The following is a 57,671-nucleotide window of genomic DNA, read 5'->3' on the forward strand; positions in this document are numbered from 1 at the left end:
GTTTTTATAATGAAGATGTTTCAAGTTTCAGGTTTCAGGTTAACCCCTTCTTCTTTGTGTTTAAGAGTGTTCCCCTCTTGAGAGAGGCTAGGGGTGTGTTGTTGCAAAAATACTCTATCTCTATAAAAAAGGCTAAGCAAATTTTTGTTAAATAGTTATCTTTGAAATACTAACACACCTTTCTATGAATAGACTTGTTATTATAGGCAATGGTTTTGATCTTGCACACGGTTTACCAACTGGGTATTGCGATTTTATTGATTGGTATTGGGAGAAGGTCATTGAGCATTTTAAGGGATTGGTTAATTCATCATATTCTGATAATTTAATAGAAGTAGATTTTTATTTTAAAAGTATAAGTAGAAAAATTTCTGAAGTTGACTATAAGATTGTAAAAGATTATTCGAGTTTTAAAAGTTTTATAGAAAAGTACAGTGAGGCTTATGAATTAAAATATAAAGATAAACATGACAGGTGTTATTTAAAATATAATAATTCTTTCTTTGAGAATATCTGTAGTAAAAGGGAAATAAAGAATTGGGTAGATATTGAAAACGAGTATTTTAAAATTCTTAAAGTTTTAGTGACTCCAGATCAAACTGTTAAATATTCAGGAGATATAAAACAACTTAATCAGGAGTTTGAACAAGTAAAAAATCTTTTGGAAAATTACCTACATGAAAAAATTTATAAGGGATACGATTTTACTATTCATAATAATAAAATCAATCAAATTTGTGAACTATTTAATGTAATGAATAGATTTACAGACTGGAACAAGTTTCGAGAAGAGTTTTCAAAAAGTGATAGAAAAGAGATTCAGTCTTATTATAATAAGCTGAAAGAATATAATTTAGGTGAAACTTATCATATATCAAATTTTATAAGGTCACAAGAAATTGAGATTGAAAATCTTTTTTTGAATTTTAATTATACTTCTACTGTAAAATGCTACATGGATAATATGCGTAATTCAAATGCGAATTATTATGGTACGAACACATTGTTACATATTCATGGAGAATTAAATAATCCTAAAAATAAAATGAATTTTGGTTTTGGCGATGAGATGGATAATGATTATAAAAAGATTGAGGATAAAGATGATAATGAGTATTTAAGAAATATAAAATCATTTCAATACCTGCAAAACCCTAATTATCGTAAACTTTTAGATTTTGTTGAGAGGGATAAGTTTCAGGTGTATATCATGGGCCATTCTTGTGGGTTATCGGATAGGATTTTGCTTAATACTATATTTGAACATCAAAATTGTCGATCTATAAAATTGTTTTTTTATCAAAATGGAGATAAAGACAATTTCACAGATATAATACAAAATATATCCCGTCATTTTAATAAAAAGAAAATGATGCGTGAAAAAATTGTAAACAAAACGCTTTGTACGCCTTTGCCGCAAGAAATAAGGTTTAAAGAAAAAAATAACGGCTCACGATCGTGAGCCGTTTTATATTTTACACACCCCTAGCCCCTCTCAAGAGGGGAACTGGGTGCTGTGACTGAAAACTTATTTACACATTCATCAGGCTTTCAATCTCATCAGCCTCGATAGGGATGTTGCGCATCAGGTTAAACGGCTCGCCGCTTTCCTGAATCACTACATCATCCTCCAGGCGGATACCAAAGCCTTCCGCTGGGATATAAATACCCGGCTCTACGGTAAATACCATATTAGGTTTCATTGGTTCAGCCAATAACCCATAATCGTGTGTGTCAAGTCCCAGATGGTGAGATGTACCATGCATAAAGTACTTTTTGTAGGCAGGCCAGTCAGGGTTTTCATTCTGTACATCGGCTTTATCTATAAGGCCAAGTCCCAAAAGTTCCGAAGTCATTATCTTGCCCACTTCCACATGATATTGTTTCCAAAGCGTACCCGGAACCAGCATTTTAGTAGCTTCGTCCTTAACGCGTAATACGGCATTGTAAACGTCTTTTTGTCTTTGTGTAAAACGTCCTGATACAGGTATGGTGCGCGACATATCGCTTGAATAGTTGGCATACTCGGCACCTACGTCAAAAAGTATCAGTTCGCCCTCGCGGCATTGCTGGTTGTTTTCCACATAGTGAAGTACATTGGCATTAGCACCCGAAGCGATAATTGGTCCGTAAGCAAAACCTTTAGATCGGCTACGGATAAACTCATGGATAAACTCGGCCTCAATTTCATACTCCATAACACCCGGTTTGGTGAAAGAAAGCACGCGACGGAAACCTTTCTCGGTAATATCACACGCTTTTTGTAAAAGGTCAAGTTCCTCACTCTCTTTAATAGAGCGCAGGCGTTGTAATATAGGATTGCTTTTTGCTACCTGATGTGCAGGATATTTCTCTTTCCACCATTTAATAAAACGGGCTTCGCGAGTCTCTGTCTGTACAGAAGAACGGTAGTGCTCGTTAGTATTTATGTACATGGTGTCGCAGTACGTCATAACTTCAAAAAGCACTTTTTCAAAGTCCTGTAGCCAGTATACACTTTTAATTCCCGATACCTCAAAAGCACGCTCTTTTGTTAGTTTTTCACCTTCCCAAACGGCAATATGTTCGTTGGTTTCACGAAGGAAAAGTATTTCGCGCAGGTGCTCATACGGAGCATCCGGACAAAGTAAAAGTATGCTTTCTTCCTGATCAACGCCACTCAGGTAAAATATATCGCGGTGTTGTTGAAAAGGTATGGTGCTGTCGGCACTAATAGGGTAAATATCGTTAGAATTGAATACCGCCACGCTTTTAGGTTTCATTTCGGCCGTAAACTTTTTACGGTTCTTAATAAACAGGTTGCGGTCTATCTGATGGTATTTCATGATATACTGGTTTTTTAAAATTTTGAGTTTCAAAAATACTAAGATTAAAACGAAATAATGTTAAAGCAAAGAGGTAGTTTTTTATATTTACTAAAAATAATGGCTTCATTATGAGAAAAACATATTTGCTTTTGGCCACATTCTTTTTTGCTTCGGTTTCGGCTTTTGCCCAAATGAGTAAAAAGGAAATGGAAAACCTTAAAACGGCACAATATGCCGGAAAATACAGTTATGATAATGGCGAGGGCTATGGTGAAGGAGAAGTTATAGTGTATCCGGAAAGTGATTCAACCATTTTGTTTTACATACAGCTTCAGGCGGGCGAGCCTTCTTATAATATGGGCGATTTATGCGGCAGGGTAACCCTGACAGACGGTAAAGGGATTTTTGAATTCAAATCGGATTATGCCGATGAGGGCTGCAAATGGAGTATGAATTTTGCCGATAATAAGCTGGTTATAGAAATTATAGATGAGCAGTATGAATGTGGTTTTGGATATGGTGTATATGCCGATGGTAACTATAACCGTAAAAGCAACGCCATACCGGAATACTTTGTAGATTTTACCGATACCAAACAATATTTTAAAAAGCTAAAGCTTGAGAAATAACTTCTAAAAAATAATTAATGTTAATACAAGAATTATTATTAAAAAAATCAAGCAACCTAACCCCTTGTTCTTTGGTTTATTAATTTCTTTAGGAGTTTCTTTTTTTTCTATAACTTTTCTTTTGTCTATAATTTTTATATCGCCAATTTTCTTTGCTAAAGCATAATAACTATCGTTAATATTTACTTGTAAAATTATTATATCATTTGCATGAATATCGGATTCAAGTCTGCCAACAGTAATTTCTCTGTTTACTCTTAGATTTGATATTAATGAATTTATGCTTTTTGAATTTACTTCATGTATACTTTGGTGGATTGAAGCTTCTAATTGTATACCGCTATGAGTTACATAATAACAATTTACAATTCTTAAATTTAAAGTTTTAGAAGAGATGTTTTTTATAAAGATTTGTATGAATGGGGTATAGTCTGTTTGTATGACTTTTTCAATCCCAATCTCTATAAATTCATTTTTAGAAAATTTATTATCTGAACTATTTAAAAATTCGCTTATATCCATAGTTCAATATTACTAAAATATTTTACAACTACTCCACCCACTTATAATATCTTGCTCCCACCAGATTTGGGTTCTCTTTTTCTATATAATCCAATACCCATTCGTTGCGGGGTTGCAGTAAACTTGTTTTCTGTTCTTTTTTGTGTAATGATACATAATCCTCAAACGCTATTTCCTTACTAGTGGAAAGCGTTTCAAATAGTTTTACAGTGGTGACAGCTTCTTTCCATCCGCTTTGTATGGTTCCTTCAAAGACTTTAGATTTCGATCCGCTGCCGTATGCCAGGAAGCCAAAGGTTTTTCCGGTAACATCAATTTCTTTTTCCACAAACTGACTCAAAGCCGATAACAACCCCATAAATACCGAACCTGTGTAAAGGTTACCTATAAGCGAAGAAGCAGGTTCTGCAGGTTGCAATTTTTGGTTTACAAATTCCTTATATGCCTCACTTTTACTTATATCTTTCAGTTTTGTTGCATAGTCGGGGTCATTTTGCTGTGCTAAAGGTTCCGCTGCATCAATAGCAAATATTTCACTAAACATCCTGCGGCCCTGATAAGCGTAGGGAAGGTGCATAATTATGCTTTCCCATTTTTCGTATAAAGATCCCTTTATGTTGTTTGCTTCCTTAAACCTAAAATAAGCTTCACGAGTTCGGTCGGTATAACAGGTGTTAGAGTACTGGCCGTCAAATACGGGTTGGTCTTTGTGTATTTCAATTTCGGCTTCCAGATTGCCAAACCATTCGGTATTGCTGTTGTTGCCTGTTATGGCTTCTTTTTCAATTGTACGGTAAGGTTTAAAGAAGTCGAAAACACCTTTGGTGCTTACTGCCCAGTTATGGTTAAAAGCTATTATTTTTGGGTTAGCGGTAATCAGCATAGCCAATGCACCTGCGCCCTGAGTATATTCGCCTGTCGATTCCAAATCATATTTCGCAATGTCGCTGGTGATGACCACTGCTTTCTTTTCAGGATTAAGTCTTATATAATCAAGACAATTTTGAAGGGCATCCACGCCCCCTATGCAGGCAAAAGTAAAATCTACCGTATCGCAGTTGGAAAAGCTGCCTTCTCCATATAACTGTTCCATAAGTGAAACCACAAAAGAGCCTATAGGTTTAGAACTGTCTATACCGCTTTCGGTACCTACATATACTCTTGAAATTTCCTGTGGATTAATGTTGTTCTGCCTAATCAGTTTTGTAAGTGCGTTGGCAGCAAAAACAACAGTATCCTGATGCACATCAGGTAATGTCATTTTCAGTAATCCCAGTCCTTTTTCAAGCTTTTCTGGGTCAATGTTTCTTGCATTTGCAAGCGTTTTTATGGGCAGGTGCAGTTTTGCTATATCAAATGCGATAGCATCAATTCCGGTAGTCATTAATAATAGATTTGGACAGTAAAATTAGCATAGCTAACGCACAAAAAGGAGATAAAAATGTATCAAGAAGTGATTTTTGCGGATTTATGAAAAAAATGACCTGAAAATTTACAATGTAATAATCAAAAAAACGCTCATTATACTGTAATTTAGTGCCGTTCTAAAAAACTGTGTTGTATGAAAAAATTACTCACTCTGCTATTGCTTTTGTCTTTAGGGGTTAAGGCTCAGGATAAACAGCCGTATCAGCTGTATACTAAAGAAGGAAAAAAAACTACTTATAAAAAGCTGTTGAAGGAAGCTGAAGGTGCCGATGTGGTGCTTTTTGGAGAATACCACGATAATTCGCTTATACACTGGCTACAGCTTGAGTTTACCAAAGACCTCTCTACAGAAAAATACCTGGTACTTGGTGCAGAAATGTTTGAGGCCGATAATCAAAAAGAACTGAACCAGTACCTGGCAGGTGAAATCGATCAGAAAGCATTTGATACTGTGGCAAGGCTTTGGAGTAATTATAAAACCGATTATAAGCCTATTATTGATTATGCAAAGGCTAATAATATTCCGGTTGTCGCTACCAATGTACCAAGAAGATATGCCAGTCAGGTATACAAAAAAGGTCTTGCATCTCTGGAGGAACTAAGTGATGAGGAGAAGAAATGGATTGCACCGCTGCCTATTGCTTATGATGGCTCTTTACCGGGTTACCAAAAAATGATTGAGATGATGGCAGGGCACGGAGGAGCTTCGGGAGAAAACATGCCAAAAGCACAGGCAATAAAAGATGCTACCATGGCTTATTTTATTACTCAAAACCTGAAAAAGGATTATGTTTTTGTGCACTTTAACGGTACGTATCACAGCGATAATTTTGAAGGCATAAGCTGGTATCTTAAAAAAGCGAAGCCTGAACTTAAAATTGTAACCATATCTGCAGTTTCGCAAAAGGATGTCGCAGAACTGGAAAAAGACAACAAACAAAAAGCCGATTTTATACTGGTTGTAGACGAGGATATGACCAAAACGCATTAATAGTGCGTTTTAACAAAACGTAAAATTCATAATGAGTTTACAGTTTTGTTATATTTTTTAAAGTTATTTAAGGTTGAAAAGATATTTCATAAAAAATAAGTGAAAAAACCGCGAAAAACATGTCTACTTTAAACTGATTATAAATTAGGTCGCAAAGGTTGTAGTTATTGTGTTTTAACTTTACTTTTGTATGATTTTTTTAAAAACTATTTTATTTAAATACTATGGCAAAATCTGCACTATTAAAGTCGTCGCTTGCAAAAAAATACTGGATGGCTTTGACAGGTTTATTTTTATGTTTGTTCTTAATAGGGCACTTACTAGGTAACCTTCAATTGCTTTCTACAGGAAAAGATGCGGCACTTAACTTCAACAAGTACGCGTTATTCATGACAACGAACCCGGCAGTAAAATTACTGTCTTACCTGACTTACTTTTCTATTCTTTTTCACGCTGTAGACGGAATAGTGCTTACAGTGCAAAACAAAAAAGCAAGGCCGGTAGGCTATGTTAAGAACAGTGCTTCAAGCAACACTATCTGGGCTTCAAGAAACATGGCTGTTTTAGGTACTTTAATCCTTGTTTTCATTGTTACTCACATGACAAACTTTTGGGCGGTAATGCATTTTGATAAGAAAATGCCTTTACAAACGGTAACTATCGAGTCTGAAGTTATGCCGGGTATGCCACCACAAACTCAGGAAATGTATGTTACTGTAGAAGGTTCTTACATACCGGTTGCTGCTGTAGAGCAGGGTATGATCTCTATCCAGAACAGAACTGAAGTTTACAGAACAGATAATAATCTTAAAATAGCTCACCTATACAAAGACCTTTATAAAATTACTGTAGAGTTCTTTAAAGATGCTAAATGGGGATTAATCGCAACTATACTTTATGTATTCTCTATGCTGGTTTTAGCATTTCACCTTTACCACGGTTTTGGTAGTGCATTCCAGTCTCTTGGATTAAATAATCCAAAATACAACCTATTGATTAAAAATTTCGGAAAAGCGTTTGCTATAATAGTACCACTGTTGTTTGCCGTAATTCCGGTTTATATTCACTTTTTTCTAAAATAAATCAACATCAATACTATGAAGTTAGATTCTAAAATACCAGAAGGGCATATATCAGAAAAATGGACTAAATACAAAGACCATTTAAAACTGGTTGCTCCAAACAACCGACCTAAAATTGATGTAATTGTTGTAGGAACAGGTCTTGCGGGAGCTTCTGCTGCTGCTTCACTTGGTGAAATGGGCTACAACGTAAAAGCTTTCTGTTTTCAGGATTCTCCACGCCGTGCACACTCAATCGCTGCACAGGGAGGTATAAATGCTGCTAAAAATTATCAAAACGATGGTGACAGTATTTACCGACTGTTTTATGATACGATTAAAGGAGGAGACTACAGGGCTCGTGAAGCAAACGTTCACCGCCTTGCCGAAGTTTCCGGTAATATTATAGACCAGTGTGTGGCTCAGGGTGTTCCGTTTGCACGTGATTACGGCGGACTTCTTGATAATCGTTCATTTGGTGGGGTTCAGGTACAGCGTACTTTTTATGCTGCAGGACAAACAGGTCAGCAGTTATTATTAGGTGCTTACTCTGCGCTTTCAAGACAAATTGGTCTTGGCCGTGTACAAATGTATAACCGACACGAAATGCTTGACATAGTAAAAGTAGATGGTAAAGCACGTGGTATCATTGCACGTAACCTGCTTACAGGTGAGCTTGAAAGACATTCTGCTCACGCAGTGATTATAGCTTCAGGTGGTTATGGTAACGTATACTTCCTTTCTACAAATGCAATGGGAAGTAACGTAACTGCTGCATGGAAGATCCACAAAAAAGGAGCTTACTTTGCTAACCCTTGTTATGTACAGATTCACCCAACATGTATCCCGGTTCACGGAACAAACCAGTCTAAGCTTACTCTTATGTCTGAGTCACTTCGTAACTCAGGACGTATTTGGGTTCCTAAAAAGATAGAGGATGCTGAAGCTATCCGTGCAGGTAAATTAAAACCAACACAAATTGCTGAAGAAGACAGGGATTACTATCTTGAAAGAAGATATCCTGCGTTTGGTAACCTTGTACCTCGTGACGTTGCATCCAGAGCTGCAAAAGAGCGTTGTGATGCCGGATATGGTATTGAAGCAAATGATACAAACGAAGGTGTTTACCTTGATTTCTCTTCAGAGATTATCAATAAAGGTAAACAGACTGCTTATGCTCAGGGTAATCATAATCCAAGCGAAGAAGAGGTAATTAAACTTGGTAAGCAATGGATTGAGGAGAAATATGGTAACCTTTTCCAGATGTACCAACAAATTACAGATGAGAATCCGTATGAAACCCCAATGAAAATCTATCCTGCGGTACACTATACCATGGGTGGTGTTTGGGTTGATTATAACTTACAAAGTACAATTCCGGGCTGTTTCGTTGCGGGTGAGGCTAACTTCTCAGATCACGGAGCTAACCGCTTAGGTGCTTCTGCACTAATGCAGGGTCTTGCAGATGGTTATTTTGTACTTCCTTATACAGTTTCTGACTATCTTGCTAACGACATCCGTACAGGTAAAATCTCAACTGAATTACCAGAGTTTGCTGAGGCAGAGAATAATGTAAAATCTCAAATAGATAAGTTCCTAAACAATAACGGTTCTAAATCGGTAGATCATTTCCATAAGAGACTTGGTCACATCATGTGGAACAAAGTAGGTATGGCACGTAACGAACAGGGACTAAAAGAGGCTATTCGTGAGATAGACGAGCTTAGAAAAGAGTTCCACGAAAATGTTTATGTTCCGGGGGCTGCTAACGAGCTTAATACGGAGCTTGAAAAAGCGCTTCGTGTTGCCGACTTTATGGAACTTGGTCAGCTTATGGCTATGGATGCATTACAGCGTAATGAGTCTGCCGGAGGTCACTTTAGAGAAGAGTATCAGGATTCTGAAGGAGAGACACTTCGTGACGATGTTAACTTTAATTTCGTAGGTGCCTGGGAATATGGTGGCAGCGATATTAATGCAGAGACACTTCATAAAGAAGTTCTTAATTATGAGTATATTAAAATTGCCGCAAGGAACTACAAATAAAATTCAACAGAAATGGCTTCAAAATCTATAAATATAAACCTTAAAATCTGGCGTCAGAAAGATGCTAAATCTAAAGGACAAATAGAGACTTACAAACTTGATAATGTTTCTACTGCCAGTTCTTTTCTTGAAATGCTTGATCAGCTTAACGAACAGCTTATCAACGAAAGAAAAGAGCCTGTGGCTTTTGACCACGACTGCCGTGAAGGTATTTGCGGTATGTGTTCATTATATATTAACGGACGTGCACATGGTCCTGCATCTAAAGTAACAACATGCCAGCTGCACATGAGATCTTTTAAAGATGGTGATACTATTTATGTTGAACCATGGAGATCTAAGGCTTTCCCTGTAGTGAAAGACCTTATTGTTGACAGAAGTGCTTTTGACCGTATCCAGCAGGCAGGTGGTTTCGTTTCTGTAAATACTTCAGGACGAACTATCGATGCTAACGCTACTCCTGTTCCTAAACATGACGCAGACAGAGCTTTTGAAGCTGCTGCATGTATTGGTTGTGGTGCTTGTGTGGCCAGCTGTAAAAATGGTTCGGCTATGCTTTTCGTTGGTGCAAAGGTTTCTCAGTACGCTTTATTACCACAAGGTAAAGTTGAAGCTACAGAGCGTGTACTTAACATGGTAAGACAAATGGACGATGAAGGATTTGGTAACTGTACTAATACAGGGGCTTGTGAGGTTGAGTGTCCTAAAGGAATATCTCTTGAGAACATTGCCCGTATGAACAGAGAGTATCTGTTTGCAAGTGTAAAATAAGAATCAGTTCTTATCGATATAAAAAAAGCACCCGATCAAGGGTGCTTTTTTTATTATTCATTTTCCTGTGTTTCTTCTGCCTCTTTTGCGATGCCTTCAAGAAAAGATACAAAGTTGTCTTCATGGTTTACGTTAAGCTTTTTACGAACCCTGTAACGGGCATTTTCCACACCGCGAAGGGAAATGTTAAGCAGGGGAGAGATTTCCTTATTGGTAAGGTCCATTTTAACGAAGGCACAAAGCCTTAATTCCCTTTTGGTAAGGGTAGGGTTTATCTCCTTAAGCCTCTCAAAGAAATTATGGTGTACTTTCTCAAAGTTAACATCAAACACTTCCATGTACTCTTCTCCAATTTTATGCTGGTTCAGCTTTTGGAACATCTCTAATATTTTCTTACGGGAGTCGTCGTTCTTAACGCTTTCCTTTAATTGCTTCAGGTCGTCTGTAATCTCAGAAAAGATGTCTTTTTTACTTGCAAGCAGCATGGTATAGTTAGCCAGTTCCTTACTTTTATTGAGTACGTCTTCTTCTAGGTGCATTTTGTCGAGGCTCATCTGTTCTTTGTCACGTTGCAGTTTTAACTGCTCAAGTTCCAGTTCCAGTAGTTTTTTTGCTCTCTGTGCCTCTTTTTGGCTTTTTAGATGGTCTCGTTCCATGCGGTTGCTTATATAGCGTATAATGGCAAATAAAAGTACTATAGCGGCAATTATATATAAAATGTAAGCCAGAGTGGTTTGATACCATTTAGGTAATATGGTAAAGTTATAAACGGCTTCGGTGCCCGATAGTCCGGCAGTGTTGCGGCTTCTTACCTTAAATTTATAATTGCCCGGCCTTAAGTGGGTATATTCCTTATAGGCAATGTTTTGCCAGTTAGACCAGTTTTTATCTACATTTTCCAACACATAGCTATATTGTACTTCGGTACCATGTGGCATTTTTGGTGTGGCAAACTCAAAGCGCAATATATCAGTTTGGTTGGGTAATGTAATGGGTTCGCTTTCGTTAGTGGTTAGCGGAAGCAACTTCAGTTCCTGATCTTTGGAATAGGAAATTTGGGTTAAAGTTGTGTTTATCCCGTTACTGTTCTTATTGTTTTCTATGTTGTATAAATACAGTCCTGTAGTGGTGCCAAAAAGGATAGAGTTTGAGCTTAGGCTCACAATGCACTCCATTCCCCTGTTAAAGCTACCTTTAAGGTTAAGGAAAAGATCTTTGTGAAGGGTAGGGTGTTTTTCGTCGGTAAAAAAGTAGCCTGCCTCATCATCCTGTACAAACCAGGTTTTGTTTCCGTACTGGGTTAGTTTTCTTGTGTTTTTTGTGCTGTCCAATATGGAGTTTAGCTGTGCATGAGGGATAAACTTATTCTGGGCAGCATCAAACCTATAAATGCCGGTATTAGTAGTAAAAACTATCTCGTTTTGCCAACGGGTCAAGTTTACGTTAAAAGAAGAACCAAGTCCGTTTTTATTGGTAAAATGGTCTACGGAACTAACCCTTTGATAAGACGGATTGATTCTTATCCTAAAGACACCTTTATACCCATGACATACCCAGTAAGTATCCGGTTCATCGGAGGCAAGTATGTCTCTTGAAGATTCATCAAATCCTGTAATCTTATTGTGTAGGATCCAGTTGCCTGAATTGTTTTCAAGAAGGTAAATCCCATTATAGTGTGAGGCCAGGTAAAATCCTTTCTTGTTTTTTACAGGTGTGACTTTCCAAAAACCACTAACGCCACCTATTTTTATAGCCTGTCCGTCCTCTATTTTAAATAATCCGTTATCATGCCCCACAATAATATCGCCTTCCAAAAGCTGTAAAGACCATGCCTGACCGTGCAGGTTAGGGACTTTTTTAAATTCCGGTGCCATCGAGTTAGAGTTTTGGCTCGAGTAATATACTCCCTGATTAGTTGCGAGGTAATATATTCCGTTATGTAACAAAGCATCGTAAACAGATGCCTTATTGAAAAGGTAAGTATAAGGTGATTTAAAGTCTATAAAGGCAAGGCCAATATTTTGCATGGCCCAAACATTATTTGAAGCGGTTTTATAAAGTTGATGTATAACAGCATCCTGAAGGTTTTGAAAAACACCGGGTGTTTTAAGTACTTCACCCTTATTGTTTATTACCAGTATTTTGGAACTAAGCGTGCCAAGGAAAATAGCATCTGAAGAATATCGGATAGCAGATATAACCTGATCTTTAGGCAGGTTGGTGAAAACATTGTTTAAAAGCTGCATTTTTCCGGTTTCAGGATTGGCATCATAGATATTACCTGATTTAACCGATACCAGTAGTTTATTATTGGCAGCGGGTAATATAGCAGCAATTTCCTCATTATTAAATTCATCGGCAGTAAATACCTGAACAAGTTCACGTCCTTTACTGTCAAGTTTTAAGAGACCGTGGTTTGCATCCTGAATGTAATAGTTATTACCTGCAAGATTAGAATAAATAAAAGAGGTCGAGGCAGGAATATGGGTTGCCGTTTTTCCGGTAATTATAATCAGTTCATCAAAAGCACGGCAAAGTATCTTATTGTTTAGCGAATGTATCTGCCATATGTTCTCAATGTTTTTGCCTTCCAGTTGAAGGTCTTCAATTAATGACCTGTAAAAGTATCTCCCGTTGGAGTCCTTCTGTATTGTGCCTATCTCATTATAACCACCGGCATATATAGTGTTGTTCGGAGTAGTTAGCAAACTGCGAACCGAAGAATTATTAGGCAGGTTTATTTTTTGCCAGTGTTCACCGTCAAAAATTATAACACCATCATTGTTGCCAAAAAAAATGGTTCCGTCCCGGTCTTCACACATAGCCCAAAACTGAGGGTCGGCATTAAAATCATTCCGGACGTACTGTTTTATCTTTCCGGAAAATGCCTGAAGTGCAGTGTCCTGGGTTTGTGCAAAAAACGATAAATGAAAAAAAATGACTGTTAAAATGTAAAAAATGTTTTTTTTCATGTGACGTGTTAAGAGTTTGTCATCGTGTTGTTAAATAATAACATACGAAAACGATGTAAAAATAGCTTTTTGAGGCCAAACAAAGCTATTAAAAAGATTGAAATTAGCAAGAAATATTTTTACATAAAAAATTGTCTTGTAGTTTTTTATAAAAAAAAAGTAACTAAAAAAGTAGTTAGTTTTCCTAAATGGTGTAAATAAAGTGTATTCAATTTTTTATAGGATACATTACATAATTATAATTTGGCGTCAATCAAAATTAAATCGAAAACGATTTCGGTTTTGCTAAAATTATTGTTTTCTCAATTTGGCCGTTTGGGAATACAAAAATGGAAAGTAAAACATTGTTTTTCATTAGTTTAAACTTAACTCTAACTTACAATCTATGAGATTCAAAAACTACTTAATTTTATTAGTGTTGTTTTTTTCGGCAGCAGCCTTTGCTCAGTCAGGGCAGGTAAAAGGTACTGTTAAGGAAGAAGCAGCCGGCTTGACCCTGCCGGGCGTTAATGTACTGGTTAAGGGTAAAGAAGCTAATACATCTACAGATATAGATGGTAATTTTACCATACAGGCTGTACCGGGAGATGTTTTAGTATTTACTTATATTGGCTATGCCACACAGGAAGTTTCGGTTATTGATAACAGGAATATTGATATCACACTAACCGAAGATGCTACCGAACTTAATGAGGTAGTAGTTGTGGGATATGGTTCACAAGCCAAAAAAGATATAACGGGAGCTGTTGCCACTATAGATGGTGAGAAGTTTGAAAACCGTGTAAACAACCAGGTTAGCAGCCTTATGCAGGGTCAGGCAGCCGGTGTTCAGGTTATCTCAAACTCAGGTAAACCAGGTGGAGGCTTTAGTGTACGTGTTCGTGGTACAAGTTCAATTACAGGAGGTAGCGACCCTATTTATGTAATTGACGGAGTTGTAACTTCTGATACGCGTTCTCTTAACCCAGCTGATGTAGAGAATATTTCTATACTTAAAGATGCTTCGGCAGCTGCAATTTACGGTTCTCAGGGTAGTAATGGTGTTGTAATCATCACTACTAAACAGGGTAAATCGGAGAAACCGGTTATTACCTATGATACTTATGTAGGATTCCAGACTGTATGGAAAAAAATTGATGTTTTAAACGCAGCTCAATACAGGGATTTAATGGAAGAGATGGGTAGAAATACTAACTGGGATTTATATACTGCCGATACAAACTGGCAGGATGAAGTGTTCCAGACAGGTTTCTCTAACAACCAACAGGTGTCTGTATCCGGTAAATCTAATAAAACATCTTACTACATGTCCGGTGGTTATGTTAACCAGGAAGGTGCTGTAAGAAGTGCACAAATGAAGAGAAAAACATTTAAAGTAAACCTTGACCAGGAAGTTACAAACTGGTTAAAAGTAGGTACTCATTTTAACTATGTTGATTACAATGATGTAGATGTTACAGATAACTCAGCTGTAAACCAGGGGGGTGTTATCCTTGGGGTATTAACTACTCCACAAAATATAGGTATCTATAATGAGAACGGTACTTTTACAAGTAACCCGTTCCAGGATTGGGAAAACCCAATTTCAAGTACCGATGCAGCACAAAGAGGCTATAGAAACCAGAGGGTTTTCGGTAATGTATATGCAGAAGTTGAGTTCTTAAAAGGATTAAAATACAGATCTGCTTTGGGTATTGATTTCAGTAACGCTAAAAGTGATTATTTCCTTGATCCGTACCGTACAAGCTATGGCCGTGCTATGAAAGGTATCAGCCGTTACCAGACATGGTTAAACAATTACTACAATTTCGAGAATACATTAACTTACAACTTTGATGTAGAGAAACACCATTTTGAGGCTCTTGTAGGTACAGTTTACCAACAATGGCGTGCAGAAAACAGCAGTATTGAAACAAGAAACTTTGCCGGCGATGCTATTACAACTCCAAACGGAGGTTCCCAAATTGTAACTGCTACTGCAGACAAAACAGAGCAGGTTAACTCTTCGGTTATTTCAAGACTTAACTATTCATTTGATGACAGATATTTATTAACAGCAAACTTCAGGGCAGATGGTTCTACAAAATTCGGACCTAACCAAAAATGGGGTTATTTCCCTTCATTCTCTGCAGGATGGAGAATTTCTAACGAGGAATTTTTCTCAGAAGTTACAGCAGTTAACGATTTAAAATTAAGAGCAGGTTGGGGACTTGTTGGTAATGATACAGGTATTCCTAACTATGCATGGTATGGTACTGTAGTGCCTGGATCTAACTATCCTATTGGTGGTGTTACTCAGCCTGGTAATTATCCGGGAAGAATTCAGAATGAAGACCTTAAATGGGAAGCTTCTGAGCAGCTTAACATCGGTATAGATGTGGCATTGTTTAATAACAGAATACGTTTCTCTGCCGATTACTACAAAAAAACAAGTAACGACCTTTTACTTGATGTGCCGATCCCAAGAGCTACAGGATTTAATTCTGCACTAATGAATGCAGGTGAAATTGAGAACAAAGGTTTTGAATTTGCAATAAGTTCTGTAAATATGGACGGCGAGTTTAGATGGACAACCGACTTAAACATGTCTTTCAACAGAAACAAAATTACCAGCCTTGTAGGTGAAACTATCTCTACAGGAGGAGTTGCCGGAAGAGGAGATGCAGTTCGCCTTGAAGAAGGCCAGCCTGTAGGAACATTCTACGGTTATGAGTGGGGTGGAGTAGATCCTGATACAGGTGATGTATACTATATAGGTGCTGACGGGCAGCCTACATTTAACCCTACAGATGATGACCGTAAGATTATAGGTAATCCAAATCCGGATTTCATTTATGGTGTTACTAACAATTTAAGCTATAAAAACTTTAACCTTAATATTTTCTTCCAGGGTTCTCAGGGTAACGATATTTTCAATGCTACAAGAATTGAGACTGAAAGTATGATAAACTCTAAAAACCAGTCGGCAGCAGTATTAGACCGTTGGCAGCAACCAGGTGATATTACAGATATCCCGAGAGTTTCAACAGATGGTAGTATAGCTAATTCAAGAATATCTACAAGGTATATAGAAGACGGTTCATACTTAAGGCTAAAAGCAATAACATTAAGCTACAACTTCACTAAAAATGTTACTGATAAAATAGGTCTTAGTAATTTAAGTATCTATACAACAGGAGAAAACCTGTTTACCATTACTAATTACAAAGGATTTGACCCAGAGGTTAACTTCGCAGGTAACAGTACACAGGTATACGGTATAGATTATGGAACATACCCTCAAACAAGAAATATAATTTTTGGTATAAGGGCATCACTTTAATTAACAGAACAGTATTATTATGAAAAATAAGAAAATAGTTTTTTCACTTTTATTGGCAGGTTTTTTATTCACTGCATGTGAAAACGGCCTGGATGATACACCTATTTCCCAATCCATAAAAGATAATGCCTATACATCGGGAGACCAGATTGAGGCAGCGCTTACAGGGGTGTACGAATCATTCCAGGGTAACGATTACTATGTATGGGATCATGTATTATTTTCTGATGTTCGTTCAGACAATCACTATGCAGGAGGAGATAATCCTGAGGTTTTCCAGATAGAGGCAATTAATGTTGAAACGGCAAACAGCAGGGTGCTTAATGCATGGGGAGCTATATTTAATGCCATTGCAAAAGCAAATGTGGTATTGGAGCAAACACCAAACGTAACCCAGCAAATAACAGAGGAAAGAAGAGAGCAGATAATGGGTGAGGCTTATTTTTTAAGGGCTTATCATTACTACACACTTGTTAGGTTATTTGGAGGCGTGCCAATCTTTACTGCGCCGGTCAACTCAGCAGATCCTTCGGTTACAAGAAGGCCAAGAAGTACAGCTGAAGAAGTTTACGCTCAGATAATAGAAGATTTAGAGACAGCAGCTTTAATGTTGCCTGATACATATGGTGATGATGCAAGCGTAAATAAGGCCCGTGCAACTAAAGGTGCAGCCTATGCATTATTGGCAAAAGCCTATGCTCAAAAACCTAACCCTGATTATGGTCAGGTAATAAGCTATGCAAACATGGTACTTACAAGCCCTGCAGGATATAATCTTATGGGTAGTTATGCTGAACTTTTTGACGGAAGCCACTACAACAATATTGAGTCTATCCTTGAAGTACAGTATTTAGGAGGTAACGAAGGTTCTTGGGGACCACAAATGCACCTGCCGCCATCAATAAGCGGTGATACATGGAGAAAGTTTGTTACTCCTTCTCATGATCTTGTTGATGCTTTTGATTCTGAAGGTGATGATATTCGTAAAAATGCAACCATACTTTTTGAAGAAGTAAGCTGGATAGATGAGTACTGGGGTAACGCTTCAGGAAGCTCAGTTCCTTTTGCTTATAAATGGAAAAATGCAATGGGATGGGCAAGTTCAGACCATATTTACCTACTTCGCTTATCAGATATAATCCTTCTAAAAGCAGAAGCTCACAATGCACTTGGTGATATTGCATCTGCAGAGACAGAAGTTAATAAAGTTAGGCAAAGGGTTAACCTGCCTGTACTTACGGCAGCACAAACAGCTTCTACAGCTGTTATGAAACAGGTAATATTAAAAGAAAGAAGACTGGAGCTTGCTCAGGAAGCACACCGTTGGGACGACCTTGTTAGAAATGGTGTTGTAGTAGAGGTTATGAATGCCGTTGATGATATAGATTTAAGAGATGATCAGCCTGTAGATTACAATATGGATGAGCATGAAATCTTCCTGCCTATACCTCAACAGGAAATAAGCAGAAACCCTAACCTTGAGCAAAACCCGGGTTATAATTAATAAAAAATGATATTATGAGAAAAACGCTCTTACTTTTAAGCCTAGTCGGTATGTTTTGGTCATGTTCAGATAATGAAGATGGGCCGGTAACACCGCCGCCGCCAGCCCAAAATAACGGTAATGTTATAGGCAGTGCTAATGTATGGGTAACAAACGGCAGTAAAGAAAAGCTTTTAAGCGGGCAGCCTTCTCTTAATATTTATGATAATAATGCGACCGACTATCCGTCAGTTTCAGTTGATTTCTCTCAGCAGTATCAGGAAATTGACGGTTTCGGTGCCGCATTAACAGGTTCATCGGCTTATGTTATCAGTCAGATGAATGCCACTCAAAAGGAAGCATTGTTAAAAGACCTGTTCAGCGAACAGGAAGGTATAGGACTTAGTTATTTAAGACTTACCATAGGTGCTTCTGATTTTTCCCTACAGGATTTTACTTATGATGACATTCCGGCGGGAAGTACTGATCCGAATCTGGAACAGTTTTCCATTGCTGAAGATGAAGCTCATGTAATCCCGGTGCTGCAGTCTGTATTAGGCTACGCTCCCGGTATTAAAATAGTGTCCAGCCCGTGGAGTGCTCCGGCATGGATGAAGGATTCCGGCAGCCTTGGCGGCGGAAGTTTAGACCCGCAATGGTATGGCGCTTATGGTGATTATTTTGTTAAATACATTAATGCTTATGCTAACCACGGTATAACCATTGATGCTGTTACACCACAAAATGAGCCGTTACACGAAACCGGAGGTTACCCTACAATGGGAATGACCGCAACAGAGCAGGCCGAATTTATAAAATCCAGCCTAGGGCCTAAGTTTCAACAGGCAGGGCTTGCCACTAAAATTATTGCTTACGACCACAATTTTGATCAGGCATCTTACCCGATGAATGTTTTGGGAGACCCTGAAGCTACCCAATATATCGATGGTTCTGCATTTCATGCCTATGGCGGAGATGTTTCGGCTATGAATCAGGTACATGCAGCCTTTCCGGATAAGAATCTGTATTTTACTGAAGTTTCGGGTGGAGAGTGGAGTACTGATTTCTCCAGCAACCTAAAATGGAATATTGGTAATATTTTTATTGGTACTACCAGAAACTGGTCTAAAAATGCCTTGTTATGGAATCTGGCTTTAAACAGTAATCACGGACCTACAAACGGTGGTTGCACTGATTGTCGCGGAGTGGTAACTGTAAGCTCATCAGGGCAGGTAACAAAAAACGTGGAATATTACTGTCTTGCCCATTTTTCAAAATTTGTGAGGCCGGGTGCAAAACGTGTTAACTCGTCCAATTTCGACAATTCCCTAAATATAAGAAATGTAGCCTTTATAAATACAGATGGTTCTAAGGTAATGGTATTGCTTAATGAATCGTCTCAAAACAGGACTGTTTCTATAGTAGTTGGGGAAACCAAAATAAATTATTCGGTAGAAGCTAATTCAGTAGCGACTATCGTATGGCAGTAAGCCGCATTTATCAAACATTTACAATAATAAAGTAGTGCTTGTTAAGCACTTTAATAAGATTATGCATAAAAAAAATACCTCACTGAAAAAGATTACTTTACCGCTTTTAGGCCTGGCTATGCTGGCCGGATGCGGATCTGCAGAAAAGAAAAATGATGCCGAACTGTGGCTAACCATGCCAGATAAATCGGTTGTTTTTCAAAAGCAGGAAAACTTTTTAATCAATCAATCAGAAAACCAAAACGTAATTACAATTGATACCTCAAAAACCTATCAGGAAATGGATGGTTTTGGGTATACACTAACCGGAGGGAGCGCTAAGCACATAAGCAATATGAGTGAGCCTGAAAGGGAAAAGCTTTTACAGGAGCTATACGGTACCGGTGAGGGTAGTATTGGGGTGAGCTACATCAGGATAAGCGTGGGAGCGTCTGATCTTGATGAAAAGTTGTTCTCCTATAACGATCTTCCTGAAGGGGAAACCGATGTAAACATGGAAAAGTTTGACTTAGGGTATGACAAGCAATATCTTATTCCGGTTTTACAACAGATAATAAAAATAAACCCTGATATTAAAATTCTGGGATCACCGTGGTCGCCTCCGGTTTGGATGAAGGATAACGGAGATACAAGGGGTGGAAGCCTTAAGCCGGAATTCTATCCTGCTTATGCCAACTATTTTGTAAAATACATTAAGGAGATGAAAGCTAACGGTATTACAATAGATGCCGTTACCGTACAAAATGAGCCCTTACATCCGGGGAATAACCCGAGTCTTTTAATGTTGCCTGAGGCACAAAAGGAATTTGTAAGAGATCATTTAGGTCCTGAGTTTGAAAAGAACGGGATAAAGACTAAGATCATAGTTTATGATCACAATGCAGACCGTCCGGACTATCCCATCACTATTCTGGATGATCCTGAAGCAGCAAAATATATTGATGGTTCTGCCTTCCATTTGTATGGTGGTACTATTGATGCGGTTTCTAAGGTTCATGACGCGCATCCGAATAAAAACTTATACTTTACCGAACAGTGGGTAGGGGCTCCGGGCGACTTTGCCAAAGAACTTAACTGGCACGTGGAAAATCTTATTATAGGCGCGCCGAGAAACTGGTGTAAAACGGTACTGGAATGGAATCTTGCAGCCGATGAGAACCAACAACCGCATACCGACAGAGGTGGTTGCGATCGTTGTCTTGGCGCTGTTACTATAACCGGTGATAAGGTAACAAGGGAGCCGGCTTATTATATAATAGCACACGCTTCAAAATTTGTACGTCCGGGCAGTGTAAGGATAGACTCTAACCTTATAGACGGACTGCCTAATGTAGCTTATAAAACACCGGAAGGGAAAGTTGTGGTTATTGTACAAAACACATCAGGAGAAGATAAAGCAGTAGCAGTAAATGCGGGAGCTAAAAATGCAGCGTTAATGCTAAAAGCAGGAGGTGTGGCAACGCTTGTACTGCAATAATATAAATCAAAGGGTTTGGTGCATGCAATCCTTGTAAAATGTTAAATGTAGCCTTAAAGAGTATATAGTTTTTTGTGAAAGCCTTAATTAAAGGCATAAGGATAATAAAGCTGTCCGCAATCTATAACAGTCAGGTATGCACTAAACCTTTTTGATGTTTAATTATAAAGAGATAACATAACTTTTTGTGCCGCTATTTTAAAGTAGGAGCTACATAATTGCAGGGAGTGGAGACCCTCCAATGATGACTTTACAATATTGGTCTACAGCTTAAAATGAGTTCTCATTTAAAGAATAGTTTATGTTTAGGTTAGTTACGGGAGCCGCGCTAAAAGCGCGGCTCTTTTGTTTTGTTTGCAGGAGTGATGTGCTATTTGTACTTTTAGTAAAAATAACTACGATGAACATAACCCTTCTACAAACGGCTTTGCAATGGGAAAACCACGAGGCAAACAGGCAGAATTTTACCAGGATAATAAACAGTATAGGTGAAGAGACCGATCTTGTTGTGTTGCCTGAAATGTTTGCAACGGGATTTACCATGAAACCGGAATTGGTCGCAGAAGGTATGGAAGGTGAAACGGTGCAATGGATGAAAGCTCTGGCTTCTCAAAAAGGTTTTGCCATAACAGGTAGCCTTGTAATTAAAGAAGAAGAGAATTATTATAACAGGCTATGTTTTGTGTATCCTGACGGTAGCATTAAAACCTATGATAAGCGCCACTTGTTTACCCTTGCGGGAGAGGATAAAGCCTATACACCGGGTAGTGAAAAGCTCATTGTGGAATATAAGGGCTGGAAGATATGCCCTCTGGTGTGTTATGACCTGCGTTTTCCTGCTTTTTCCCGCAATCTGGAGGATTATGATTTATTGCTTTATGTGGCTAACTGGCCTTCGCCAAGAGTACAGGCGTGGGATGCCCTTTTAAAGGCACGCAGTATAGAAAATATGTGCTATACAGCAGGTGTTAATAGGGTGGGTCAGGACGAGAACGGACACAATTATCCGGGGCATTCTCAGGTGTTAGATTGTTTAGGCAATGAATTGGCAATGGCATCAGGAGGCGAAGAGGTTATTACGCTATCGCTGGATAAGGAAGCCATGATGCAAACCCGAAAAAGATTTGGTTTTCTAAACGACAGGGATACCTTTACTATGGTAAAGTAATTGTTTCGATGGCATCCCAGTTTTCCCTAATGTCAATTTCCTTAGGCTTAATACCTTCAAGATAATAAAAGACTTCTTCAGGCTGGCGTTTTTCCAGATAGTTTCCGCTATCCCATTCGCGGTTACCGTTGTCGTCATATATTACCCTGACAGAATATTTATCGGCAGGAATGGCATCAAAAGCAATTTCATTGGCCTGACTTTCATTTTCTATATAAGCAGTTCCTATTACTTTGTCCTTGGTGTTAAAGATTTCCAGTATAAGAGGGAAACGGTTTATATTGCGCAGGTTAACGCGCAGGTTTCCGTAGTTAGAGTAAAGCTTTGTACTTACGGTATAGCTTAAAGTATCGTTTTCCTTTTCGTAAAAATCTTTAAGTGCTCCCGGTAAAAGTGTAAAGTTGTATTTTTGTTCTTCCTCTTTTTTAAAGTCAAATACAAGCTGTTGCTTTAGCTCATCATACTTAGTAGTATAAGGAACCGCTATCGAGTCCTTATTAATGAGTGCAATTTTGGTTGTGTCTATTTTTACAAGCGGTGTGCTGGCAAATATGGCAAACTTATCCCTGAAGTGCAATGTTCCTTTTTGAACCGCATCCACGCCAAGTGAATCGGTTGCTTTCATTTCTTTGGTTTTTACAACAAACTCCCTTACCGAATCATTTTTTCTTATCGAAACCAATAATGAATCGGCCACACTGTTAATGTCTCTTGGTGTCCATATCTGCAGTGAATCCTTTTCGGGAACCTTAGAGGTAATGGTTTTTATAAGTTCTTTTGTTGCTGCGTTTTTTACTTCTATGGAGACATCTCTGCCATCGCCTTCATATCCTGCAAAATAACGATTTGATGATGCCTGTACAGGTTTAAGTGCTTTAAAAGGCTTTTTCTCCATAAAGAGATTAAGTTCATAAAGCGAATCGTTAGGGATTGTTATGGGCTTATCAAGAAATGCAATCTTGTCGGAAGCAGGGTCAAATTTGTAATTGTTGTTTTTGTCTTTTAACGCTACAACATAGTACCTACCTTCCTTAAGATTTTCCAGTTTGTAATTTACCATGCTGTCTAGTGTGTTGGTTATGTAGCGTGGTTTTTCGTTATATACTATAGAGTCATTGTAGGTATCATTAGCCTCATAAAGCATAACCGTAACAAAATTGTCAGGTTTCTTTTCAAAAGCATCCTTTATTTTCCCGCCTAATGTAAGGGAGTCTATATAGGTTCCTGTAGAGAAAACGAATTTAAACTGTGAGTAAGGGTTACCTTCATTATTGTCGGTAATACTCTGCCCGAAGTTAAAACTGTAGGTTGTGTTGTCCTCAAGAGTATCTTTAATTTTTATGCGTATGTATTTGCTGGCACTCCCCATTGGGTAAATGGTAGGTGTGTTTTTCATTGGGGGTGAAATGATAAGCTGTTTGCTTATATCCTTTACCTTAATGTATTCGCTAAAGTTTATCAGAATCTCGTTGCCCTTAAATTCGGTAGACATATTGTCAGGGGTGCTGTATACCAGTACAGGAGGTATGGAATCTTTTGGACCACCGGTTATAGTTCCTCTTTTGGCGCAGCTATTAAGCGATAAAAGGGATATGAATAAGGCAAGTGTGATATAAAGCAGAAATCTGTTCCTGTACATATAGTATTCTTTAACAGCACAAAATAACAATTATATTTAGTGTAAATAAAATGTTTTTGTAAAATTTAAGTATGTGCATAAGCAATAGTAACAATGCTTAAGCGGCTTCCCGGTATTTTAAGCAATGCCCTGCCGCAAGCCTCGAGGGTAGCACCTGTGGTAATAACGTCATCAATTAATAAAAAGTGTCTGTCGTGGTGTGCTTCGGTATAAGAAACTTCAAAAGCAGAACGTGTAATCTCTGCCCTGTCTGATAATCCTTTTTTAGTTTGGGTCTTTGTATAGCTTTCCCTTAGCAGGATGTTCTCGTTATAGTTTGCGTTTAAACCTTTTGCCAATGCCCTGCCAAATTCGGTAACCTGATTATAGCCGCGTTCCCTTAGTCTTTTCTTATGCAACGGTACGGGAATAACATCGGTAACCGACTGTAATGCTTCTTTTTTTACTAAATCGCTAACATACAGTTCTCCGGCAAGTCTTCCTACCTCTTCATGTCCGCGATACTTAAGGTTGTGAATGAGCTGCTGTACTATGCCTTCCTTGTGGAAATAGAGGAGGGAAGAAGCGTGCTCCAATGGCAATCTGCCGTAAAACTTATTATAAGTTTCATTTTCAGGGTTAAGATGGTGCTGTGTGTAAGGCAGCTCATGCCTGCAGGTGGTACATAGTACAAATTCGCTATCTAACAGCGTTTCATTGCAGCCTGAGCAGGTTTTTGGGTATAATAAGTTGACTAAACTTTTGAACATGGTGTGGTTAACACAAAAAATATTTTGATTTAGGCTAAAGATAATAAAAGAGGGCATTTATATATACAATCGCTTTTTATATTTTTGCACCATGGCAAAACAGGAAGATATTTTTAAGAATGTAATTTCGCATGCTAAAGAATACGGATACATATTTCCGTCAAGCGAAATATATGATGGATTAAGTGCTGTGTATGACTACGGTCAAAACGGTGCCGAACTAAAAAAGAACATCAGGGAATACTGGTGGAAATCAATGGTGCAGATGCATGAGAACATTGTGGGTATAGATGCCTCAATATTTATGCATCCTACAACGTGGAAAGCATCGGGACACGTAGATGCTTTTAACGATCCTTTGATTGATAACAAGGATTCCAAAAAAAGATACAGGGCAGACGTTTTAATTGAAGACTATGCCGAGAAGCTTAACCAAAAAGCGCAAAAAGAAATAGACAAGGCAAAAGACCGTTATGGCGATGCCTTTAATGAGGAAGAGTTTAAGGCTACCAATGCACGTACTAAGGAGTACCTTGAAAAGAAAGATGCTATACTTAAGCGTATGGCTAACAGTTTGGAAACTGAAAATCTTGCCGATGTAAAGGCGCTTATCGAGGAGCTTGGTATTGCCGATCCTGAAACCGGTTCTAAAAACTGGACAGAGGTACGTCAGTTTAACCTTATGTTTGGTACTAAACTGGGTGCAGAGGCTTCTACTGCAATGGACTTATACCTTCGCCCGGAAACGGCACAGGGTATATTTGTAAACTTCCTTAATGTGCAAAAAACAGGAAGAATGAAAATTCCTTTTGGTATTGCACAAACAGGTAAGGCTTTCCGTAACGAGATTGTGGCAAGGCAGTTTATTTTCCGTATGAGGGAGTTCGAACAAATGGAAATGCAATTCTTTGTTCGCCCGGGTGAGGAAATGAAATGGTATGAATACTGGAAAGAAACAAGATTAAAATGGCATAAATCACTTGATCTTGGTGAAGAAAACTATCGTTTCCACGACCATGAGAAGCTGGCTCACTATGCTAATGCAGCTGCCGACATTGAGTTTAACTTCCCGTTTGGCTTTAAAGAGCTTGAAGGTATTCACTCAAGAACCGATTTCGACCTTAAAGCACACGAACAGTTTTCCGGTAAAAAGCTTCAGTTCTTTGATACGGAGCTTAACCAAAACTATGTGCCTTATGTGGTGGAAACATCAGTGGGTCTTGACAGGATGTTCCTTGCGGTATTCTCAACTTCATTAAAAGAAGAAACTCTTGAAGACGGTTCTACACGTACCGTACTTAGCCTGCCGGCTGTACTGGCGCCTACTAAAGCGGCTGTACTTCCGTTGGTTAAGAAAGATGGATTACCGGAAGTTGCCCGTGAAATTATAGAAGACCTTAAATGGGATTTCAATGTGGCTTATGACGAGAAAGATGCAGTAGGTCGTCGTTACAGAAGACAGGATGCTCTTGGTACTCCATTCTGTATTACGGTAGACCACCAAACGCTGGAAGATCAAACGGTAACTATCCGTCACCGTGACACGATGCAGCAGGACAGGGTAAAGATATCAGAATTAAGAGGTATCATCAACGAAGAGGTTTCGGTAAGAAACTGGCTGATGAAAATGAAATAAAAGAGAAAGGCTCCCAATTGGGAGCTTTTTTTATAGTATTGTGTAAGAAAATATTTTATATTTGATTGTTTAACAATACTTTGTATGGACAAAATAAAATTGAGTCTTTTTGATGTTTTTGTGTATATCCTTCCAGGATCAATAATTCTGATTAGTATTGATTTGATTAAAAATCCACATGAAGATTTTGCTACTTATGTTTTTAATTCCTCTAAAGATTTTAGTCTTTTTCAAGTAGCAATTTTACTTTCCTTATCCTATTTGTTTGGATTTCTGAATCAATATATTTCATATGAGGTTTTTAAATTTCTTGCTAAAAGGATATGGAGAAAAAGACTTACAGGAAAAGAAACAAGTATTGGTAAGTTAGAAGATAAGATTACATTAATACGACATTTTTCCCCTCAAAACTTTAATATCTTAAACATGTGGCTAGTTCTCAGGGGAATGTGCTATAGTTTATTCGTGGCTTTGTTGTTCCTTTTTTTAGTGGATTTATGTAGGGCTGTTCAGCTTAATTGCTTTTTTGAACAGTTACTTAATTTATCAGTGCTGCTCATTTCATTATTGTTATTTCTTAGAAGGTCCGTTAGATTCCATGAATGGGCTCATGGAATTATTAATAACTCAATATCACAGATGAGTGAGTTTAATAAATCATGATTAGTATATGAAATTATATAAGTATTATCCAGATAATGTGAATTCCTTCAAATCACTTTCGGTTCGTGGACTTTGGTGTCATTATCCTGATAAAATGAATGATCCTGCTGACTGTTTAGGGTATTTGGATAGAGATATTGCAGAGAAAGATATAAAAATTTTTAAAGACTATTTTTTAAAAAGTAAAAGCAATGACTTTACAAAAATAAAAGATTTTAGTAAAGATAAAATAGTCGATTTTCTCAATAAAGTAAGGAAAAAAAATATAGAGAAATTTGCTTTTTGCTCTTTAAGCGAAAGCTTTGATGATATACTTATGTGGTCACATTATGCATCATCACACAGTGGCTTTGTAGTTGAATTGGATTTTGATGAGTCACAGATAGATCATCATTTTCAAAAAGTAAATTATACTAATGTTCTGCCTGGATTGGATGTGAATAAAATTGCAAAATTCTTATGTGATGAAGATAATTCTGTAAATTGTTTTTTGGAAGACATTTCCTTAAAAGCGGAAGTTTGGGGAAACGAGAAAGAGTGGCGCATTTGGCGAGATAAACCATCATACTTTCACTATGAGAGATATAATATTAAAAATGTTTTTTTTGGTGTTAATTCAACTATTGAAACTAAATCTATTGTTGCTAAACTTGTAGGAGAATTAAATAAGGATGTTTTGTTTCATTTTATGAAGTTTAATCATAATCCTATAAAATTAATATATACTAGTTAGTAATTTTATATCTCATGTACTTATTGCTATAAACCGCATTTGCCTCCTAAACTTATGTTCATAGTAAACCCTTTCTTGTTATTCCATTTGCCTAAAGAAAATCCGTCGGAGGCGTCAGAGTGTGAACCATTGTTGTATGTATTTATGAGAGAATACTCTTCAGGGTGTTTTTCAGCATATACTGAAAAAATATTTTCAGTTGAATGTATTTTTGCTCCCTGAAAATATAGACCTGTGTGATTTTTATTGTAGTCAGATTTAAAAAGGTTGATGCAAAAGAAAAATCCTTGGTTTGCAGCGGTTCAGGTGTTTTTTCTATTATAGGTACTTCTTGTTTTTTCTCTATATCTGAAATCTCTTTTTTCTGGGCATAGGCGGAAATCGTTATAAGAAAAAGTATTAATGGTAAAGTTATCTTTTTCATTTTGAATAGTTTTACTATAAAACTAAAGCTTTTATTTCAAAATAAAAAACAAAGGGATTGTATTAACAGATTATATAATAAAGTAAAAGCTCCCAATCGGGAGCTTTTTATTAAGGTCTGTCATTGCGAACGAAATGTAATGGAGTGTGGCAATCTCTTTTTCAGATTGCTTAGTCGTGCCTCCTCGCAAAGACGGATGTTTATTGTTCGTTATTCTCGTTACTCAAAGCATTCCAGCCTCTTGCCTTTAGCTGTATTTTTGTGTTGGCACGTGTAATAAGGTGTATGCCTTCGCTTTCCTTTGTCATGTGGCCTATAACCGTAAAGTTAGGGTTGCCTTTAAGCTTATCGTAGTCATCCTGCTTAATGGTAAACAGTAACTCATAATCCTCACCGCCGTTTATGGCAACTGTGGTACTATCTATATTAAACTCTTCACATACATTTATAAACTCAGGGTCAAGCGGGATTTTCTCTTCATACAGGTTACATCCCACACCGCTGTTCTTGCATAGGTGAATAATCTCCGATGAAAGTCCGTCAGAAACATCAATCATCGACGTAGGCTTAATTTCAAGCGCTTTTAAGAGCTCTTTTACGTCTTTGCGTGCTTCGGGCTTCAGTTGGCGTTCAATAAGGTAGGTATAAGCGTCTAAATCGGGCTGGCTGTTAGGGTTTACCTTAAATACCTCTTTTTCCCTTTCTAAAACCTGTAACCCCATATAAGCAGAGCCTACATCACCCGTTAGTACTAACAGGTCGTTATCGTTAGCGCCGTTGCGGTACACTATCTCTTCGGCATCTGCCTCGCCTATGGCGGTAATGCTTAAAATCATTCCTTTTTGAGACGAAGTGGTATCACCGCCCACAATGTCTACATCATAAACTTTTGCCCCCAGTTTAATACCTTCATACAGTTCTTCCAGTGCTTCTACCGGAAAACGGTTAGATACTGCTATAGAAACCGTAATTTGGGTAGGTTTTGCATTCATGGCACAAATGTCACTCACGTTTACCACCACGGCTTTGTAGCCCAGGTGCTTTAACGGAACATAAGCCAGGTCAAAATGCACGCCTTCTATAAGCAGGTCGGTAGAAACTACTGTTTTCTTATCCTTAAAGTCAAGTACGGCAGCATCGTCGCCTATACCGGTAAGGGTAGAAGGCTGTTTTATTTCTATGTTCTTTGTAAGATGCTCTATAAGTCCGAATTCGCCCAGCTGACCTAAATCAGTGCGTTGTTGGTTTTTATCTTCAATCATTTCTTTGAGTTGCTAAGATGCAAAGGTACGAAGTTTCAAAGAAGTCGTAAAGCGCTATAGCTTTAAACACATAATTCAGGGTTGTAAGGTTCTGCCTCCTCAATATCCTGCCAAAAGGTAATTACCTCTTTAAGGGTTTCGGTAAGCTGATTAAGATCCGGTGTTTTATGAAAATAGCCCTGTACATTGCGCTTAAAGGCCTCTTCTATGGTATAGCCATTGCCAACTGTGGTAAAAAATATAAAAGGTTTGGTCTTTTGGGTAAGGTAGGGATCTTTACAAATGGCATCGCGCAGTTCGAACCCACTCATTTTAGGCATATTGATATCGGAAATCACCATAAAAGGGTTGATATGCTTCTGTTCAAGATAGGGAATAGCTTTGGTACTGTCGTTTATAAAGATCAATTCGTTAGGCAGGTTAAAACTTTTAAGGACTTCTCCAAAAATTAATATATCGTCCTCGTCGTCTTCAATTATAACTATGGGGCCTTCTTTTTTCATGATTCATTTATTTAGCGCTGCAAAAGTAAAGGGCCTGGTTTTTAAACCCATGCACATTAGGCTTTTGCTAACATAAAAGAGTCATAAAGTTGCGTTGTCCTGTTCTTAGGAGCTCACTGGTACGTTATCATTGCGAGGAGAAACGACGTGGCAATCTGTTTTAAATGATGAATTTTAAATTTTGAATGAGATTTCTCCTGTCGTCGAAATGACAGTATAGTATGGAACGATTAAATCGGACCCGATAACGCAATATAAGCCAGCAATAAAAATAAATAGAAGGATATAAGTGCAGAAATAACCCCTATGCCTATGTATTTGTAACCTTCCGTTCTAATCATCTTTATTCCTGTAGTTAAGCAAATAAGTGAAATAAAAATAAAATAATAATAACCAATATAATCCACTAATACAGACAGTGCTATGATTGCTATAAGCGTTGGAATAAATCCCAATACTATGTAGGGGAACTTGTTCATATATGCAATATAACAAAAAACCCGATGCACATGCACCAGGTTTCTCTATACTAATATCTCAATTCTCAATACTGAGATTAATCATTTAATTTAAGTACTGCCATGAACGCTTCCTGTGGTATCTCTACGTTACCTACCTGGCGCATACGTTTTTTACCTTTTTTCTGTTTTTCAAGTAGCTTACGCTTACGGGAAATATCACCACCGTAACATTTTGCGGTTACGTCCTTACGAAGGGCTTTAACTGTTTCCCTCGATATTACCTTAACCCCGATAGCTGCCTGAATAGGAATATCAAACTGTTGGCGCGGTATAAGCTCCTTAAGTTTTTCACACATCTTTTTACCGATGTTGTAAGCGTTATCCTCGTGGATAAGAGCCGAAAGGGCATCTACCGGCTGTGCGTTAAGAAGTACATCCAAGCGTACAAGCTTAGAAGTACGCATACCTATAGGGTGGTAGTCAAACGAGGCATACCCCTTAGATACTGTTTTTAACCTGTCGTAAAAGTCGAATACAATCTCAGCAAGCGGCATATCAAAAGTAAGCTCCACACGTTCTGTTGTAAGATACGTTTGGTTAGTAATCAAACCACGTTTTTCTATACAAAGGCTCATTACGTTTCCTACAAAGTCGCTCTTTGTAATAATCGTGGCCTTAATGTAAGGTTCCTCTACGTGATCCAGTTTAGAAGGCTCCGGTAAGTCCGAAGGGTTGTTTACTATAATTGCATTTTCAGGATCTTTCTTAGTGTAGGCATGGTACGATACGTTGGGAACAGTAGTAATTACGGTCATGTCAAACTCACGTTCCAAACGCTCCTGGATAATCTCCATGTGAAGCATTCCTAAGAATCCGCATCGGAAACCAAAACCAAGGGCTGCCGAACTTTCGGGAGCAAAAACAAGGGAAGCATCATTTAACTGAAGCTTTTCCATCGAGTTTCTAAGCTCTTCATAATCTTCGGTGTCTACCGGATAAATACCCGCAAATACCATCGGTTTTACGTTCTCAAAACCGGCAATCATATTTTGGGTTGGCGTTTTAGCATCGGTAATGGTATCACCCACTTTTACCTCTCTTGCTTCCTTAATACCCGAGATAAGATAACCTACGTCACCTGTTTTTATCTCCTGTTTAGGAACCTGGTTCAGCTTAAGCGTACCAATTTCGTCGGCAAAATATTCTTTGCCTGTTGCCATAAACTTAACTTTTTGTCCTTTGCTTATAGAACCGTTGATTACCCTGAATATAACTTCAATACCACGGAAAGGGTTATAAACCGAGTCAAAGATAAGCGCCTGTAACGGCTCTTCCGGATCACCTTTAGGTGCCGGTATTCGGTCAATAATTGCTTCTAATATTTTGTCTACCCCAAAACCGGTTTTACCGCTGGCAGGAATAATGTCTTCAAGTTTACAGCCTAAAAGGTCTACGATATCGTCACTTACCTCTTCCGGATTGGCGCTTGGTAAGTCTACCTTGTTAAGTACCGGAATAATTTCAAGATCGTTTTCCAGCGCAAGGTAAAGGTTAGATATTGTTTGTGCCTGTATGCTTTGTGCAGCATCTACAATAAGTAAAGCTCCTTCACACGCGGCAATGGAACGCGATACCTCATAAGAGAAGTCTACGTGGCCAGGAGTGTCGATAAGGTTAAGGGTGTATTTTTCGCCATTATGCATGTAATCCATTTGTATGGCATGGCTTTTAATGGTAATACCCCTTTCGCGCTCAAGGTCCATATTGTCCAGTAACTGTGCCTGCTGCTCGCGTGCAGTAACAGTTTGTGTGGCGTCTAAAAGCCTGTCGGCCAGGGTACTTTTACCGTGGTCAATGTGGGCAATAATACAAAAGTTCCTAATATTCTTCATCTTCGTTCAGTATCAGTTTAATATACCTTTTGCCCAGTATTCGTGTAAAATATGCGGCCTTTAGTAAAGGTAGTGAATTAATCGGCAAATATAGTTAAAGTTAGCAAGTTGCAAAGCAGGATTTTCTAAATAAAAAAGCAGCACATGCTTTAACCCATGTGCTGCAACTATAAGGGGGGATTTAGGTTACCAACGAATGCTTTATTTCTGTTCCTTGCTTTAACGGATGGAGGCATATCCATCATCGGGTTTTTCAGGAAATACATTCATTGATATGAATGTATACGAAGGAAAATTGTTTATGGTTTTCCTCAAAGTTGAAAAAATAAAAACCGGACATGCCATGGAGGGAAGACACGTCCGGTTTAATATGTAAAATTTAGCTGTTTTTTATACCCTTAAAATTCCATTGGGGGCTTATGGCGTTTTAAAGATGGCGCAAATGTAATACGCTCGTTTCTATTATCATAAAAAAATATAATTGTTTTTATTTATGGTGTTATTGGGTTTGCTTATGGTGCTTAATTCCCATATCGTGAAAATGTTGTAATTTTGCACAAAATGAAGAAGATGGTTAAGATTGGTAATATAGAACTGCCTGAATTTCCACTGTTGTTAGCTCCTATGGAGGACGTGAGCGATCCGCCATTCCGCAGGTTATGCAAACAGCATGGTGCCGATTTAATGTATAGCGAGTTTATCTCATCTGAGGGGCTTATTCGTGATGCGATAAAAAGCCGCCAGAAGCTGGATATATTTGACTATGAGAGGCCTATAGGGATTCAGATATTTGGGGGAGACGAAGAAGCTATGGCTATGAGTGCCAGAATAGTGGAAACGGTAAATCCGGATATAGTTGATATTAACTTTGGCTGCCCGGTAAAAAAGGTGGTTTGTAAAGGTGCGGGAGCCGGGGTTTTAAAGGATATAGACCTTATGGTGCGCCTTACCAAAGCTGTGGTAGACAGTACCCATCTTCCGGTAACGGTAAAAACCCGTTTGGGCTGGGATGAAGATTCCATTAATATTTATGAAGTGGCCGAGAGGTTACAGGATGTAGGTATTAAAGCCTTAACCATACACGGGCGTACCCGTGCACAGATGTACAAAGGTGAAGCCGACTGGGCTCCTATTGCTAAGGTGAAAAACAACCCCCGTATAAATATTCCTATTTTTGGTAACGGAGATATAGACAGTCCTGAAAAGGCACTTAAATACAGAAATGAATACGGACTTGACGGTATCATGATAGGCCGTGCGGCTATCGGGTATCCGTGGATATTCAATCAGATAAAACATTACTTCGCAACGGGCGAACACCTGCCGGAACCAACTGTTGAAGACCGTGTGGAAGCAGCACGTAATCACCTTAAATGGTCTATAGACTGGAAAGGTGAAAGAGTAGGGGTGTTTGAAACACGCAGGCACTATACCAATTACTTTAAAGGTATTCACGGCTTTAAGGAATACAGGCAACGAATGGTATCTAATGATAAACCGGAAGATGTATATGCCGTGTTTGATGAGGTACTTGAAAAATTTGCCGATTATAAAATGGTATAATAAAGCATTACAGATAAAAAACGAAAAGGCTCAGCATTTGCTGAGCCTTTTTTATACCTGTACTTTTTTCCACTTTCCTTTTTTAAATAAGGCCATACTGGCAATAGTCATGGCGGTTTCTGCAATTGGGATGGCTATAAAGACACCTGTAGGGCCAAGATTAAAATGCTTGGCAAGCAGGTAGGCTAACGGAATTTGCAATACCCAAAAACCAAAGAAGTTTACCCATGTTGGTGTTTTGGTATCTCCCGAACCGTTAAATGCGTTAATAAGCACCATGCCTATTCCGTAAAATATATATGCCGAACTTAATATCATAATTGCTTTTACCGCAATGTCGTGCACATGGGTGTTGTTGGTAAAGAACCACATGAACTCATCGGCAGCGACAAGGGTAATAATCATAATGATACCCATGTAGATAGCATTGAATTTAGCGGTTACCAGTACCGATCTTTCTGCCCGGTCTACCTGTTGTGCGCCCAGATTTTGTCCTACCAGTGTTGCAGCGGCACCACTAAGTCCCCATGCCGGAAGCATAAAGAACATCATGATACGTAAAGCACTCTGGTATCCTGCCGAGCCTTCATCACCACCAGTAGTGGCAACCAACTGGGCTAAAAATATCCAGCTGCATGACGCTATAACAAACTGGAGTACGCCCGGAGCAGCAATCTTTACCAGGTTTCTTATCTGTTCCATATTTGGCTTAAAGTAAGACAGCACTACTTTCAATACGCCTTTTCCGTTAAACAGATTGTATAACTGATACAATACACCTGTGCTACGTCCTATTGTTGTGGCTATGGCTGCACCCGTAAGTCCAAACCCTAGCACGTTAATAAATATAGGACAAAGTATAATATTACAAATGTTGGCAATCCAAAGGCTTTTCATGGCTATGGCTGCATTACCTGCACCACGGAATATACCATTAAAAAGGAATAACAGCATGATAACAAAGCTTCCGCCCATCATAATGCGTACAAAGTTGGTTCCGTAAACGGCAGATGCTGTTGAAGAGCCCATCCATACCAGTATTTCGGTAGCATAAATAAAACCGAAAACCGCAATAATAAGATTTACGGCAACAGCTACTACTATGGCCTGCATACCGGCCCTTGCGGCTGCTTCGGGATTTTTCTCACCTATACGCCTTGCCACCACTGCTGTGGCAGCCATACTCATACCTATGGCTATGGAGTAGATTATTGTAAGTACCGATTCCGTAAGGCCAACGGTTTGAACAGCAAAACTGCTGTTTTCCAAGTGCCCCACAAAATAAAGGTCTACCAGCGCAAAAACCGATTCCATCATCATTTCGAGCATCATTGGAATGGCTAAAAGCAACACACCCCTACGGATACTGCCAGTAGTAAAATCTATATTTTCCCCTTTAAGAGATTGTTGTAATAATGTATAAAAGCGTGACAATGCACTGCTTCGCTGTGCCTGCTGTGTCATAATATTTCGAAATAAATTGTTATAAAAAAAGAATATAAAAATGAAGAGAGGCATTAAAGGGTTAATGCTTCATTCACTTTAAAAGTCAGCGGTGGTATTTTTGCCTTAACGTGTTAAAGCAGCAAATAACTTCATATTTCTATATGCTTTGAACGGCAAATATATATTAAAAATGCAATCGTTAAGTAAAAAAATTATGAATTTTCAATCAGCTTGCGGTTTACCCTGCCTGCTGCTATCCTGGAAGCTAAGTAACCCAGTATGAATAAAGTAAGTAATACGATTACAATATTCAGGATATTAAACTCTACCGGGAAAGGAAGGGTAGGAGTTATGGTTATCAGGCTGAATTTCATTTGCAGCAGTACGATGATACTTCCTAAAAGGAGTCCGGCAAAAGCGCCCAGAGCGGTAATGAAAAGTCCCTGATATAAAAATATGTTTCTTATGCTTCTCACCTCTAGTCCTAAGCAGTACAGTGTTTTGATGTTTTCTTTTTTGTCAAGTATCAGCATTATAAGTGCTCCCGCAAGGCAGAAAAGGGTTAACACCACTACCAGTGAACAGATAAGATAAGTTATCAGGTTCTCTGAATTAAGCATTTTGTAAAGCGAGTCGTTTAGCTGTGCCCTGTTTTTTACAACAGCATTCTTGCCAAATATGGTAATCAGCTGTTCCTTAACATTGTCTTCCGAAGCATTAGGTGCAAGTTTGATTTCTATAGCAGTAACCTGATTGGGTTTAAACTGTAACAGATTTTGTGCAATGCCTAAATCGCAGTATACATATTTGCTGTCTACATCATCGTTAATGGAGTAAATACCAACCGGAACCAATGCCGACTTGTTAAATGCGTCATCGGGGCTGTTTAAAGGACCTTTTCCCGGTTTTGGCACATAAACTTCAAGCCTATGGCTAAAAGAGGAAAGACCTAATGATAGCTTGCTAACAGTGCCAATGCCTACAACACATTGTGTGGTAAGCGGCGTTGCCCAGTAACCCACAACCAGTTGTTTTTCCATAGGGTTTACACTGGTAAAAAGGCTGTCGGTTCCTTTAAGAAAGGCTACATGTTCTTTTTGATCGTAATAAAAAAGTACACGTTCCTCTACTACTTTGGTATAAACAGTAATGCCGTTAATGGCTTTTAGTTTCTTTTCCTGTTCAGGGGAAATAACAAACGATTTGCCTACGCTGGTTGTTATCTTAAGGTCGGGATCGGTAGCGTTTGTAAAAGAAAGACTGAAGTTTTTCAGTCCGCTAAATACCGAAAGGATGACAAAAAGAGCTGTGGCGCTTACTACAATACCCAAGGCAGCAATTACGGAAATAATATTTACCGCAGTGCTTTTGCTTCTGCTAATAGTATACCTTCGGGCAATGTAGAAAGGAAAGCTCAATTTAAGATTTCTTGCGTTTGTCTAAAAGTTCAGGGTTTTTAATTGGGTTGTTTTCGCCTTTAAGTTCCTGGTCAATTTTTTCAATCTGGTCAAGCGAATCGTCTATATAGAAAATAAGATTAGGTACTTTTCTAAGCTGCATTTTTACGCGTTGCGATAAATCGTGCTTAATAAGTGGTGTGTTAGATCTTACCGCAGCAAGAATTTCACCACCTCTTTCCGAAGGGAATACGCTAATGTAAACCTTTGCTATAGAAAGGTCTGAAGTAACATTTACTTTAGATATAGAGATAATAAGATTGCTGATGCCATTTTTGCGCACCTCGCCCTGTAAAATGTCTACAAGGTCTTTTTGCAGCAGGGTGCCTATTTTTTTTTGCCTGTTCGTTTCCATAATGCAAAAGTACAGAAAGTTTTACAAGTTGAGCCTTTATTTTTTAAGGCTTGTCATTATGCAATTTCCTGACAAAGCTCTACAAGCACGCCATTTGTGCCTTTAGGGTGTAAAAAAGCAACAAGCTTATTGTCGGCTCCTTTTTTAGGAGTTTCGTTGAGTACGGTAAAACCCTCTTCCTTTAGTCGGGCAATTTCGGCAACAATATCTTCTACGTCAAAAGCGATGTGGTGTATACCTTCTCCCTTTTTCTCTAAGAACTTTGCAATAGGACTGTCTGGGTTTGTAGCTTCCAGAAGTTCAATTTTGTTAGGGCCGTTCATAAAGAAAGAAGTCTTAACGCCTTCGCTTGCCACTTCTTCCATTTTATATGCCGGAGCGCCAAAAAGTTTTTCAAAAAGCTGGTTGGATGCCTCTAAATCCTTAACTGCTATACCTATGTGTTCTATTTTTCTCATTGTGTATTTTCTTTAAAGGAGGTAAAGATACTTTATAAAACAAAAAAACCGCAACTCTTTTGAAGTTGCGGTTGTGGTCCCACCTGGGCTCGAACCAGGGACCACCTGATTATGAGTCAGTGTCTATATATTTTTCTTTCTTTATAAATACTTGCCAATAGTTTCTTTATCAAAGAATTAAGAACATTGATATTTGTGTTTATTTTCTCTTCTTATCATATGTTTTTTTTGAATGTTTAACCTATGTTTAACCCTTTGTTTTAGTGTGAAGCCTCACAATGTAAAACTCTGTAGTAAGTATCATTTGGTTCTCCATTCATGTAATCCTCAAAGTATACATGAACACCATCAAGATTACAATCTGTAGTATCTGAGGGTTCAATATACCCTTCCTGAAGCTGGCTGCCTTCTATTAAGGTATAATAACAGTTACAACTTTCATTGTCTTTTTGGCTGTCATCTTCTGAAGAGCAAGCTGTGTAGATGAAGGCACACAGAAGTATGCTCAGTAATAATAATTGTTTTTTCATGGTTTGTTTATTTAATTAATATTGGTTGTAGTATTCCATCAAGTACTTGTATTCATTTTGAAGAGATCTCTTAACTCCTGCATATATTAAAGTTAATGCAGGAAATAAAAATCCACATAATACCCATAACCACTTACTGCCCTTATTATACTTTGTCAAGTCATAACATACTTGAGTAGCAAAAGCTCTATTAACAAGGTTAGCAATAAGAAGTATAATAGAATAAGTTTGATATTCTTCAATTGTAAAACTATCTATTAGGTCTTGATCAATAGTCTTTAAAATCAAGATTACAAGTAATATTAATACTCCATACAAAAGAGTTAAAAGCTTAGTAAGTTTTATTTTTTTATACAGTTTTATATTATCATCATTTACATCTTGATTTATCTTTTTTTGAGGTAGCTCATTTAACTTTGTTTTCTTATTTACAGCAAGCTTATCTCTATACCCTCCTCCTATAAGAGTTCTTATCTCTTCATCAGTCTTAAAAATTAATAGATATATACTCAATCCTATTAACACAATACAGCTTACTACTATACTCTTTAAAGAAACATCTATACCAAGAAGCCCAACATAATACTCTGATAAGGACATTGAGATATGATTTTTTTCATAATACAGGAACAAACTAATATCATAAGGCTCTTTAGTAAGGTTTGATATGACAAGTAGTACAATACCTATTATTATTAGCACTACTGGGATTTTCTTTTCTTCTAGTTGTATCATAATTTTATATAGTTAGCATATATGTTAACCAACAAGACAAAAATAAAGCAAATTTTGAGTTGACATAAAAATCAACTTAAAAAAGTGAAAGATTACACTCTACATAAAAAAGTAGGAAAGCGAATTCAGCAAATTAGAGATGAGAAAAACATCTCTCAGCAGGATTTAGCTGCAAGGTGTAATTTTGAAAAAAGTAGTATGTCCAGGCTTGAAGCAGGTAATGTTAATGGCACATTATCTACCTATGAAAGAGTTGCTAAAGGTTTAAATGTGGAAATTGTGGAACTCTTTAAATTTAAAGATTAATCTTTTGGCTATTAATATTAATCTTAAACCTTCTTCATTTCTAAAATTTCATAAAATAAAGCAATGTTTAACCTCTCTTACACATTCAGCTTAACAAACCAAATTCGGAGAAGCTATAATATCCTTCTTTAGTGACTATTAAGTGATCTATTAGTTTAATATCTAATAATTCTGAGGCTTTTTTTATTTTAGCTGTGATAGTTTTATCTGATTCACTAGGAATTAAAGTGCCACTTGGATGGTTATGAGCTATGATGATATTTGAAGCATGACACTTTAAAGCTACTGCAAACAAAAGCTTTATATCTACAACTGTACCACTTACTCCTCCCTTTGATAAATTATAAACTCCTAAAACCTCATTAGCATAATTGAGCATCAATATTTTAAATTCTTCCTGCAATTCTAATGTGTCAATATTCCAAGAACCTAGGAGTACTTGAAAAGCTTTTAAACTACCTGTAATTTTTATTTTTTCACTAGTATTATTAAAGTATGATACCTTTATTTCAGCAACTTTGTTTTCCATAATCTTTATATTAATAGCCAAAACCTGAAATAACAAGTTCTGGCTATTTAATTTACTCTGCATTAACAAGAAGATTATTTTTTACAGTTTCTTTTTCTGTCCTACCTTTCATGAACTCATCAACGGTAGTTTCTGATTTCTCAGGACTATATTCCTGCTTAGAAACTTCTTCAGGTTCATATTCATACCTGTGATGTAAAATGATTGTTTCTCCGGTATCCCTAATGGTATATTCATAAGGTTCAGAAGATACTTTCTTAATAGCTCCCGCGATATCAGTACCTATTAAAGCCTGACATGTTAATTCATCAAAGGTTGATGGAATAGTGGCCTTCTTAGCCGTTGCATAAAAACTTCCTGTTACCTGAGATTTTACCATCTCCATTCCTCCCTGTAATTCCAGTACAAAAAACTTTTTACCTTCATCTGAAGTTCTTTCTAAATAATTAATAATTCTTACCATGACTTTCTGGTTTTTATAGTTAATAATCTTAATTAGGCAGAAACATTTTTGTTTCCTAAGGGATGGGTGGGGGTATTGAGTTTTTGTTTTGGAAGGGGGGCTATTTGTATAAGGTAGATTGCTTATTTATCATAGAGTAAAATATTTTAGAAAAAAATTTTCGCAACACTTTACTATAAAACCTAACAAAAAGTTAAAATACTTATCTTTAAGTACTATTTAATAATCTAAATAACCACACTTTGAAATGGAAGAAACTACCACTATGGGTAAAGGTGTTGCCTATGACCATACTTTATTTAAAGACAAACACTATTTTGCTGGCTATCTTAATCTTGCAGTAAATAACATTGAGAATGTATTCAAAACAGTATATAAAAATCGCTTTGATATTAAGCAACATAATTTATACAAGATATTAGATTCTCTTGATGGACAAATATCAGAACCTGATTATATTGAGAGAGTTAGTTTTCTTAAACAATATTTTCCCGTTTTACACTATCTAGACTTACATCCTGATAATAAAAGGTTTACCAAAGAAGAGGATAAAGTTAAAGCAAGAAGAAGATATTTAATTAACAACTTACGATTATTAATTGAAACCTTAAGTAAGCTTAGAGATTTTTATACTCACTATTATCATAAACCTTTAAGCATTGAACAAAACACTTTTAGTCTTATAGATAACATCTTTTTAAATGTTGTTATTGATGTAAAGAGACAAAAGAAAAAAAATGATCATACCAGACAGCTTTTAAAAGATTCCCTAAAAGAGGAAATGGACATTCTATATCAAAAAACAAAAGCAAGTCTAAAAGAAAAACAGAAAGAAAACACTCGTATTAAACTTGATAGTGAAACTATAAATAATACTATTTTTAATAATTCTTTTAGTCATTTGATTTATAGGCGAAAAAAAGCAGATAATGATATTTTATCTGCATCATGTAAATCTGAATACAAAGGGGAACCAACTGAGAATGGTATAAATGTTTCTGTAGATGGATTATTATTTTTCCTAGGAATCTTTTTATCAAGAAAAGAAAGTAACGACTTAAGAGGCAGAATAAAAGGTTTTAAAGGAACTGTGATTAAAGACCTTCCTGACTTTCCAAATGAGAAAAACAATAGTCTTAAATTTATGGCTACACACTGGGTTTTCACTTATTTAAACATAAAACCCATAAAACAAAAGTTAAATACTAATTTCTCCCGAGAAACATTGTTACTTCAGATTGTTGATGAGCTTACCAAAATACCTAATGAAATTTACCGCAATTTATGTTTTAAAAAACAACAGGAATTTGTAGAAGATATAAATGAATACATTAAAGAAGGGGATGATATAGACACGTTAAATAGCTCAACAGTTATACATCCTGTAATTCGAAAAAGGTATGAAAATAAATTTAATTATTTTGTTTTAAGATACCTTGATGAGTTTGTAAGCTTTAACTCACTGCGATTTCAAATATATTTAGGTAACTATGTTCATCATATCCAAAGAAAAAAACTATCAGGAACTGAATATGAAACAGAAAGAGTCATTAAAGAAAAAATTAATGTATTTGGAAAATTATCAGAAGTAAGTAATATTAAAGGTGATTATTTTATTCAAAATAATCCTGATAATGAAGCTTTAGGTTGGGAAATTTATCCTAATCCCTCCTATAACTTTACAGGTAACAACATTCCCATATACTTTGACATTAATGATCAAGATAAAGAAAAAATAAACGAATATAAATCTATAAGAAATTTCTCAGAAAAGAGAATACTGAGAAAAAAGAATAAAAAGAATAAGCAAGAGATTTTTGATTTAATAAATAATACGCTTACTACACGAGTATTTACTGCTGAACCTACTGCTATTCTATCTCTTAATGAATTGCCTGCACTTTTATATACAATCTTATGTGAAAATAAAACAGCAAGTGAAATAGAAAATTTATTAAGACGTACATATCTGAAAAGATTAAACACTATTAAAAACTATCAGCCAGGAACTTTGCCTCAATCAAAAATAACAAAGAATTTAAACAAAAGCACCAATCAAGAAAGTTTAGATGTCTCCAAGCTTATAAAAGCAATGAAACATGAGATAAGTATTAGTAATGAAAAGCTTACTCTAATTAAAAAAAATCAAAACGAAGTTAAAGACACATCACATAGAAGAAAGTATGTTTTTAATAGTAAAGAATTAGGTATAGAGGCTACTTGGCTTGCCAATGACTTAAAACGTTTTATGCCTAAAAAGGTAAGAGAAAATTGGAAAGGGTATATGCATAGTCAACTACAAAATTCAATAGCATATTACAGCCAAAAGCCAAAAGAGGCTTTATCAATACTTTCATCAGTATGGAACTTTAATGATGATAATTATATTTGGAATGAAGGTATCAAAAAGGCTTTTAACGAAAAGGAATTTGAAAAATTTTATTGTAAATACCTAGCTAGCAGAAACAAAACCTTAGAAAAACTAAAAGAGAATTTAGATAATCTTGAATACAAAACCGATAAAAGGAAACTAGATAAGTTTATTAAGCAGCAAAACCTAGATTGTCTTTTCCATATAAGGACTTATACTATAGATAGTACTCAGGAACAAATTAACAAACTGCTTGCAAAACCCTTAGTTTTTCCAAGAGGTATTTTTGACAGTAAACCTACCTTTGTAAAGAATGAAAGTGTAACTGAAAAGCCTGAATTGTTTGCAGATTGGTATACCTATACATACAAAGAGCATCCTCTTCAGGAGTTTTATAGCTTTACAAAGGATTATGAATGTAACTTTAAAAAAGAAAAACTTACCGTAAAGGAATTTGTAAAAAATCAAGAACAATTAAATCCTGAAGAGCAACTAAATCTTTTTAAACTTAAAGAAGATCTGTCTATTAAATGTATAAAAAACCAAGATCTTTTTCTCAAACTTGTTGTAGATAATATATATAATAAAATCTTTGAATACAATATAGATATATCATTAAAAAACCTTTATATAAGTAGGAAAGAACGCATAGCAATAGGCTTAAAAGCTAAAGAACTGAATCAAATCAATGATAGTTATATTTGGGGTAAAACAATCTTATATCAAGACAAACAGATTAGAGAAACAAAAGTACAACTAAAAGATATAAATAAAATTAAACGTTTTTTAGAAGAAGATAAGGTAAAGCAAATTTTAAGCTATGATATAAATAAACAATGGGAAATAGAAGAATTAAAGTATGAGCTTTATATTAAACCCAACTCTTATGAAGTAATAAGAAGAGAAAAACTATTTAAGGCTATTCAGGAGTTTGAAAGTTATATTTTAACGATTAATAACTTTGATGGTTCAAATCACCCTTCTATATTAGAATATAATAGTAACCCTAGGTTTAAGCATTATGTGGTAAATGGATTATTATTAAAAAAAGGACTTGCAACAAATGAAGAAATAGAATGGTTATTAGCTAAAGGGCAGAAAGAGTTTAACACATTTGATAAAAGTATTGTTGAAAAACCTGAAATTATACAAAAAGCTTTTTTACTTGTACTTATAAGAAATAAGTTTGCCCATAGTCAATTACCTATTAAAGAATACTACGAAATGATTAGAAGCTATACTAAGAACATTGAAAACCTGAACACAACTGAAATAATATTCCAGTTCACAACAAACACTATTAATGAATTAAAAAGGTAAAATTACACTTACAGTAGGGTAAGTAAAATATTGAAAATAAATACATTAAAGATTGTGACTGTAACTAATCTTAATTTGAAAGGTATTCACAACAGTCTGTTGTTTTCTGCTTGTTGCCATTTAGTTGTAACAGACCTTAATTTGAAGAGTAATCACAACTTGTGCAAAGTTATATTAATATGTATTATTCTTGTAACAGACCTTAATTTGAAGGGTATTAACAACAGTACACGCTTCTCTCTGTGCTTTAGCTATGTTGTAACAGACCTTAATTTGAAGGGTATTCACAACTTACTATTACTTTTTTTAGTCTGTTGTTTTGTTGTAACAGACCTTAATTTGAAAGGGATTAACAACTTTATTGTTTTATCTACCTATAGGGGTAGGGTTGTAACAAACCTTAAGTTGAATGGTATTAACAACAAAAAAGGCTTACAGAAATGTAAGCCTTTTAATTTAAGCACTAATTAATTCGGGTTCGGGTTCCCTTAATAGTTTGGCAGAAGCTTTATCAATGTCCTCATCTTCAAAAGCTTTTAAATAGGTTTGTGTCATCTGTATGTCATGATGCCCCATAGCCTGACTAATTATATCAGCCCCTTCTCCTGCTTCTCTTAAGTTAGTTGCAAAACTATGTCTGGCTACATAGCTTGTAACTTTTTTAGTAATCCCAACAGTTTCTGCTATAAGCTTCAAGTCTTTATTAAACTTTTTCAGCTTCTTCCCTTTTCTTTCCTCAATCTGTTTAGGTCTTAAATCATTTCTCAGGAGTATAGGAAAAATATAGCCTGTAATTCTATTCTCTAATCTATACTCATCTAAAATCTGTTGAACAGGTTCAAGTATTTTAATCTTAAAGTTCCCTTTTGTCTTAGACCTTGTATAAACAATATAATCCCCTTCTATATTACTCCACTTAAGCTTCATCATGTCATAAAAGTTCATTCCTCTTGTATAATAAGAAAAGAGAAAGAAATTTTTTGCCTCCCTCAAATGAGGATGTTTTTCTACATTTAGGTTTTCTATCAGCAATACTTCATCCCTAGTTAATGCCCTCTTAATTCCTTTTCCTTTTAATTTTGAAATTTTATAAGCAATAAACGGGTAAGCATCTTTTTTTACCACTCCTCTTCTTATAGCATCATTAAATAAAGTTCTAATATCTCTCATTCTAACAGCTATACCCCCATCAGTACCTCCTCTAGTTCTTAGATAGTTTTCATACTTTTCTAATAGCTCGGGAGTAATTTCTCTAAACATAAGTTGTTTGTTTTCAATGTATCCAAAGAAAGAGTTTAATGTGCCTTCATATGTTCTTGCACTGCCTGTTCTTCCTGCTAATTCAAAGTTTTGTATCTTTTCTAAGATAAAGTCTCTCACAGTAATATTTTTATCCTTCTGCCCTCTAAACCTTTTTTCAAACTGAGCTAAAGTAAAGTCTACTTTTTCTAACTCAAATTCATCTATTATTTTCAGGGCTTCTTCTTTCTTTTGCAATAGAATTCGGTTTCTTACCCTATAGTTTTTATCCGACTTTTTTAACTCTCCATTAGCCTCATCCCAGTCTTTTTTAAGACACTTAAAGGGCAGGCTAATAATCTTTACTTTTCTGTCTTTTATTATTCTTAATACTATAGGGTATAAGCCTTCTGTAGTAGGTTTATTTTTTAGTGTAATTTTTATTGTTGCCATTTTATATTATATCTTATATAGTGTAAAATCTTTCACTTTTAGTTATTAATCAAATACTCAAATTTTTCCTGTAGACTATTAAAAATCATATTTTTTGTTTCTAATAACTTATGCTTTTCTAATAGACTGTCAAGCTGATGTTTTTTATTATATCTGGTTGTTGAGCCTTTCTTTTTTAAATGAACATTCCAGTATAAAGGATTAGTTAATTTATATAGCTCAGCTAAATCTGATTTAGGCTTTACAGAGTCAAAATCATCAATAATCCTCATCTCTGCATATCTTTTTAATAGATAACTAAACAAGTTTCTTAACACCTCTTTACATTTAAGATTTTCTAATGTATCTACTCCTAAAGACGTTAACAAGTGTTTGTTTTTGAAAACAATTTCAAACCTTAGAGTATGTTCTTCACTCCCATACTGTAATTGTTTATCATAAACCTTTATCTGATATTGTGCATGTACGAATCTTTTTAATTCTCCTCTACCAGCATACTTATTATTTTCATTATGAAATGCTTCTTTATGCATCAAGACATTATCTTTTATTATTTCTTTGGCCGGAACATCAACATATATGTTTAAACCAAATTCCAAGCGAGTTATAGACGCAGTGCTAGAAGTTGGCACTTTTTCAGACAGAGTATCAATAGTATTCACTAGATTACAGTAAGTAAAATCATTGTAATTATGTTTACCTTCATTATTTAAAATATTATTTAGTATGTGAAGTGAGTGTTTAATCTCCGCTGTATTTTCTCTTACAATAATCTCCATATTCTCCAAATTGGCTTTAATAGGATATCTACCTTCTTGACTTGCAAGCCGTCTTATCTCATAAGCTTCTGGGAAGTAAACAGGATTCTTTACTACTTCTTCAATCTCCTGCTTGTTGTGATAGTACAGTCTTATAAAATCAACCATCCTTATTTAGTTTTAGCTAAATAATTTTCTACTTCAGAACCCATTTCAAAAACAGAAAGAACTTTACTTCTTTCAATCCATTCTTGTAAGCTTTCTTTTTTAAAGTATATCTTCTTACCTCCTGGTTTGTAATAAGCTATTTCATTGTTACTTGTAAGCTTATATATTGCTGATAATGAAACCTGAAGATATTCTGCTGCTTCCTCTATGGTAAAGAACTCTTTGCTCAATAAATATTGTCTTTTTACTATAGACTCTATTTCAATTAATTTATTAATGATAATTTCCATTAAGATTTGTTTTAATGGATATGCGCATATCACTGTTAATAATGAAGCAAAGAAAGTGTACAAAAAAACCTCCTATCACAAAGTGTAATGGAGGTGTAAGTATAAGTGTAAGGTAAAATGTAAGGTTACTATTTTAGATACTTCAGCTTTAATAAATTTAGCTTTCTATCAATCCTATCAAAATATTCTTTATTTCTATCAGAACCGCGAGATAGTGCAGCATACAAATCTGTGCTTTTTAAAAGCTTTCCCTGCTTATTATAGAAAGAGCAACTCTTTTCTATTGTCACTGCATTTAAATTGTCAAAAAAGGGTTCTATTTGCTTTAAAAAGTATGCTACTATAGGGTTAGATTTATTAAAAGTAAGTTTTAAAGCTTCATCAGGTTTCAAACAAGTAAAAACACTGTAAAACATTTCTTCAGGTATCTCAACATCATCAATTAAACCTAATTCATAACCCACCTCATACAAGTCCTCAAAAAAAGTATTTTTTAAATCTTTATATTGAAAATAAGAACTGCCTCCATACTTTGTTAAAACATTAAATAAAGAATGTTTTTGCTCTGGATAAATTAACCTTAAATCTTCTATTAAAGAATATAGCTGCTCTGATATTTTATTAAAGTAGAAAGTGTCTTTAGTTTTAGATTTCTGATAGAGTACTTTTAATTGACTAAAGCCTAAAGCTAAATTAATAGCTTCTTCTCTTGAAAAGTAATCTAAAAGATCTTTTTTCTTATCAAGGACTATAGTAATGAAAAACTTTTCTTTAGTTATCTCGTCATAGCTAAATTGAGCATTAGGACCATCTTCAAGCATTTCCGTTTTTAAATAACAACTATGCTCTGTAATAAAAATATAACCTTCTTCTAGTAAATTATTATTATTGTAAAATGAAGATATTAAATGATTGATTCCGTCAAAGAATAACAAATCATTAAAAAAATTAAGAGGAGATATGTCTTTGTCCATGCAAGCCTATTTAACATCAAATATAATAATTGTTTGACCTATGTTTAACCCGCATAAAAAACAAAAGGCCTTACATTTCTGTAAAGCCTTTTAAAAACTGGGTGGTCCCACCTGGGCTCGAACCAGGGACCACCTGATTATGAGTCAGGTGCTCTAACCAACTGAGCTATAGGACCAGTTTTGAGGTTGCAATATTACTACTATTTTTAATTCAATGCAAATAAATTTAAAGGATTATTTTGTAAAACCGGATAATAAATTTTTATATCCTGATAATGTGAATTTTAATATTTGATAATAATATTCGATTTTGAGTTATAACTGAAAACTCAATACTGTTAAAAATGAGCCTTGTTTTTTAACAGTTAATTCTGAATTTTAATAATTCTATGGGAAAAACCTGTAAATGAGAATATTATATTTGATACTTAAACACATTACTAATTAAAACCAAACATTATGAACGTGAGATTGCTAAAAAACGCTCTATTCGCAGGACTGTTTGTAACTGCGCTTAGTTTAACTTCATGCGGCGAGAAAAAGGATAAAGACGCTGATATGGAAAATATGGAAAACCATGATGAACACATTGAAGATGTAGATGTGGATGTGGATGTTAATGAGGATACTGTAAAAGTAGACGTAGATACCGTTATGGGTCCATAATCTGGATATGAAATTAATAAGAAAGCAGCCAATGGCTGCTTTTTTTTATTCCTGAAGAAAATGTTCAGAAATTATATTCCATTGTTTGGTGTCGTGTTTAAGTAAATAGAGTCCGTTTACTTCAAACGAGCGTTTGTATTCCTTTTTTTGATATACCTGCCAAGCCTTTGTAAATTCTTCATGCGATAAATCCCTGTAAGCAACCGTCATGTGAGGGCTAAAATCATTTTCATGATAATGCGTACTTATTTCGGGGAAATGTAATGTGATGCTTTTAATAAGTTCTTTTTGTAGTGATAAGAGCTCCTGAGAAACTTCAGGTTTTACATATATTACAGGTGCTTTGCTGTTATCAAAACAGCCAAATCCGTTTAGGTTTACAGTAAAGTTTTGTGATGCAAGAGCAAGGCTTCTAAACCAATCCAAAAGTTTTTCTTGGTCTTCCTCATAAAGTTTAAAAGGAGCTTTAAGGGTAATATGTGGCATTGCCTTAAGTGCCTTTTTACTGTTGTAATGGTTGGCAAAATCAGTTTTAATAGCAGTAACTTCTTCGCAAATTGTTTGCGGAGGGATTAAAGCTATAAAGTAAAGGTTTTGAAAATCCATTGTTTTATTTTTTCAAATATACCTATTCCATTAAACACAAAATACAGCTCCTTGTGAGAGCTGTATTTAAAAAGTAGTTTTTGACACAGATGCCGGAGGCAAGGTGTGTCAGGGCAAAAATAGGGTAAAAAGTTTTTTAGCAATTATATTTTAACACTTGAGTGTTCCTGTTTATTTAGTTTTTAATTAATCGTACGATTTTTCTTTCTCCACTTTCTTTTTTCAGTTCAAGCATATATATTCCCGATTCGTATCCTGAAAAATTGATGGTTGTTTCACCTGCATTCATAGCTCCGGTTCCTACAACACTACCCAGTACAGAATACAGTGTATACTCAAGATTAGTATCGGTGCTTATTGTAAGTATGCCGTTAACCGGGTTAGGATATATCTTTGTTTCCGCAAAAGCAAAGGAGTCAGTCTCTAAAACAGCTTCAATATCAATGCAGTAAGTCTGGCTGCCACATTCGTTTGTTACGGTAACGCACACACTGTAGTTTCCTGAATCGCTGAAAGTATGTGAAGGATTCTCTTCACCTGAGGTTGTTTCATCCCCAAAATCCCATTCTATAGTATCATATCCTGATCCGTTGTAGGTAAATGTATAGGCTAACTGGTTTTCACTGTCCTGTTCAAACCCAAAACTAGGTTGAGGTAATGCACAATTACAATTATCGGTTCCGTATTTTGCTAAAAAGAAATCTGTTCCCGATGATCCGTTTACCAGTGTATCATCACCTACATATAGAAAATTTCCAAACCTGCCGCCTACATAGTAGTTGTTAAAACTGTCGGCAGCGAGGCTTTGCCCGTAGTCATAATAGCCCAAGTTGCCTGTAATGTTTGTCATTTCTATAATGGTTCCGTCGTTTTTGTTGAACCGGGCAAAGAGCACGTCATAACCCTGATTGGTTTCAATGGCTAACTCTTCGCCCTGCCAACTTATAACTCCATAGCCCGTGGTAACTGCTACTTCATTATTATTTATTGTTATACCATAACCCTGACTGTTTGAATTTTCGGTAGAAGCATTGGTTTCCCATATTCCTTCTCCACTTTCACTTATTTTTACTAAGAAGGGTGCTGAACCCGTAGTTTCATAGTTAAAAGTCAATCCGGCAAAAGTTTCACCATCTCTTGCGCCTCCTGTTATGTATATGTTATTTAGTTCGTCTATTGTTAAGTCGTTCAGGTATCCTCCAACTTCATTGCTGCTTTCCAGCTTCCATAAAAAGTCTCCTTCACTATTAAAACCTGCCAGATACATATTGTTTGTAATAGTTTGACCTCCCACAGTAATTGTACCCTGAGAATCTTTTCGTCCGGCAATATAAAAGTTACCGGTGTTATGGTTTCGTACTAATTTATATGTTGGGAAAACGCCAGTAAATTGAATATCTGGTGTAATGGCTTCTGTAAAATTACCGTTAGTGTCATACTTTAAAATAAAAAAGTTATCCCCTTCAGTAGTGTTTACAAAACTTCCATCGGCATAAGTGCCCGGTGGTAGCATACATAACCAATAGGTATTACCCTGAGCGTCTGTTTGGATATCTGCCCCTAAGCTGTGGCTCACGGCTTCTGCTAAAGTCACATCTTCAGATTGTGGCATCTTTAGCCATTGCATTTCGCCTGTGTTGTTGTATTTCAAAAGGAAAAGATTTCTCTTATGCTCATCAGGATTATTAGGATTACCCTGAGGTAATATGGTGTCGGTGTCAAAATGAACCGGATAATTTTGTGAAGTACGATATACAGTACCACCTACATAGATATTACCCTGAGCATCTGATTGTAAATTTTTGATAAAGTCTTTATCGCCTCCTCCAATAACTTTAGACCAGCGAAAATCGCCACTACAGCTATAGCTTGCTATAACATAGTCACGATTGCTGCCGGCATCATATGGGGTAAGGTCCATATCCTCAAGATGTAGTCCGTTACGGCCTACAGATGCTAAAAAAAATACATTTCCATCGGCATCGGTAACTATAGATTCTGTTTTTTCATCACCCTGAATCTCATTATTGCTTCCTCCGGCAATACCCCATTGCCAGCTTTGGGAATGTGCAGAATAAGACAGTGCGAACATGGCGATTACAAGTAGTGTGTTAAGTGTAAAGTAGTTCTTTTTCATAAAAATTAAGTTTATGTTGAGCAATTTCTATAATGACAAAAAGCCGGCAGTTTTACTGCCGGCCAATTGCATTATAATAGTTTTAATGTATTATAAGGTTTTTCTGCATAAGCATAGTACCGTTTTCTTTCATAACTATTATGTATTGACCTGCTGCCAGTCGGCCCAGGTTAAAGTTCCATGTTCCTTTTTGTTCTGTAGGAGTATAAGTTTCCAGTAGAACTCCAAGAAGGTTGTAAACCTGAATAGTTTTTTCTGAATCTGCAAAAGCATAACTGTAGTTCATAGCTACATTTTCTTTAGCAGGGTTAGGAGCAATAACTAAGTTATAGCCTGTTACTTCTGCGAAGTTATTTGTATCAGCTGCCTCAGCCGGTCTTTCTCCTGTACATCCAGGTAATTCAAGTCCAATTTTAACTCTACAGGTTTTGCCATCAATAACAGTTTCAAACATAACAGTTACAAATCCTCCAGAGAATCCGTTTAATGGAATCAATTGTACAGGATATGCTGCTTGTCCCGGATTAAGCGTAATTGATGAAGGAACAAATATGCCTTCGTTGCCAGGCAGTGTTAAAGTTGTTTGAACCGGTATACCATAAGCGTTGTAGATGTCAAATAGTACGTTATAATAACAATAACCATGATCATATACAGGCTTAAGATCTTTTACTCTTATCTCAAACTCACAACCGGCACACTCTTCCTGTTCAATATTTACCTCGTTACTAATCCTGTCACAGTATCCGTTGTTAAGAACAAGCTGATAAGTACCTGCTCCAGGATATGCCACAGGCTGATTAGCAGCAGGGGAATTTGAGCCCGAATTTATTGCTGAACCATTGTATAGCCAATGCCATGAAGGGAAAGAATAAGGGTCAGTGCCTTGCAGGTAAGCCGTTTCTAAGTCACAAAGTGTATAACAGCCAGCCGGCACATTCCATAAATAAATTACAGGGTCTTTAGGAACATCAATTTGCGCTGTGCTGGAACAACCATATTGGTTTGTAAAGCGCACCTGATATGCACCTCCCTGAGTTACGTTTATAATGTCAGAGTTTGTATTAAAGCTATGTTCTCCATTACTCCAGTTAAATGTACCTATTTCACCAGCTGTAGCTATAAGCTTAACGGTATATGGATCACAGTGAACATTAGCTATCATAATGGAAGGGGCACTAGGTATAGGTCTTACAGTTACTGTATGGGTATCTGTAGTTGTGCAATAGCCGCCTACTCCGTTAGGAGTTTGTACTGTAACCGTATAAGTGTAGGTTGTTATAGCACTTGCAAAATCTGTTATAGTGTTTGTTGAGCCTACAACATTTCCGTTTTTGGTCCATGTATACAGAGTTCCTGTAGGTCCAGCAGGAGTTGAAAGACCAAATCCTTCGTTGTAGCAAATTTCATCCGGTCCTGCAATTTGGGCCGGAGTTGGTTCTACAAAAGTTACAGTTACAGGGTTATCAAGCCCAATTTCTTTATAACAGTCATAATCCCCGCTTACAACTACCCAATAACTACCAGGCTGAGTGATATTGAAGGTATTTACGGTAGTTGTCCCTACCACTTGGTTTCCTTTCATCCATTCAAAATTAGTTGGCATTGGTGTGCTTAAATCCGGAGTATATGTTAACGTACTTGTGCTGCCTTCGCAGGCTACTAACGGATTTGCCGAAATAGTTCCGGAAAGGTTATTTGCCTTAACTTCTATAGGGTCATGATAATAAATATCAGTACAGCCGTATTGATTTTGTACCCATACTTTAATGTGGTAATCATCTACATCGGTATAAACCTTAGTTGGATTTGGCTGTAAGTTACTTGAACCGTCCTCAAAAACCCACTGATAAGTTAATCCCGGTTGAGGATTATCTAATGCTAGTTCAAAAGGAGTGCCCTGACAGATTTCCGCCGGTATAGTAAACGTAGCGTCTGGCATATCCGGAAGATTTATTGTTATCGGGCTTGTACTGCATGCAGGATACCCACTACCTTGAATGATAAGTTGTAAAGTATGATTACCCGGAGCTAAGTTAATAGTATAAGAGTTAGCCGGGCTGTTAGATACAGTGCTGCCATCTACTATAAACTCATAATTCTGCATAGGAGTAAGCGGATGGTAATTAGAGTGATCTAATAGGGTAACGCTATAATCGCCTCCTGTACCGCAGGTAATATTATATCTTAGATCTGGCATGTAAGGCACCAGTACATCATAGTATTTATCTACTACACAACTACCGTATATTGCTCTGTAGAATATTCTGTATGTTCCTGATTCACCAAATGTAAACTGTGCTGATGTTGAACTAACTGAAGATACAGATAATGCGGCTGGTTGTGAGAACCACTGATATCCCGTAGGGCTTCCTGAAGCACTTGCAGTTGCAGAAATAACACCACAGTTATTTGTTCCGAATACCGTTACTGTTGGTTCCGGAGTTATGGTACAAGGTGTTACATTACAGTTACCATTGTATCTTACTTTATTAGTAACCGTAGTACAATAACCATTGCTTACCTCGGCATAATACTCGCCGTATCCTAAACCTAAGGCACCAAGGTCTATACTAGGCACGCCCGAGGTTATAACATTGCCATTATGATACCATATTACACTGGAAGCACTTCCAAAACCTCCCTGAATATTTACAGTTAGTATATCATCTATAGCCGATTCAGGACATACAGAATAAGTACCACCCGGAGTAATACTGGCTACCGGTGCAGGTATAACCGTAATAGTGTGGAATATTTCTGCCGGCATTGGGCAGCCGTTAGGGTTTTGTATTGTAATATGAACAGTATAGTTGGTGTTGCCACCATTTGTATTGTCATAAGAATAAATGATAGGTGCCAGTGGATTAGTACTGGTATATGGTGTAGAACCATCACCAAAATCGCATATAACAGTACCTGTTGTTACACCTGTCATTGTTAAGGTAAAAGGAGTATCGGCGCATATAGATGTAATAGGGTTAACTAATGATACCGGAGGAGTTTGTACAATGTCTACGTAGAAAAACTCTTCATGTGGGATACCACATTTTGTAACAACTAATTTTATCTGCACGCCGGTTGCTGATTCCTGATTCCAAAGAATTTCTACCTGATTGGTTCCGTTTCCTGTGCTAATACTACCTCTGTTTGAAGGAGTTATACTCCATGAGTAGAATTCACCATCGGTATAGTTTGTTTGGTATGTGGCATAGCTACTACCGCAAACAACATTATCTCCTATTATTGGTGCATTAACAACCGGTGCAGTTACTGTTTTTATAACATAATCTGACGGACAGTTAGGGTCGGTAGAATTTTCTCTCCTTGCCCTTACTTCATAAGGCCCTGCTCCTGTAAACGTAATATTTACGCTGTTGCCAGTATTGCTGCCGTTAATTGTACCGTCTGTTGGATCTATATCCCAGGTTATTATGGTGCCAGGAATGTTGTTTGTTACCGAGTAGGTTTCGGCGATGCCCGGGCATGCTGTAGATGGTCCTGTAATAGCAGACGGAGTTTGCTCTTTATTTCTTATTACTATTGATATCTGACTTGGCCTACAGAAGGTAGTTCCGTTAACTTTTAAAATATAATTTCCTGCTTGTGTAAATGTTTTTGTAAATGTATTTCCACTTCCGGTTTGTGTGCCGCCAGGTCCTGTAAGTGTCCAAGAACCTGTGTAGCCATTACTTAGCTGATAAGTTTCTGTGCTGTTTATACACATAGCGGTATCACCGGATATTTCTGCTTTTGGCTTAACGGTAATTTGTATCTCTGCCGTACCTCCACAGTTTAGTAATGTGTTGTTGTAAGTTGCACTTAAAGTTATAGTGCCGGCAGACGTAGGTGCTGAAACTACCACTTCGTTAGCAAGAGGCGTATTTATTAAAGTTGCGCCTGTTCCGTTTGAGGAGATAGTCCAATTGAAATTAGTTGAAGGCCATTGTGGCAATTTGTATATGTTTTGTTCGCCAACACATATTGTAGTATCACCTAAAATTGTGCCTTTACTTAATATTACAGGGACTTTTATAGTCGTTACGCCTGCACATTTAATGTCGCAACCTGTGGCATCAAAGCTTACATAGCCAAATCCTGACTCGTCTACATTATCCCATACTACATCAATGCTTTGTCCGTAAGGTTGTGGCGATACAATATGTCCACCATCTACATGCCAGTTAAAGCCTACATTAGCACATAATTCCCCTACTTCATTGCTAACACTATAACTAGCTGTTGCACCATCGCAGACAACTCCGGGACAAACGATCTCAACGCCAGGGAATTTGTCTACCTTGATGTCCGTTTTGAAGGTGCTTGTGCAGTTACAGGCATTTGTTACGGTTAAATATACCGTATATGGACCGTCTTGCTGATAGGCATGTACCGGCTCAAATTCTGTAGAAGTTGTATTGTCGCCAAAATCCCAAAAATAAGAGATAAGCTCAGTACCTCCCATATTATCTGATAGATTAGTGAAATACAGATCCTGATCTATACAGGCTTCAATGGTTTGCCCGGGATGATACGGCTCTACCGTAAAAAGGGCTTTTGGTGAAACGATAATTTCCACGCAAATTTCTTCTACCTGTACTGTTCCGTCATTTTTGGTGACCTCGGCAGATACTGATGCGGCACCCGAAGATCCCCAGACAACTACACATTGTGTAAGATTCTGGCTTTGGATTGTACCTCCGCCTACTGTCCATTGTGTATTGTTCCAGTTAGCGCTATTACCTGTTAAGGAATAGGTAACCGTACTGTTTTCACATACCCTTACGCAGGGTCCGTCGTTAATGTCTTCTACATATTCACGTTTTTTGTCGTCGTAAACAAGACATCCTGTTTCTTTATCCCAAAGGATTGAAATTGCTTGCTGTGCATTTACTGTGTGTGTGAATGCAATAAAAAATATTGCAAGTGCCAGCACGTGCCGCGTTTTTAGCGGCCATGAAAAGTTCCTCATAGTAAGGCAGGGTTTTAGATTGGTTAAACATCTGTTTTTTAGCTTTTTAAAGTTAATTATGAAAAATGATGTTAAAATGTTAACAAAAAGCTAAATGTTTAAATTTTATTAACGTTTTGCTAAAAAAGCCTTAAAAACAAGGCGTTTCCAATTTATAACATTTATAGCCTAAAATGTTATAAATAAAACAATATATTTGTTTTGTAAATATTTTTTAAAAAAAGCGAGCTAATGCTGAAAAAAAAATATTCATTTTTTGATTTAATAAAACTGATTGAGAATGTGTTTATAAATTAAAAAACAAACTTTTGTCTAATTTTTCTCATGTTTTTCATTGAGATATTTCCAATATCGTTTAGGTAAATACTGAATGTGGAGTTTCATGTTCTTTCTTGCCGGTATATTTGTGCTCTTATAATAGTCTTTCCAAAGCACATCTGCGAGTTCTTCTTTTTCGTCCAGCATGTTAGCAGGAAGGAGTGGTTTTGAAGTATCAACATTCTGTATAAACTCATAAGAGATTATCTCTACAGTGTTGAGGTCATAATAGAGTCCGTATTTTCTTTTTACATCATAAATAACCCATTTTTGGTCGGCAAAGCGCTTTTTGAAAAAGGAAGAAATAAGAGGGAGTATATTAAAATCGGGTTCGGCAGGGGCGTAGTAAATACTGTCTGTCGTTTGCTGAAAGCGTATAAAAGCAGTAAAACGATGCTTTTCGCGACCTACCATCCTGTTCATTTTAGAAACAGCCATTACATGAGGATTGCCAAAATTGTTTTCGGCTCCCGGCGGATTATCAAAAACGTATCGGGCAAATTCAAACAGGTGCTGAAAAATAACAGGATCTTCACTAAGGTATGTTCTGTAAAAATTAAAAAGCCACTCGGGGCTAATCTTCTTTTTCAGGCCTTTCCATACCCTGTCGGCTTTAGCAGGGTCGCTTGTTACTATATGTGGTTCTTCAAGCATAGAAGGCTGATAGTGCCTGTCCCAAAACAACTGTACTGCTTTGGGTTTGTATTCATAAAATTCAAAAATGGCAGTAAGCAGGCCCTCAAAGCTTCCGTCGAAAACATAAGTAATCATAATTAAAACAGGCTTAACTGGTTTTGTGCAACCTTTAGATATTTACTGTTAGTTTCACTAAGGATAAGTCCTTTAATGTGTGAAGGCTCCGGATCATTAAGTTGGTAAGGAGTGTCTGCACAGCGCATAAAAAACTTTGCCCTGTTATAGGCTACACCAATTTTTTTGAGCTGGTCGCTGCGTAGCTTTCCAAATTTTCTTGCCTTGATAATCTTTAATGCCGATTGTGTGCCTATTCCCGGTATACGGAGTATCATACGGTAATCGGCAGTATTGATATCAACAGGAAACTGCTCAGGATTGCGTAGTGCCCAACTTAATTTAGGATCAATATCGGTATCCAGATGTGGGTTGTTAGGGTTAAGCAACTCATGTACTTCAAAACCGTAAAAGCGCATAAGCGAGTCGGTCTGGTAAAGACGGTTTTCACGAAGCAGGGGAGGCTGGCTTCCTATTTGCGGCATACGGCTGTCGTAACTGATAGGTATATAACCGGAATAATAAACCCTTTTCAGTTTAAAGTTCTTATAGTATTCGGCAGCGCTGTACATGATCTCCATGTCTGTTTCCGGTGTGGCGCCTATTACCATTTGTGTGCTCTGTCCGGCAGGTACAAACTTTGGGATGCTCTTAATGAGTCCGGTTTTCTTTTCGTCT

At 36.7% G+C, this 57,671-nt stretch carries 46 protein-coding genes and 1 tRNA gene (2 of these 47 cut by a window edge); 18 read left to right on the plus strand and 29 right to left on the minus strand.

Features of this window, described 5'->3' with window-relative positions; genetic code table 11:
• Positions 1–24 carry the 5' portion of an alpha/beta fold hydrolase gene (locus NU09_RS14350; protein ID WP_129751995.1) on the minus strand. The gene continues 762 nt to the left of window position 1, outside the view, so the window shows 24 of its 786 coding nt (coding positions 1–24); the start codon lies at positions 22–24; its stop codon lies off the left edge, out of view.
• Positions 25–184: 160 nt separating this feature from the next.
• Between NU09_RS14350 and NU09_RS14355 the strand changes: the two genes are divergently transcribed.
• The gene (locus tag NU09_RS14355; protein WP_129751996.1) at positions 185–1,462 is read left to right on the plus strand and encodes an AbiH family protein; all 1,278 of its coding nucleotides are present in this window, start codon (positions 185–187) and stop codon (positions 1,460–1,462) included.
• Positions 1,463–1,532: 70 nt separating this feature from the next.
• On the opposite strand, the gene NU09_RS14360 is transcribed toward NU09_RS14355, so the two are convergent.
• Positions 1,533–2,825, minus strand: coding sequence for an aminopeptidase P family protein (locus NU09_RS14360; protein WP_129751997.1), 1,293 nt, complete (start codon positions 2,823–2,825; stop codon positions 1,533–1,535).
• Between the two features lie 110 nt (positions 2,826–2,935).
• Here NU09_RS14360 and NU09_RS14365 point away from each other — a divergent pair, with 110 nt between their 5' ends.
• Complete coding sequence (locus NU09_RS14365) at positions 2,936–3,436, plus strand: hypothetical protein (protein ID WP_129751998.1); 501 nt, start codon at positions 2,936–2,938, stop codon at positions 3,434–3,436.
• Positions 3,437–3,439: 3 nt separating this feature from the next.
• Here the strand turns inward: NU09_RS14365 and NU09_RS14370 are convergent, their stop codons facing one another.
• Both NU09_RS14370 and NU09_RS14375 read right to left on the minus strand, forming a co-directional pair.
• Complete coding sequence (locus tag NU09_RS14370; RefSeq protein WP_129751999.1) at positions 3,440–3,958, minus strand: hypothetical protein; 519 nt, start codon at positions 3,956–3,958, stop codon at positions 3,440–3,442.
• Positions 3,959–3,986: 28 nt separating this feature from the next.
• Positions 3,987–5,342, minus strand: a complete 1,356-nt coding sequence (locus NU09_RS14375) for a hydroxymethylglutaryl-CoA synthase family protein (protein WP_129752000.1) — start codon at positions 5,340–5,342, stop codon at positions 3,987–3,989.
• Between the two features lie 177 nt (positions 5,343–5,519).
• Here NU09_RS14375 and NU09_RS14380 point away from each other — a divergent pair, with 177 nt between their 5' ends.
• The 4 genes from NU09_RS14380 (at position 5,520) to NU09_RS14395 (ending at position 10,255) form a co-directional block, all read left to right on the plus strand.
• Positions 5,520–6,377 (plus strand): ChaN family lipoprotein, encoded by an 858-nt coding sequence (locus NU09_RS14380; protein WP_129752001.1) that lies wholly within the window; start codon positions 5,520–5,522, stop codon positions 6,375–6,377.
• A 224-nt stretch (positions 6,378–6,601) separates the two neighbouring features.
• A complete protein-coding gene (locus NU09_RS14385) occupies positions 6,602–7,459 on the plus strand; it encodes a succinate dehydrogenase cytochrome b subunit (protein ID WP_129752002.1) in 858 nt (285 codons plus the stop codon).
• A 15-nt stretch (positions 7,460–7,474) separates the two neighbouring features.
• Positions 7,475–9,484, plus strand: a complete 2,010-nt coding sequence (locus NU09_RS14390) for a fumarate reductase/succinate dehydrogenase flavoprotein subunit (protein WP_129752003.1) — start codon at positions 7,475–7,477, stop codon at positions 9,482–9,484.
• A gap of 12 nt (positions 9,485–9,496) precedes the next feature.
• Complete coding sequence (locus NU09_RS14395) at positions 9,497–10,255, plus strand: succinate dehydrogenase/fumarate reductase iron-sulfur subunit (protein ID WP_129752004.1); 759 nt, start codon at positions 9,497–9,499, stop codon at positions 10,253–10,255.
• A 53-nt stretch (positions 10,256–10,308) separates the two neighbouring features.
• On the opposite strand, the gene NU09_RS14400 is transcribed toward NU09_RS14395, so the two are convergent.
• Positions 10,309–13,227 carry a triple tyrosine motif-containing protein gene (locus tag NU09_RS14400; protein WP_129752005.1) on the minus strand — a complete coding sequence of 973 codons (2,919 nt, stop codon included), beginning with the start codon at positions 13,225–13,227 and terminating at the stop codon, positions 10,309–10,311.
• Positions 13,228–13,612: 385 nt separating this feature from the next.
• Here NU09_RS14400 and NU09_RS14405 point away from each other — a divergent pair, with 385 nt between their 5' ends.
• The 5 genes from NU09_RS14405 to NU09_RS14425 all read left to right on the plus strand — a co-directional run bounded on the left by NU09_RS14405 (position 13,613) and on the right by NU09_RS14425 (position 22,167).
• Positions 13,613–16,549, plus strand: coding sequence for a SusC/RagA family TonB-linked outer membrane protein (locus tag NU09_RS14405; RefSeq protein ID WP_129752006.1), 2,937 nt, complete (start codon positions 13,613–13,615; stop codon positions 16,547–16,549).
• Between the two features lie 19 nt (positions 16,550–16,568).
• The gene (locus NU09_RS14410) at positions 16,569–18,053 is read left to right on the plus strand and encodes a RagB/SusD family nutrient uptake outer membrane protein (RefSeq protein WP_129752007.1); all 1,485 of its coding nucleotides are present in this window, start codon (positions 16,569–16,571) and stop codon (positions 18,051–18,053) included.
• A 14-nt stretch (positions 18,054–18,067) separates the two neighbouring features.
• Positions 18,068–19,522, plus strand: coding sequence for a glycoside hydrolase family 30 protein (locus NU09_RS14415; RefSeq protein ID WP_129752008.1), 1,455 nt, complete (start codon positions 18,068–18,070; stop codon positions 19,520–19,522).
• Between the two features lie 61 nt (positions 19,523–19,583).
• The gene (locus NU09_RS14420) at positions 19,584–20,999 is read left to right on the plus strand and encodes a glycoside hydrolase family 30 protein (protein WP_129752009.1); all 1,416 of its coding nucleotides are present in this window, start codon (positions 19,584–19,586) and stop codon (positions 20,997–20,999) included.
• A 400-nt stretch (positions 21,000–21,399) separates the two neighbouring features.
• On the plus strand, positions 21,400–22,167 hold the full coding sequence (locus tag NU09_RS14425; protein ID WP_129752010.1) for an amidohydrolase: 768 nt from the start codon (positions 21,400–21,402) through the stop codon (positions 22,165–22,167).
• Here the strand turns inward: NU09_RS14425 and NU09_RS14430 are convergent.
• Together NU09_RS14430 and NU09_RS14435 are read right to left on the minus strand one after the other, a co-directional pair.
• Complete coding sequence (locus NU09_RS14430) at positions 22,154–23,806, minus strand: Ig-like domain-containing protein (protein WP_129752011.1); 1,653 nt, start codon at positions 23,804–23,806, stop codon at positions 22,154–22,156. The genes NU09_RS14425 and NU09_RS14430 overlap by 14 nt on opposite strands.
• Before the next feature lie 65 nt (positions 23,807–23,871).
• The gene (locus NU09_RS14435; RefSeq protein WP_129752012.1) at positions 23,872–24,555 is read right to left on the minus strand and encodes a ComF family protein; all 684 of its coding nucleotides are present in this window, start codon (positions 24,553–24,555) and stop codon (positions 23,872–23,874) included.
• A 91-nt stretch (positions 24,556–24,646) separates the two neighbouring features.
• Here NU09_RS14435 and NU09_RS14440 point away from each other — a divergent pair, with 91 nt between their 5' ends.
• The 3 genes from NU09_RS14440 to NU09_RS14450 all read left to right on the plus strand — a co-directional run bounded on the left by NU09_RS14440 (position 24,647) and on the right by NU09_RS14450 (position 27,587).
• Positions 24,647–26,191 carry a glycine--tRNA ligase gene (locus tag NU09_RS14440; protein WP_129752013.1) on the plus strand — a complete coding sequence of 515 codons (1,545 nt, stop codon included), beginning with the start codon at positions 24,647–24,649 and terminating at the stop codon, positions 26,189–26,191.
• A gap of 84 nt (positions 26,192–26,275) precedes the next feature.
• Entirely contained in the window at positions 26,276–26,854 is a 579-nt protein-coding gene (locus NU09_RS14445; RefSeq protein ID WP_129752014.1) for a hypothetical protein, read from the plus strand.
• 7 nt (positions 26,855–26,861) lie between these two features.
• The gene (locus NU09_RS14450) at positions 26,862–27,587 is read left to right on the plus strand and encodes a DUF2971 domain-containing protein (RefSeq protein ID WP_129752015.1); all 726 of its coding nucleotides are present in this window, start codon (positions 26,862–26,864) and stop codon (positions 27,585–27,587) included.
• Positions 27,588–27,729: 142 nt separating this feature from the next.
• On the opposite strand, the gene NU09_RS14455 is transcribed toward NU09_RS14450, so the two are convergent.
• The 4 genes from NU09_RS14455 to lepA form a co-directional block, all read right to left on the minus strand.
• Positions 27,730–28,011: a hypothetical protein gene (locus tag NU09_RS14455; protein WP_129752016.1), complete on the minus strand. Its 282-nt coding sequence runs from the start codon at positions 28,009–28,011 to the stop codon at positions 27,730–27,732.
• A 200-nt stretch (positions 28,012–28,211) separates the two neighbouring features.
• Positions 28,212–29,273 (minus strand): thiamine-phosphate kinase, encoded by a 1,062-nt coding sequence (gene thiL / locus NU09_RS14460; protein WP_129752017.1) that lies wholly within the window; start codon positions 29,271–29,273, stop codon positions 28,212–28,214.
• 62 nt (positions 29,274–29,335) lie between these two features.
• On the minus strand, positions 29,336–29,776 hold the full coding sequence (locus tag NU09_RS14465) for a response regulator (protein WP_129752018.1): 441 nt from the start codon (positions 29,774–29,776) through the stop codon (positions 29,336–29,338).
• Positions 29,777–30,332: 556 nt separating this feature from the next.
• Positions 30,333–32,129 (minus strand): translation elongation factor 4, encoded by a 1,797-nt coding sequence (gene lepA, locus NU09_RS14470; RefSeq protein ID WP_129752019.1) that lies wholly within the window; start codon positions 32,127–32,129, stop codon positions 30,333–30,335.
• A gap of 570 nt (positions 32,130–32,699) precedes the next feature.
• Here lepA and dusB point away from each other — a divergent pair.
• Entirely contained in the window at positions 32,700–33,692 is a 993-nt protein-coding gene (dusB, locus tag NU09_RS14475) for a tRNA dihydrouridine synthase DusB (RefSeq protein ID WP_129752074.1), read from the plus strand.
• 51 nt (positions 33,693–33,743) lie between these two features.
• On the opposite strand, the gene NU09_RS14480 is transcribed toward dusB, so the two are convergent.
• The 6 genes from NU09_RS14480 to NU09_RS14505 form a co-directional block, all read right to left on the minus strand.
• Positions 33,744–35,156: an MATE family efflux transporter gene (locus tag NU09_RS14480; RefSeq protein ID WP_129752020.1), complete on the minus strand. Its 1,413-nt coding sequence runs from the start codon at positions 35,154–35,156 to the stop codon at positions 33,744–33,746.
• Positions 35,157–35,350: 194 nt separating this feature from the next.
• Complete coding sequence (locus NU09_RS14485) at positions 35,351–36,556, minus strand: ABC transporter permease (RefSeq protein ID WP_129752021.1); 1,206 nt, start codon at positions 36,554–36,556, stop codon at positions 35,351–35,353.
• Between the two features lies 1 nt (position 36,557).
• Positions 36,558–36,950 (minus strand): 30S ribosome-binding factor RbfA, encoded by a 393-nt coding sequence (gene rbfA, locus NU09_RS14490; protein WP_129752022.1) that lies wholly within the window; start codon positions 36,948–36,950, stop codon positions 36,558–36,560.
• Between the two features lie 56 nt (positions 36,951–37,006).
• Positions 37,007–37,408 (minus strand): methylmalonyl-CoA epimerase, encoded by a 402-nt coding sequence (mce, locus tag NU09_RS14495; protein WP_129752023.1) that lies wholly within the window; start codon positions 37,406–37,408, stop codon positions 37,007–37,009.
• Positions 37,409–37,668: 260 nt separating this feature from the next.
• The gene (locus NU09_RS14500; RefSeq protein WP_129752024.1) at positions 37,669–37,938 is read right to left on the minus strand and encodes a hypothetical protein; all 270 of its coding nucleotides are present in this window, start codon (positions 37,936–37,938) and stop codon (positions 37,669–37,671) included.
• A 15-nt stretch (positions 37,939–37,953) separates the two neighbouring features.
• Positions 37,954–38,673, minus strand: coding sequence for a hypothetical protein (locus tag NU09_RS14505; protein ID WP_129752025.1), 720 nt, complete (start codon positions 38,671–38,673; stop codon positions 37,954–37,956).
• Between the two features lie 84 nt (positions 38,674–38,757).
• Between NU09_RS14505 and NU09_RS14510 the strand changes: the two genes are divergently transcribed.
• Complete coding sequence (locus NU09_RS14510; RefSeq protein WP_129752026.1) at positions 38,758–38,979, plus strand: helix-turn-helix domain-containing protein; 222 nt, start codon at positions 38,758–38,760, stop codon at positions 38,977–38,979.
• 85 nt (positions 38,980–39,064) lie between these two features.
• Here NU09_RS14510 and NU09_RS14515 read toward each other — a convergent pair whose 3' ends face one another.
• On the minus strand, positions 39,065–39,508 hold the full coding sequence (locus NU09_RS14515; RefSeq protein WP_207209779.1) for a JAB domain-containing protein: 444 nt from the start codon (positions 39,506–39,508) through the stop codon (positions 39,065–39,067).
• Between the two features lie 52 nt (positions 39,509–39,560).
• Complete coding sequence (locus NU09_RS14520; RefSeq protein ID WP_129752027.1) at positions 39,561–39,971, minus strand: hypothetical protein; 411 nt, start codon at positions 39,969–39,971, stop codon at positions 39,561–39,563.
• A gap of 247 nt (positions 39,972–40,218) precedes the next feature.
• On the opposite strand from NU09_RS14520, the gene cas13b reads away from it, so the two are divergent.
• Positions 40,219–43,662, plus strand: coding sequence for a type VI-B CRISPR-associated RNA-guided ribonuclease Cas13b (cas13b, locus tag NU09_RS14525; protein ID WP_129752028.1), 3,444 nt, complete (start codon positions 40,219–40,221; stop codon positions 43,660–43,662).
• Positions 43,663–44,118: 456 nt separating this feature from the next.
• Here cas13b and NU09_RS14530 read toward each other — a convergent pair whose 3' ends face one another.
• From NU09_RS14530 to NU09_RS14550, 5 genes are all read right to left on the minus strand, one after another.
• The gene (locus tag NU09_RS14530) at positions 44,119–45,354 is read right to left on the minus strand and encodes a site-specific integrase (RefSeq protein ID WP_129752029.1); all 1,236 of its coding nucleotides are present in this window, start codon (positions 45,352–45,354) and stop codon (positions 44,119–44,121) included.
• Between the two features lie 38 nt (positions 45,355–45,392).
• Positions 45,393–46,280, minus strand: a complete 888-nt coding sequence (locus NU09_RS14535; protein ID WP_129752030.1) for a hypothetical protein — start codon at positions 46,278–46,280, stop codon at positions 45,393–45,395.
• A gap of 2 nt (positions 46,281–46,282) precedes the next feature.
• Positions 46,283–46,570, minus strand: coding sequence for a helix-turn-helix domain-containing protein (locus NU09_RS14540; RefSeq protein ID WP_129752031.1), 288 nt, complete (start codon positions 46,568–46,570; stop codon positions 46,283–46,285).
• 128 nt (positions 46,571–46,698) lie between these two features.
• A complete protein-coding gene (locus tag NU09_RS14545; RefSeq protein WP_129752032.1) occupies positions 46,699–47,544 on the minus strand; it encodes a DUF6617 family protein in 846 nt (281 codons plus the stop codon).
• 102 nt (positions 47,545–47,646) lie between these two features.
• Positions 47,647–47,720: transfer RNA gene (locus NU09_RS14550), tRNA-Ile, on the minus strand.
• A gap of 295 nt (positions 47,721–48,015) precedes the next feature.
• On the opposite strand from NU09_RS14550, the gene NU09_RS14555 reads away from it, so the two are divergent.
• A complete protein-coding gene (locus tag NU09_RS14555; RefSeq protein ID WP_129752033.1) occupies positions 48,016–48,210 on the plus strand; it encodes a hypothetical protein in 195 nt (64 codons plus the stop codon).
• Positions 48,211–48,255: 45 nt separating this feature from the next.
• On the opposite strand, the gene NU09_RS14560 is transcribed toward NU09_RS14555, so the two are convergent.
• From NU09_RS14560 to NU09_RS14580, 5 genes are all read right to left on the minus strand, one after another.
• Positions 48,256–48,816: a 2'-5' RNA ligase family protein gene (locus NU09_RS14560; RefSeq protein ID WP_129752034.1), complete on the minus strand. Its 561-nt coding sequence runs from the start codon at positions 48,814–48,816 to the stop codon at positions 48,256–48,258.
• Between the two features lie 175 nt (positions 48,817–48,991).
• The gene (locus NU09_RS14565; protein WP_129752035.1) at positions 48,992–50,953 is read right to left on the minus strand and encodes a PKD domain-containing protein; all 1,962 of its coding nucleotides are present in this window, start codon (positions 50,951–50,953) and stop codon (positions 48,992–48,994) included.
• 82 nt (positions 50,954–51,035) lie between these two features.
• Positions 51,036–55,925, minus strand: a complete 4,890-nt coding sequence (locus NU09_RS14570) for a PKD domain-containing protein (RefSeq protein WP_129752036.1) — start codon at positions 55,923–55,925, stop codon at positions 51,036–51,038.
• A gap of 312 nt (positions 55,926–56,237) precedes the next feature.
• Positions 56,238–57,014, minus strand: a complete 777-nt coding sequence (locus tag NU09_RS14575) for a TIGR03915 family putative DNA repair protein (RefSeq protein WP_129752037.1) — start codon at positions 57,012–57,014, stop codon at positions 56,238–56,240.
• Between the two features lie 2 nt (positions 57,015–57,016).
• Positions 57,017–57,671, minus strand: partial view of a putative DNA modification/repair radical SAM protein gene (locus NU09_RS14580; protein ID WP_129752038.1) — the 3' portion only. 608 nt of this gene lie beyond the right edge of the window; the window shows 655 of its 1,263 coding nt (coding positions 609–1,263); the start codon falls outside the window, past its right edge; the stop codon is at positions 57,017–57,019.

Source organism: Flavobacterium beibuense, assembly GCF_004151245.1.
Taxonomy (GTDB): domain Bacteria; phylum Bacteroidota; class Bacteroidia; order Flavobacteriales; family Flavobacteriaceae; genus Flavobacterium; species Flavobacterium beibuense_A.

Bases quoted from the DNA above. Each gene is read 5' to 3' on its own strand.
- NU09_RS14355 (WP_129751996.1), top strand. From the start codon at position 185: ATGAATAGACTTGTTATTATAGGCAATGGTTTTGATCTTGCACACGGT.
- NU09_RS14360 (WP_129751997.1), bottom strand. From the start codon at position 2,825: ATGAAATACCATCAGATAGACCGCAACCTGTTTATTAAGAACCGTAAA.
- NU09_RS14365 (WP_129751998.1), top strand. From the start codon at position 2,936: ATGAGAAAAACATATTTGCTTTTGGCCACATTCTTTTTTGCTTCGGTT.
- NU09_RS14370 (WP_129751999.1), bottom strand. From the start codon at position 3,958: ATGGATATAAGCGAATTTTTAAATAGTTCAGATAATAAATTTTCTAAA.
- NU09_RS14375 (WP_129752000.1), bottom strand. From the start codon at position 5,342: ATGACTACCGGAATTGATGCTATCGCATTTGATATAGCAAAACTGCAC.
- NU09_RS14380 (WP_129752001.1), top strand. From the start codon at position 5,520: ATGAAAAAATTACTCACTCTGCTATTGCTTTTGTCTTTAGGGGTTAAG.
- NU09_RS14385 (WP_129752002.1), top strand. From the start codon at position 6,602: ATGGCAAAATCTGCACTATTAAAGTCGTCGCTTGCAAAAAAATACTGG.
- NU09_RS14390 (WP_129752003.1), top strand. From the start codon at position 7,475: ATGAAGTTAGATTCTAAAATACCAGAAGGGCATATATCAGAAAAATGG.
- NU09_RS14395 (WP_129752004.1), top strand. From the start codon at position 9,497: ATGGCTTCAAAATCTATAAATATAAACCTTAAAATCTGGCGTCAGAAA.
- NU09_RS14400 (WP_129752005.1), bottom strand. From the start codon at position 13,227: ATGAAAAAAAACATTTTTTACATTTTAACAGTCATTTTTTTTCATTTA.
- NU09_RS14405 (WP_129752006.1), top strand. From the start codon at position 13,613: ATGAGATTCAAAAACTACTTAATTTTATTAGTGTTGTTTTTTTCGGCA.
- NU09_RS14410 (WP_129752007.1), top strand. From the start codon at position 16,569: ATGAAAAATAAGAAAATAGTTTTTTCACTTTTATTGGCAGGTTTTTTA.
- NU09_RS14415 (WP_129752008.1), top strand. From the start codon at position 18,068: ATGAGAAAAACGCTCTTACTTTTAAGCCTAGTCGGTATGTTTTGGTCA.
- NU09_RS14420 (WP_129752009.1), top strand. From the start codon at position 19,584: ATGCATAAAAAAAATACCTCACTGAAAAAGATTACTTTACCGCTTTTA.
- NU09_RS14425 (WP_129752010.1), top strand. From the start codon at position 21,400: ATGAACATAACCCTTCTACAAACGGCTTTGCAATGGGAAAACCACGAG.
- NU09_RS14430 (WP_129752011.1), bottom strand. From the start codon at position 23,806: ATGTACAGGAACAGATTTCTGCTTTATATCACACTTGCCTTATTCATA.
- NU09_RS14435 (WP_129752012.1), bottom strand. From the start codon at position 24,555: ATGTTCAAAAGTTTAGTCAACTTATTATACCCAAAAACCTGCTCAGGC.
- NU09_RS14440 (WP_129752013.1), top strand. From the start codon at position 24,647: ATGGCAAAACAGGAAGATATTTTTAAGAATGTAATTTCGCATGCTAAA.
- NU09_RS14445 (WP_129752014.1), top strand. From the start codon at position 26,276: ATGGACAAAATAAAATTGAGTCTTTTTGATGTTTTTGTGTATATCCTT.
- NU09_RS14450 (WP_129752015.1), top strand. From the start codon at position 26,862: ATGAAATTATATAAGTATTATCCAGATAATGTGAATTCCTTCAAATCA.
- NU09_RS14455 (WP_129752016.1), bottom strand. From the start codon at position 28,011: ATGAAAAAGATAACTTTACCATTAATACTTTTTCTTATAACGATTTCC.
- thiL (WP_129752017.1), bottom strand. From the start codon at position 29,273: ATGATTGAAGATAAAAACCAACAACGCACTGATTTAGGTCAGCTGGGC.
- NU09_RS14465 (WP_129752018.1), bottom strand. From the start codon at position 29,776: ATGAAAAAAGAAGGCCCCATAGTTATAATTGAAGACGACGAGGACGAT.
- lepA (WP_129752019.1), bottom strand. From the start codon at position 32,129: ATGAAGAATATTAGGAACTTTTGTATTATTGCCCACATTGACCACGGT.
- dusB (WP_129752074.1), top strand. From the start codon at position 32,700: ATGGTTAAGATTGGTAATATAGAACTGCCTGAATTTCCACTGTTGTTA.
- NU09_RS14480 (WP_129752020.1), bottom strand. From the start codon at position 35,156: ATGACACAGCAGGCACAGCGAAGCAGTGCATTGTCACGCTTTTATACA.
- rbfA (WP_129752022.1), bottom strand. From the start codon at position 36,950: ATGGAAACGAACAGGCAAAAAAAAATAGGCACCCTGCTGCAAAAAGAC.
- mce (WP_129752023.1), bottom strand. From the start codon at position 37,408: ATGAGAAAAATAGAACACATAGGTATAGCAGTTAAGGATTTAGAGGCA.
- NU09_RS14500 (WP_129752024.1), bottom strand. From the start codon at position 37,938: ATGAAAAAACAATTATTATTACTGAGCATACTTCTGTGTGCCTTCATC.
- NU09_RS14505 (WP_129752025.1), bottom strand. From the start codon at position 38,673: ATGATACAACTAGAAGAAAAGAAAATCCCAGTAGTGCTAATAATAATA.
- NU09_RS14515 (WP_207209779.1), bottom strand. From the start codon at position 39,508: ATGGAAAACAAAGTTGCTGAAATAAAGGTATCATACTTTAATAATACT.
- NU09_RS14520 (WP_129752027.1), bottom strand. From the start codon at position 39,971: ATGGTAAGAATTATTAATTATTTAGAAAGAACTTCAGATGAAGGTAAA.
- cas13b (WP_129752028.1), top strand. From the start codon at position 40,219: ATGGAAGAAACTACCACTATGGGTAAAGGTGTTGCCTATGACCATACT.
- NU09_RS14530 (WP_129752029.1), bottom strand. From the start codon at position 45,354: ATGGCAACAATAAAAATTACACTAAAAAATAAACCTACTACAGAAGGC.
- NU09_RS14535 (WP_129752030.1), bottom strand. From the start codon at position 46,280: ATGGTTGATTTTATAAGACTGTACTATCACAACAAGCAGGAGATTGAA.
- NU09_RS14540 (WP_129752031.1), bottom strand. From the start codon at position 46,570: ATGGAAATTATCATTAATAAATTAATTGAAATAGAGTCTATAGTAAAA.
- NU09_RS14545 (WP_129752032.1), bottom strand. From the start codon at position 47,544: ATGGACAAAGACATATCTCCTCTTAATTTTTTTAATGATTTGTTATTC.
- NU09_RS14560 (WP_129752034.1), bottom strand. From the start codon at position 48,816: ATGGATTTTCAAAACCTTTACTTTATAGCTTTAATCCCTCCGCAAACA.
- NU09_RS14565 (WP_129752035.1), bottom strand. From the start codon at position 50,953: ATGAAAAAGAACTACTTTACACTTAACACACTACTTGTAATCGCCATG.
- NU09_RS14570 (WP_129752036.1), bottom strand. From the start codon at position 55,925: ATGAGGAACTTTTCATGGCCGCTAAAAACGCGGCACGTGCTGGCACTT.
- NU09_RS14575 (WP_129752037.1), bottom strand. From the start codon at position 57,014: ATGATTACTTATGTTTTCGACGGAAGCTTTGAGGGCCTGCTTACTGCC.